This is a genomic window from Streptomyces sp. NPDC087845 (genome assembly GCF_044742755.1).
Taxonomy (GTDB): Bacteria; Actinomycetota; Actinomycetes; order Streptomycetales; family Streptomycetaceae; genus Streptomyces.
Genome location: NZ_JBIUVC010000002.1, coordinates 683999 through 740134 on the forward strand (window position 1 = coordinate 683999; position 56136 = coordinate 740134).

Consider the following 56136-nt stretch of genomic DNA (forward strand, 5'->3'; position numbering starts at 1 on the left):
TGGCTGCGTGCGGTGTCGGTGATGAGGTACGTCAGCGGCTGCGGCAGCGGCCCGGATGCGAGGGCGGCCAGTTCGGCCGTGATGTCCTCCGGGGTGCGTCCGGAGTCCAGCGCGCGCCGGACGGTGGCCGCGCTGAACCTCCAAACCGAGGCTGTGCCTCCGGTTTCCCGGTCGGCCACCGAGTCCAGCAGCGTGGTGAGCCCTGCGGACGGCGTACCGGTGACGACCGCTGTGAGGTCGCCGCCGATGCGGGCTGTGCCGACGGACTTGGGCAGCAGCTCGTGACAGACGGTGGTCAGATCGTTCGCAGCGTCGGAACCGGCCGTCAACAGAGCGGCGCCGAGTGGTGAAAGGGCGCCGCGGGCCAGCACGCCGAGCAGTTCGGACTCGCGGATCACGGTGGCGAACGGCTGTGTGTCCTGCGGGGTTTGGTCGGCGAACGGACGGCACCAGGCAACCAGAGGTCCCAGGTCCTGGGCTCTCACCACCCCCTGCCCGGCCGGAACGCTGGTGGCGGCGGCGAGCAGCCCGTGCCGAGCCTGTACGCAGCCGTCGCAGGGCAGTGCTCCGGTGAGCGTGGGTTGCGCTCTGCCGTCCTCGTCGCGGGCGCAGGAGGGCGTGAGCGCGAGCGTCCACCATGCCTGAAGCAGCAGGGGGAGCCGCTCCGCGGGTTCACGTCCCGCCCAGGTGTCGTATGCCTCGGTCGCCGAGAAGTGGTCTGCGTCATGTGCCAGCAGCCCGGCGGCATGCGCCGTCTCCAGGATGATGCGTACGACGGCCTCATCGCAGTGCGCCGCTTTGCAGATCCGGGCCAGCTCGCGCGCTCCGACCCCTCCGGATTTCAGCCGGGCCGGTGGGGAGGCTGCGCACGCGGACAGAACCGAGGCGGCGTGCGCGGCGAACGCCGTGGCGGCCGCCGCCGCTTCCCGATGTACTTCCTCCGAGGTGACGGTCACCAGCGGCGGGACGGGCGGGGCGGGGTCGAACGGGGCGTGCCAGCCGGGTCCGCGCAGCGCGACCGCCACCTCTGAAGGCATGCGGGCAGGCCCGTAGCGGTGGCGGTCCTGGATCAGTAGTCCCCGGTCCAGCGCCCATCGCGCGCCCGGTTCGGATTCTGTCCCCAGGGCCCCGAAGGAAGTGCCGCCCGGGTGACGTGACGGGGAGCCCGACCGTCGCTCCAGCAGCTTGCGGGTTGCCGGCGGTGCCTTCTGGGCCACTGCCACGATCCGTTCCGGATCGCTGTGATGGCCCACCAGGGCGGCCAGCCGCTGCTGCTTGGTACCGGGCGGTGTGATGCCCAAGGCCGCCAACATGCCGCGCAGCTCTTCGGAAGTCGCGCCGGCCAACAACGCCTCCAGCGGAACGTCCAGCCCCAGCGGCGCGTCCCACACCTGCCGCAACGGCGCCGCCATGCGGAGGAGGCCGTTGCCGTCCGGCCAGACCAGCGCATGATCGGCGAGCGTCTCCAGCACCGAGTCGAGCTCGCGAGCGCTCTCCTCGTCCGTCGCTCCCAGAAGATCGCCCAGGGCGGTGCGGCTGGCGGGTGGCTGCACCGCAGCCAATGCCTCGGCGACCTGAAAGCAGGGCAAAGGGAGGCGGTGCAGGGCCAGTGCTACGGAACCTGGGCGCTGAAGCCGGTCCGCCAGCTCCCCCACGGTTCGTGGCTCCGGGGCGGATGCGGCGTCCTCGCGTGCCGCGAGTACCCGTTCCAGGCTCGGGTTGTCGGGACCGCGCAGCCATGCTGCCAGTGCTGATCCGTCGGACATCTGCTGAGAACACCTCGCCAGCTGTGAACCGGGCCGCTTCGGGCCGGAACGACTCGTACCGGGGCACAGCATTGCGCGTCCGAGGCGCGGTGCGCAGCGCACGTGCGGGGGCGCATTCCACATAGGGGGCGATATGCACAACATGTGCGGTATGCCGAATATAAGCGCAACCAAAACTGCGGCCAGAGCATACGGAAACGGGCGCTCGGCGATCGACCTCATAACGCCCGAGGACAACATCCAGTGGCTCTTCGACTCCGACGTCGACAACACCGACGTGACCGTGCTCGCCGCGGTGCTGGCCGAGTCGATGAACATCCCGGACGACGAACGGGTTCAGCTCCAACAGCGGCGCCAAGCACCGCTGGAGGTGGGCACGAAGGGCGAGGGCGCCGGTACGAGGTCTGTGGAACCGTGTAAATCCCAGGCCCCGACCGGCGATGCCGAATAAAACCCGAGCCAAGAGAAGCAGGGCCGTAACCGATCGCACGCTCGGGGCCCCCGAGCACGGCGGTTTCGTAGTCGTACTCGGGAGCCGCCCCCCCGATGGTTAGAGAAGCGCCCGGGCAACCCGCCGCTTCAGCTGCTCGTCGGCGAGGCTATCCACCGTGCGCCACGCGGCTTCGGTGACCTCTTCGGTCTGCAGTTCGCCGATGTCGGCGGCGGTACGGAAGAGGAAGCGGAAGTCGAAGTGCTGGTGGGCGGGCTCGTCCTTGGCGGGGTTGGCGTCGATGGGGTGGACGTCGATGTGCAGCGGGATCTCGCTGTGCGGGGTGACGACGTAGGGCGGAATGCCGGTCTCTTCGGCGAGTTCACGGCCGGCGGCTTGCAGGAGCGTGTCGTCGGAGGGCTCGATGTGGCCGCCGGGCAGCAGCCATTTGCCGGTGGCGTTGTGGAGGATGTGCAGGACACGGCCGTCGCGGCCGACGAGGATCGCGCCCGCGGTGACGTGTCCCGGCAGGGACTTGCGGTTGGTGAGGTCGTCGCCGTCGTCGAGGAGGCCCCGGACGATGTCGGTCTCGCGCTTGTCCTCGGGGTGCTGGTCAAGGTACGCGGTGATGGTGGTGCGGATGTGGTGGGCCGTGATGGGCATGGTGATCACCTGTTGAAGTAGGAGAGCCAGGTCGCCGCGATGGCCTCGCGGTCAGGTGCGGGGACCTCGTGGATGCCAGGGGCGAGATCTCCGCGGGTAAGCATCCTGATCCCGGCGAGGATCTCGGCCTGGATCAGGAAGATGAACGGCCCAACGCTCGCGCCGTGGATGAAGTTGACGGCATTGCCGCCGTTCGCCAGATAGAAGTAATGGCCGGTGGTTTGGTAGCGGGTGATGTGGTCGCCGACGACCGTGCGGGTGTAGACGTCCGGCAGGCCGGCAAGGTCGAGCTCGTCCTCGCTGGAGGTGACGGTGGCGACGTAGGCGCCGTTGCGCAGGTGAGAGAAGTCCTCGCCGCGCAGGGAGACCGCGCCGGTCGCGCAGAGCACCAGGCCGGCGCCGGTGAGCGCGGTCTCGCGGTCGCGCGCGACGGTGAACCCCCGGGACAGGGCCTGGGTGCGGCGTACGGGGTCGATGTCGAAGACGGTGACCTGGACGCCCTTGGCGTGCAGGAGCCGGGCAATGGAGGAGCCGAGCTTGCCGAAGCCGATCACGAGGGCGGGCCGGCCGTGGAGGATGTCGCCGCGCCCGCGCATGACGGCCTCGGTGGAGAACACGACGGACTGGCCGACAAGGTAGTCCTCGGGGTCCTTGAGCGGGGAGCGGGCCACCGAGATGACGGGGCAGGGCAGTTTGTCGAGGGTTTCGTAGCGGCGGTGGCCGTTCTCGGTGTCCTCGACGACGCCGACCAGGCGGCCGGTGAAGCGGCTGTGGATGTCGGTGAGGCTGGGGGCGAAGTAGCCGCCGACGTCGAGGAGGGAGACGGGTTCCCCGGCGGCCCGGGATTCGAAGTAGTCCAGCGCGGTGTCCGGGTCGGTGAACAGTTCGCGGGTCAGGGTGTCGACGGCGACGGTCCGCTCGGTCTCGCGCTGTGCAGCCGGGTGGACGGACTTCGGCTTGGGCAGCACAGCCGTGAGCCGGGACATCGCGGCAACGGCGCGGACGAATGCGGGGCGCTCGGCCAGCAGGTGGGTGATCAGGAACGAGGAGGTCCGCTCGTCGGGGGCGAACTGGACGGCGATCCGGGAGAAGTAGGCGTCCAGCTTGGCGCGTTCGAAGGTTTCCATGGCAGTTCCCTCTCATCCGTACAACCAGGGCCGTGCAGGAAGTTCCAGGGGGGTCAGCGGGTGCGGGCAAGCCCGAACAGGAGCCGGTCGGCCCCGCGTGCGGTATCCAGGTAGGTGCCGAGCTGAGAGGCGTCGGCGGACTGCGACAGCGGGTCCAGACCGAGCAGGAGAACGGCTGTGCCGGTACGGGCGACTAGCGCCGTCCAGTCGGGTCGGCTCGGCAGCCGCAGCCTGCGGGAGGCGCCTGGGAAGTGCAGAAAGACGTGGGCGCCGATGATGTGCAGGCAGCGGCTGGCGTCCGGGATCACGTCCCCTGGCCGGCCCAGTCCGCCGAGGCTGTCGGCGAGACGCCGCATGCGGGCTTCGGGTGCGTCAGCAGTGCCGGGGAGAGCGGAGGCAGGACTGTGGGCGATCTCGCGGCCGTCCGGACCGGTCCCCGGCCGGCTCCAGGCAGCGAGCGAGACCAGTAGCCGAAGCTCGGGGCCGGTCGGAGTGAGGATGGTGCTCACGCGGTCGTCCCTCTTGCGGTCTTGAAGCAGGACCAAACGATCTTTCCGAGCGGTGTGCGGTCTTGCACTCCCCACCCGTCGGCGAGCGCGGCCACCAAGACCAGACCGCGTCCGGACAGGTCGGTGTCGGCGGCCTGGCGAGGCTCGGGGCGCCGACGGCGGCTGTCGTGCACCTCAAGGCGCACGACGTCGTCCTCGGTGTCAAGGCGGACCAGGAATCCATGGTCGGCGACAGTGCCGTGGACCAGCGCGTTCGTCGCCAGCTCGGAGACGCAGAGGCGGATGTCGTCGATCCGTTCCGCAAGGCCCCATCCGACCAGGGTCTCGGAGGCGAATTCCCTTGCCGCTCCCACGGATTCGGGGTGGGCCTTGAAGAAGCGCTGCACCGTTTCGATCATTGCTGCCCTCATGACTCGGTCTCCAGGAGGCGGGTGGTTCCCCGGCTGTGGCGGCGGGCTGCGGTGGTGGAGGCGGCTGGCGGGCATGCGCGGCGCGACCGGCGGACCAGAAGCAGCCGGGAGCCGACAGCCTCGATCCGCCGACCGCGTTCAGCGGCTATCGCCCTCGGTCCGAGGTGTGACGCGGCCGGGGCGAGCACGCCGTAGACATCCGGCAGGGCCAACACGTCCAGCAGGCCGGTGAAGGCCGCCGAGCCGGAGCCGGCGCCCGCCTCGCGTTCGGTGAAGATGCCAGACAGCTCCAGCTCGTGGTTGCGGCAGTACTCGGCGAGCGAGGCGACCAGCGCCTCCTGCCGGGCTTCGGAGACCCGCACCAGCCGCAGAAAGCCGTAGACGACAGGCCCGCTGACCAGGCGATGTTCCGTGAGGGGTTCCATGTGGGGGACCGTCCGCAGGGTCGACAAGTGGTGACGATCCTGAGCATGGAGGTCCCCGAACTCCTGGCCAATCGCCTGCCGTTCTACTTCCGTTCCACTTTCGTCCCGCCGCCCACACGCGTCTGCTTCGATGACGGTGGAAGGGAGCGAGCGTGGCAACCGTGCACCACTGGACCGGCTTGGAGGCCAAGGCACTGCGTCTCGCCCTGCGCTTGAGTGTGCGGGCCTTTGCCGAGCACCTCGGCGTGGCCGTTGCGACGGTCTCGAAGTGGGAGAGCAAGCGCGCCGAAACCGAGCCCAGACCCGACACCCAGGCCATCCTCGACACAGCCCTCGGACGCGCGGACGCCCCCGCCCACCTGCGCTTCGAGACGCTCCTGTCCGAGATGGCCAGCACCGTGCAAGATGCCGGACGGCGCGTCACCGCCGCCGGTCCCCGAGCCTGGGAGTACGAATCGTGGGCCGAGGACCTGGACCGCGTCGTGGTCGCGCTCTCCCGTCAGAACTTCGCCTTCACCGACAGCCTGCTCAGCCGCTGGTTGGTGCGGTTCAACGCCCGGGAACTGGACGAAAAGGGCCTTTACCTTTTTGCCCGCTCGGCTGCGCTGCTCGGTGACCTCAAACGCGACCAAGGTTCTGTGCTCGGCCCACTCTCCGCCCAGTACTCCTACGCCGGGGCTCGCGCGGTCTTCACCCAGCTCGACATCCCGCGTCGTGTCGCCCAGCTCGACCTCTCCCTCGCGGTGGTCACGGAAATGTCCGGCAAGCTAGAGGTTGCCGCCCGCCATTACGAAACCCTCGCCGTCGACGACCGGCTTTCCCGCCGGGACCGCGCCAGGGCCCGCCTGTGGGTGGGCACGGCGCTGAGCAAGAACGGTCGGCACGACTACGCGACCCGCGTCATGCAGGCCGCGACCCGCGACTTCGAGGACCTCACCGAACCCGACGACTGGTCGGTGGCCCACCAGAAACTCGCCCTCGCCCGCCGTGGCGCCGGCGACCTCACCCAGGCCCTGCACTTCATCGACATTGCCCGCAGCAGTGGGGCCACCGACTCCCCGATGCAACGCGTACGGCTGGACACCGCCCACGGCCACATCCTGCTCTCCGACGCGGCGACCCGGGATGATGGACTCCTCGTCATCGATCAGGCCACCCGCACGGCCGCGCAGTACGGACTCGTGCACCAACTGCGCAGTATCGAGGGCATCAAGGCCATGAACGAGGGGCCGGCCGGCCCCCGGCGGCGGTGACCAGGGAGAGACGCGTGAGCGACAACCAGCAGGCCATCACCGAGGACCAGTGGCGCCGGGCCGCGCTTATCTGGGACTACCACCAGATGCACCATCAGCTGCGGCCCGTCGACGTGGCGATCGGGCTGGGCAGTCACGACCTCGGCGTCGCCGCCCACTCTGCCGAGCTGTACCGCGCCGGGCTGTTTCCGACCCTGGTCTTCACCGGCGGCAACAGCCCCACCACTGCCAAAGTCTTCCCGCGCGGCGAGGCCGTCCACTTTCGCGAGCACGCCATCGGCCTCGGCGTCCCCGCCGAGGCGATCCTGCTGGAACCGGAGGCCGGTAACACCGGGCAGAACGTCACCCTCTCCCGAGAGGTCCTCGCCGCCGCCGGCATCACCCCGACGACGGTGATGTTGGTCTCCAAGCCCTACATGGAACGGCGGTCGTTCGCGACCGCCCGAAAGCTGTGGCCCGACGTCGAGATCCTCTGCGCGTCGGAACCGCTGGAGTTCGACGACTACGTGAAGTCCATCGGTGACGAGAAGCTCGTCCTGGACATGCTCGTCGGCGATCTCCAGCGGGTCATCGAGTATCCGAAGCTCGGATTCGCCATCGAGCAGGAGGTCCCGGAGGACGTGCATGGAGCCTACGAGTCCCTCATCCACGACGGCTTCACCAGCCGTCTCATCGCTTCCTGACCTGCCCGAGTCGGGCGGGCTGTGCACAATTCACCAACCCAATCTGTTCCCGAGACTGACCACACCGGCCAAGCGGTTCGTGGCGGACTACCGGATCGTCCTGCCCCTTTTTCGCCGTGAAGAGGGCGCGCCTCGGGCCGCAGGCGCTCTATGCGATCAGCTGTTTGAGCGTGGTGAGGGCTTGGAGTGCGGGGTCGGGCTGAGGCGCGGAAGCGGAACTGAGACCGCGCAACGACGAAGAGGTCAACGCGTAGCAGTGTGTGACGTCCTGCTGTCCTGGCTCGGACTGACGAGCGAAGAAGGCCCTGACCAGTCGAAACGGGTCAGGGCCTTCTTCGTATTGCCCGGTGAGCGCAATGGCGGAGGATACGAGATTCGAACTCGTGAGGGGTTGCCCCCAACACGCTTTCCAAATGTTCGTACGGGGGTCCGGCGGGGGTCGTGGGCGTCCTGACCTGCAACGGGAAGCGCGACCCAGCCCCTTTCGAACAGCCCCGGGCGGAGGTGAATGAGACCAGAACTGAGACCACCGCGCACGGAGCGGTGACACTGTTTGGGCCAGCAGACGGGTGAACGCTCGTGGGCCGACATGAGGCTCAAGAGGCCGTCTTACGAGAAGTAGCTGCGCGGCCGTCCTCCTGTTGCCATGGTGGTACCTGTGTCTCGTCGAAATGCAGCCCAAGATCACGCAGTCATCACCAACGCTATGACAATTGCGTTCGGCCATCAGTTGGCCGCTACCTGGTTGGAGCTCCACCCGGAGGCGAGTGCTTCCCAAGTGGTCGAGTTTCTGGAGGAGCAATCGCTCAGGTCTCGGGTGGCTGCTGCCGAGGTGTACGTGGCGACGGGGAAGACGAGCGAAAAGGAGGCGCTGGCCCTTCTTGAGTATGAGAGCCGGAGCTACCGGGACCTGATGCGGAACGAGCTGTCCACCGGCGCGCTCAACCTGCCCACCGCCGGTGCGCGGTGAACGGCGGCGGAGCGTGAACGGATCGATGGCGAAGTGGGCATGCTCGGTGGCCGAGGCGGAGCTGCGTGAACCACTTCTTCGTCGATGGGCGCACTCGCAAGGGGTCGCGCGGCGCGCGGGCGAACTGGCGGAGGTCGTCGGAGTCGAGGCGGACCTGTTGATTGCTGCTGCGGTGCTGCACGACGTGGGTTACGCGCCGCGCTTGGCCATTACTGGGTTTCATCCGCTGGACGGCGCTCGCTTCCTTCGTGACATCCACGCTGCGGACGAACGGCTGGTCCGTCTAGTCGCCAACCACTCATGTGCATTGCTGGAAGCGGAGGAGCGCGGATTACGGGACGTGCTGGAAGCCGAGTTTCCGCTCCTTGACGACCAGCGCCTTGTGGACGCCCTTGTGTACTGCGACATGACGACTACGCCCGATGGCAAGGTCACTTCGGCCGATGCTCGGCTGGCCGAGATCACCGGCCGGTACGGGTCGGACAGCCTGGTGGGGCGGTTCATTCGTCGAGCGTCGCCGGACATCCTTGCGGCCGTGGGGCGGGTGGAGGCGGCGTTGGCGGTTCAGCCCAAGTAGGGGTAGGTGCCGGCAAGGTAGTCGCCGATCTGTTGGCGCATGCTTGGGTGGATGTCGTACTCGTCCAGGTCGCTTGGCTGGACGTAGCGGACGCCATCGGCCTCGTCGTTGATGGTGGGCTCCCCGCCTACGGGGCGGCCGATGTAGGTGTTCTCGTACTGCTGGCGGATCTCGCCGTCCGTGTAGGCCACGATGTGGTTGGGATTCGTGTAAACACCCAGGAACCCCGTGATCTCAGCGACGATCCCGGTCTCTTCCAGGCATTCACGCACGGCGCACTGGGCCGCCGTCTCACCGATGTCCTGCGCGCCGCCCGGCAGCGCCCACTGGCCCGTGTCCCGGCGGCGCTGGAGCAGTATGGCGCCGTTGTCGTCGACGACGAGCAGGTTGTTGGCGGGAATGAGCGTGTTCGCCTTGGGGGCCTTGGGGTCGTTGTAGTACTCAGTCCTGCCCATGCGACGAGAGCCCCTCCTGGTCTGGTGTCCAGGGCCGTGCGGTGGCCCAGACAGCTTCGAAACTCTGAGCGTAGTTGTCGAACCAGCCTGTGGTGTCAGCTCTCCGTAGATGTAGGAGGGGGTTTGCACTGGCCGGCTGGCCCCAGACGTGCGGGTTGACCAGGAGGTTGTTGTCGTAGCGGAACATGGAGGTGTAGAGCGTCGTGTCGTGCAGTCTCACCTCACAGCCTGCCTCGGACAGTAAAGGCCGGTAGTAGGTGAGGGAGGCGCGGATCTTGGCGGCAAGGGTGTCGCCGATGCCCTCCTCGCGGCCTCGGATGGCCACTGCCTGGCCGTCCGAGTCACCGAAGCAGAGCCGCACTCGCACCCCGTCCAATGCGCGCTCGGCAAGCATCTTCGCGACGTGGGGGTTGGACTGGGCGAAGAAGGTACCGGAGAAGACGAGGACGCCGATCTGCTCGTGCGCGCCTTTGAGCAGCGACAGCCATGTGTCCCGTGGGACGCTCGCCCGGTTCTGGTATGTCGTGACCAGCTCTTGCTCTGACCCGGCGGCTTGCTGTTGGGCACTTCGCACCGGTGCCGGCCAAAGGAACAGCTCCTCCACCCGCAAGTGCCGGGCGACGCGGAAGCGGTGGCGAGCGTGAGGAACACGTCCGCCGAGCCATCGGCCAACGGTTTTGGGGTCCACCTCGCAGATTTCGGCGAGGGATTCGGGCGGGATGCCGCGCTGGGCGAGTACGGAGTGCAGTCGCTCGTTCACAGGCGCCATACAAGCTGAAGGGGCCGGGAGCGGCAAGGACGTTACGGGACGTTCTGCGGAAGGTCGACGCCATGACCACGGTGCTTACGCTGGGCGTATGGAGCTCATCGTCCTGTGGGACATCGACCACACGCTGATCGAAAATGCTGGGGTCAGCAAGGAGATCTACGCCGCTGCCTTCACGGCGCTCTCGGGGAGGGAGCCCATGGGGCCGGCGCGGACGGAAGGCCGCACGGACCGCCTGATCATGCGCGACATGTTCCACGGAAACGGTGTGGCCGAGCCGGACTGGACCGCTGTCGAGAAGGCTCTTACCGCCGCAGGGGAGGCACGTCTCTCCGACCTCAGCCGACGCGGCACAGCCTTGCCCGGCGTGCGTGAAATCTTGAAGGAAACCTCCGTACGCAATGCCTGGGTTTCCTCGGTACTCACCGGCAATATCGCGGCCAACGCCCGAGTGAAGGTATCGGCCTTCGGCCTTGACTCCCTGCTCGATCTGCGAGTTGGCGCCTATGGGGCTGACGCTCTCCAGCGGCCGGACCTGGTCGCTGTCGCCCGTGAGCGTGCCCAACGGCTCCGAGGCGCGCGGAACGACGTGCCCGTCGTGCTCGTAGGCGATACACCCAGGGACGTTGAGGCCGCGATCGCCACGCGCTCCGAGATCATCGCGGTCGCCTCAGGCGTCCACAGCGCCGAAGACCTGGCCGCTGCTGGTGCCCAGACGGTTCTGCCCGATCTGATGGACACCGCTCGTGTGCTCGGGATTCTGGAGACGCTCGCGTACTGAAAACGTCCCAGGACGTCCTCGGAGCGTCCCGATACGCGGTGACGGGGTCCGTACCTATCCCGCCAATATCAGGTCTCCCACCAGGCAAACGCCCGAAGGAGACCCTCGTGATCAGCGAAGTCACCGGGATCCGCAGGATCCGGATGCTGTACCTGCAGCTGCTCTACCGCTGCAACTTTGAATGCCTGCACTGCTTCCACGGCCAACGGCTCCAGCACGCCGACGCCTTCACCGCAGACGAGGCGATCAACCTCCTCACGCTGATGCGTGACCAGTACGGCACCGAGGCCGTCACCCTGCTGGGCGGCGAGCCGTTCGTCTACCGCGACCTCACCCAGGTCATCCGGTACGCCAAGCGGGACCTGGGTATGCAGGTCGAGATCTGCACCAACGGCTACCGGATCGAGCGCCGGCTGACTGAGATCGCCCCCGACCTGGACCTGCTCCGGGTATCGCTGGAGGGCATCGGTACGACCAACGACCAGATCCGCAAGTTCGGAAGCTACCGGAGTGCCCTGAGCGCCCTCGAAATCGCCCAGCAACTCGGTGTCCGCGCCGGCGCGACCATGACGGTGACCTCACGCAACATCGACGAGGTCCTGCCGCTCGCCCGCACGCTGCAGCACTACGGGGTAGAGCAGTTGAAACTCCACTGCCTCCGGCCGGTCGGCAACGCAGCCGATCACCCCGAGCTCCTGATCAACGACGCGACGGCATACACCCTTCTGCGTGACCGCCTGGCTGCGGCTGAGTTGGACATCGAGGTGATCCTCGACGAGGACCTGTCCGAGCTCGGTGCGCCAGCTGCCTGCCTTCCTGCCGAGGGCCCCGCTGAGATCGAGCGGATCGAGGCTGATCCGCGCGGCGCGCTCACCATGTCCTGCAAGGCTGTCGGCAAGGACTCGCACGCCTTTTGGTACGACAAACTCGCTGACCACATCGACCACCGGCCGTCCGCCACCGACGAACTCACCCTCGCGGTGCCGGACGTGGTGTACGGACGTGTCTGACCCGGCGTCGTTCGAGAGCGTTGAAGGGCTCCGCGGCACCGGCAAATCGACGCTCGCCCCCATGCTTGCGGCCGCCCGTGGCGCCGTGCTGATCCCGACCGTGCCGCCCACCTACCAAGCACTGCGGCAGGAGGTCGACCGGCTGGGGAATGTCGAAGCCCGCATGTGCTTCTACCTCTCGGCCCTGCTCACCGCGGCCGATCAGATCCAGCGGTACCTGTCCGCCGGAACCCCGGTCGTCGTCGAAAGCTACTTCGCGCGCTGCCTGGCCAATCACCGCGCTTTCGGAGCCAACCTCTCCGTATCCCTGCCGTCCGGCCTCCCGCGTCCCGTCACCTACTACCTCGTCTGCGCGGAGGACGAGCGTCAGCGCCGACTCGCCAGGCGCGAGAAGCCTGTCTCACGTTGGGACGCCCTCGCTGAGGTCACCGCAGGCAAGATCACCGACGCCTACGCCTCGTTCCCGATGCACCGGGTGAACACCACCGGTCTCAACCCTGACGAGGCACTCCGAGCCGTCTTGAGCACCGACCCGCAAGGAGAGCAAGCCAGTGCAGACAGCCAGCATGTGGCGGCACACCCTCACCTTCTTCCCTCAGTTCCTCGCCGCGCTGAAGGAGCGTACGGAGCCTGACTCCACCGTGACGGTCATCGGCGCGAGCGACGGCAGACTCGTCGTCCCACTGGCCGCCGCCGGCTACCGCGTCATCGCCATCGAACGCGACCCGCTCGCCCTTCATGGCGGCGAGGTCCAACTTCCGGGTGACAGAACCGGTCACGCGATGGGGATGATCGAGCGGCTGAAGCACGAAGGGCTACAAGACCGCGTCCAGGTCGTGGAGCAGGACTTCCTCGCACCTGAGCCCGTTCCCGCCCCCTGTGACGCTGTCTGGACGAGTTGCTCATGGCATTACAGTGCCAATCACCACCGGACGTTGGGCGAGTTCGTCGACCGCATGCAGCGTCTGGTTCGGCCTGGCGGTCTGTTCGGCGCGGAGTTCATGATGCCCATCACGCAACGCCACCACGTGCTTGAGCACTACACATCCCCCGAGAGGCTCCGGCGTTACTTCATCGGCGACTGGGACGTCCTGCTCACCCTGCGGACCAACGAGTTCACCGAGCAGGCGCACGTCGGACAGTTGCAGGATCACAACCACCGCATGGGCCTTCTCCTCGCAGCCCGTGCGTCCACACCCTCCTAGAGCTACGGGAAGAAGGACATATGAAGCACGAGTACGAAGCCAAATTCCTCGCCGTCGACGTCGCCGGTCTCCAGGCCAAACTGACGGCGCTCGGAGCCGTCCAGGCTTTTCCGCGCACCCTCCTCACCCGGAAGATCTTCGAGAACGATGCCCTCGAAGGCGGCGCCTGGATTCGCCTGAGGGACGAGGCCACCCGCTCCACTCTCACGCTGAAGCAGGTCACCGACTCCACGACGATCGACGGCACCACCGAGATCGAGACCGAGGTGTCCGACCTGCAGGCCATGGCCGAGATTCTCCGTAACATCGGTCTGCGCGAAGTCCGCTACCAGGAGAACTACCGCGAGGAGTGGCGCCTGGGCGAAGTCGCCTTCGACTTCGACACCTGGCCGGACCTCCCCACCTTCGTCGAGATCGAAGGACCCGACGAGGCATCGGTACGACAGGCGGCAGACCTGCTCGACCTCGACTACACGCAGGCCCGGTTCGGCAGCGTCGACGAGATCTACAAGAGCGAGTCCAGCCGGGACATCCTCGCCGAACCCACTCTCCTCTTCGCCGACGCCGACGAGCAGGAGCAGGCCAGGGCAGCTGCCCCGAGCGAGTGACCTTGAGGACCGAGCGTGTTTTTGGAACCGGCCGTGACGCCGCGGGTCATACCCGGCATCGCCGAGTTCGCCCGCGGCGGTCTGCCCGCAGCGGCGGACACCGACGACGGCAACACCTGGACTGATGGCTACTGCTGGCTCTACTGCGGTCAGCGCTGGACCCGCGTTCTGTGGATCGGCCCCGTCAGCGTGGCCGGCGCCCAGGCAGCCATGTACGCCTGCGGCCCGTGCATCCGCGCCCTGCAGGAAGCAGGTCTGGCAGTCCATACTCCTTCACGATGAACCAACTCGTCCGGCCCCTCTGAGCACGCCCGCGGCGGCCGAGCAGTCTGCCGGACGCCGCGTTGGGCGGCACCGAGCGCGGAGCGGCCTGTTGCGTCGTGGGTGAGGCCGGCGGGCGGAACCCCCATGAGCCTGTGACGGCTCTTCGCAGTGAAGCTCCGCCGTAAGAGTCCAACGGCTGCTGGGCCGGTCACCACCCGTGGTGACCGGCCCAGCAGAACGGTGACGACGGGTCAATTTGTCGGAGTCAACCCAGAAGTCCTGCATCGCAGCTGCCAACGCGTCTGCCATCTAAGCCCCCTTGTTGAGTACCCACTAGCTGGAGGAGCCTACCTAGGGCGGCATCGCGGGAGGGGAAGGTGATGGTTTGGCCGCGATCAGGATCACGGCCCGTCGGGAACACCGGCAAGTATGGGGTCAGGAGTCCGACCAGCCGCTCCAGTGCGGGCCTCTTGCGGTAGAAGAGCAAGGTGCGCTCACCGGCCCGGCATTCGGCGACGTAGTGCGGACCGGAGTATTTGCCACCGCTGATGTGCCGGCCGTCGGGCAGGGCGCGGCGGGTGACACGGCCGGTGAGGTCGGGGCTCATGGCCAGCAGACCCGGCTCGACGACGAGATGGTCCTTGCCGGAGCACTCGGCCTTGTGAGGCAGGAAGCCATCGACGATCTGCTCGGCAGGGCCGTGCTGCGGGATGATCGCGATGATGTCGCCCTGGTGGCGCTCCTTGCGTGCGAAGTCCTGCCAACAGCACAGAGCGGCCAGCGCGGCCGCGGCGTTGGAGATCCCGGCGATGAGCAGGTCTCCATCGACCGTGGTGGGACCCAGGCCGTCGTCCGAGACCCAGACGCCCACGAAGACAGCGGTGAGAAGTCCGTCGAGGATGATCACAATGGTCTGCCAGGGGTTGCTGAGTGGGTGGCGGGCACCGCGCGCCAGCCATCACAGCCGCCCAGCACAGCCGTGAGGCTGATGGGGAACAGTCCGGTCGCCCAACCCAGAAGTCCAGTGAGGCATCGATGACGAAGCCCCCTGGTAGCAGGGGGCTTCGCTGTGCCATCCGCCACGGGGCCATCCAGAATTCATCAACGGATTTCCGGCGTGGCTCACTAGCTAGAGCGTCAATTCGTCGAACACATCGTCAGGCAGCGTCTTGATGTACATGATGCGCGCACGGATCTCTGCCTCGAGGTTGGCCAACGACAAGCTCACCGACGGCTCGACGAAGTGTTCGCTGTCCGCCTCGGCGGTGAGCAGGGCGACAGCGTCGTAGTTGCCCTCCTTGACCATGCGTTCGAAGAAGATCTTGTATCGGCCTATGTACGACGCTCCCTCGAAGATCGGGTCCGCCGGGAACGGCATGTTCTTGGGCAGCGTGACCTTGCTCAACGATTTCGGCGCGCGTTCCACGAGCATGATGAAACCGAACCAGGGCTTCAAGCGGCCGAACAGGCCGCGCTCCGCGGCCATCTGGGTGTCGGCCGCGAGCCCCAGGGCTTCCTCCGTTCGGTTGTTGAAGTTGTTGCTGAACGAGGGGCCTCGCTGGGACTTGAACTCTATCGCCGCGATCAGGGAGCTGCGGTAGAGCACCAGGAGATCCCAGTTCTTCGCTGGTCGAAAGTACGCCGGGAGATTGTTGTGGCCGGTCGTGCGCACCTCAAGGGTGATCTCCGGATCGGCGCGCCATAGTTTCGCCACGACTTCCTGCATCGCGTCCATCTGCTTGCCACCCGTGACGGCTGCACGGTTGCCGGTGTCCTTGACCCCGGTCGCCTGCCCCTGCTTAGCAGCCTGCAGGTCCAGGCCCTTCCAGTAGCCGAGAACAGCGGCGCGCCAGGTTTCGACAGGTGTCAGGTCGCTCATGGCCCTCTTCTTCTATTCGGATATTCAGATGCTGCCGACAGGTAGCCCGTACGCTTCTTCGGCCGCACGCGTCGCAGCCGCCCTGTCGCTGGCGCGGAACGCGGCACGGAGCCTGGAGGCGATGTCGTCGAGGATCGTTTCGGGGCGCGGAACGGCGATCTTCCGCAGGTACTGCGCCTGGAATCGCAACGTGCCGCCACGCATCTTCACGCCGTAGGCGCTCACGAAGGCTTCTGCGACCCGAGACAGCAGCAGCCCGCCAAGCACTTCCATGTCCCAGGACGACGAGACGACGTAGTACAGGTTGTGGTGTGGGTAGTAGCCGCCCGGCTCCAGCACCGGCGTGATCTGGGCTTTCATGTCCTGAAGAAGCAGCTTCGGCCGTTCGGCGAGGCCCGGGTAGACCTTGTCGATCGTGCGGTGCCAAGTGCTCGGGTTCTTCCTCGCGACGAAGCGCTTCTTGACGTTCGGGTGCGACGCGAGCGCGGCCGCGAACTTCGGGTAGTCCGCGAGATCCACGAGCCTGCCTTCGTCGTCCCACGGGTTCAGCAGCATCTTCGAAGGCGTCGTGAGACTACCTGCACGGATGTCGTCAGCCATGACGATGGGCGTCAGCCGATCTTGCTCGACGTCGATGCCGGCGTCTGGGTTGATGATGTACGCCTTGTCGGCTCCGGTAGCGACCCCAATGCTGATCTTCGTCGTGCCGTCGGATTCCAGCGTCGGGAAATTCTCCTGCAGGTGCTCCAGCAGCTTGATGGTGTGAGGGGATCCCGCGGGCCAGAAGTCGTCGGTATCGAACCAGCTGGGCAGGCGCGCGCCCTCCCATCCCTGGCCTGAAGCCTCCTCCACTGTGCCCTGCGCGAACGTCAGGACCTCGCTCGCCGAGGCCGCTCCAAAGGCGGCAGTGGTGTCGATGAACGTGGCGCTGCCCTGCTCGGAGTGGGCCAGTACTGTGATCGCCGGGTAGGCCGAGACCTCTACTTCAAATGCGTCTACGTCGTGCATCTGCCACACGGACTCGACCGCGTAGCGCGAGGTCACGAGACCCCGCAGATGCTTCCCGTAGGCGTTCCGCATCCAACGGTCCGCGCAGATGAACCCGATCTTCCCGCCGCTTGCAAGCATGGACAGCGAACGCTCGTAGAAGCCGACGTAGATGTCCGCCCGTCCACGCATCGTCCGCCATGTCTTGCGGTAGGCGGCCTCGGTCTCATCGTCGAGATCCTCGGTGCGGATGTACGGCGGATTGCCGATCACAAAATCGACATCCGTCGGTACCTCGTCGAGAAGGAAGTCGCCGTGGCGCAGCCAGCCCTCCGAGAGTGCTCGGGCTTCTGCGGGACTTGCCCCAGCGGCTTGCAGCATGTCCTCCGACTTCTTCCGGCAGGTCGCAACATGCTCGTGCTGGAGATCGAGACCGTACAGGCAAGGAGCCAGTGTCGGCAGCTTGGTGCCATGGACCTTCGCAGACTCGAGCAGTCGCTCCAGTACGGGGACGAAGAACGCTCCGGACCCGATCGATGGCTCGACGAGCTTCATCCGGGTGAGGTCCCTATTTGCCGTATAGCCGACCAGGTCAAGAATCGTCTCGACGACCCAGCGGCGGGTGAAGACCTCGCCGTACTCGATCTCGCCGGGGGCAGCTGCAGCCATGGGTTCCTCTCGTCATGGCTCACTGCACGAGCCCTCACCTCAAGGCTATCGGTGGGTACGTCCGCCAGAGGGCTTCTCGAACTTCACTACTCGGATTCGTGGCTCCACAGCGGCTCGTCGACGTTCTCCTCCGTGATCAGCGGAGTCCAGCCCTCATGTGCCTCCGGTACAGGCACGTGATGCAGCAGGAAGCCCGAAGCCCACGCACTCCAGCCAGAGGTCCCGGTCGTGGCGGGCCGCCGCCCTTGACCTGCGCCGGCTGATCAACATCGGGCTCACCCGCACCACGGGCGCATGAACGATCCAGGCGCGGTCCTTCCTGACCCCTGACCGCAGGTTCATGACCGTCCGATCGCGCCAACTGAGACCAAAACTGAGACCACCAACGTCGAAGGGCCCCGCAGCAAGCTGCGGGGCCCTTCGACGTATTGCCCGGTGAGAGCAATGGCGGAGGATACGAGATTCGAACTCGTGAGGGGTTGCCCCCAACACGCTTTCCAAGCGTGCGCCCTAGGCCACTAGGCGAATCCTCCGCGGCAAACAATACAAGACGTTGAGGAGTGCTCGCGAACCCGTTCCCCTCGGGCGTCCGCTCGGGCTCGTCCGGGGTGGTTCGGGGGGTGGGGCTGTGGACCGGGAGGGGCGGGGATCGGCTAAGGTGGGGGCAAGCCCCTCACGTGGCGCTATCTGACTGAACTCCCCCAGGGCCGGAAGGCAGCAAGGGTAGGTCGGCTCTGACGGGTGCGTGGGGGGCCTTTGTGTTTCCGGGGCGCCGGGCGACGTCTCGTCCCGGTCCGGGGCCGGTTGTCGGTCCGCCCGGATAACCTCGTAGGTGTGTCGTCCCTTGCGCTGTACCGCCGCTATCGCCCCGAGTCGTTCGCCGAGGTCATTGGGCAGGAGCATGTCACTGACCCGCTGCAGCAGGCCCTGCGGAACAACCGGGTCAATCACGCGTACCTGTTCAGCGGTCCGCGCGGCTGCGGCAAGACGACCAGCGCGCGCATTCTTGCCCGCTGCCTGAACTGCGAGCAGGGGCCGACGCCCACACCGTGCGGGGAGTGCCAGTCCTGCCAGGACCTCGCGCGCAACGGGCCGGGATCGATCGACGTGATCGAGATCGACGCCGCATCGCACGGTGGCGTGGACGACGCCCGTGATCTGCGGGAGAAGGCGTTCTTCGGGCCCGCGTCGAGTCGTTACAAGATCTACATCATCGACGAGGCGCACATGGTCACATCGGCGGGGTTCAACGCCCTGCTGAAGGTGGTCGAGGAGCCGCCGGAGCACCTCAAGTTCATCTTCGCGACCACCGAGCCCGAGAAGGTCATCGGCACGATCCGGTCGCGTACGCACCACTACCCGTTCCGTCTGGTTCCGCCGGGCACGCTGCGCGACTACCTCGCCGAGGTCTGCGCCAAGGAGAACAGCCCCGTCGAGGACGGCGTGCTGCCGCTCGTCGTGCGGGCCGGGGCCGGATCCGTGCGTGACTCGATGTCGGTGATGGACCAGCTGCTGGCCAGTGCCGGTGATGCCGGTGTGACATACGCCATGGCGACCTCGCTGCTCGGTTATACGGACGGCTCGCTGCTCGACTCCGTCGTGGACGCCTTCGCGGCGGGTGACGGGGCCGCGGCGTTCGAGGTCGTGGACCGGGTGATCGAGGGCGGCAACGACCCGCGCCGCTTTGTCGCCGACCTCCTGGAGCGGCTGCGCGACCTGGTGATCCTCGCCGCCGTGCCGGACGCCGGGGAGAAGGGCCTGATCGACGCACCCGCCGATGTCGTCGAACGGATGCAGGCCCAGGCGTCCGTCTTCGGCGCCGCCGAGCTGAGCCGCGCCGCCGACCTGGTCAACGAGGGACTGACGGAGATGCGCGGGGCGACCTCGCCGCGCCTCCAGGTCGAGCTGATCTGTGCCCGGGTGCTGCTGCCCGCGGCCTTCGACGACGAGCGTTCACTGCAGGCCCGGCTCGACCGGCTGGAGCGCGGCGCGTCCTTCGCGACCGCCGGTACGGGGCCCGCCATGGGGTACGTACCCGGGCCGGAGGCCCTGGCCCATGCCCCCGCCCCTGTCGCACCGGCCGTGCAGCCCGCCCCCGTCGCACCGGCCGTGCAGCCCGGCGCCGGGCCCGCCGCCGCGCGCGCGGCGGTACGGGGGGAGGCACCCGTCCCCGCGGCGCCGCCCGCACCTGCCGCAGCGGTGCCTCCGGCGCCCGTGCAGCCCGCGGCGCCCGCCGCCCCGCAGTCGGCGGCCGAGGAGGCCCCGGCCGCGGCTTCCGCAGGCGGGCAGCGTCCTGGTGCCTGGCCCACCGCCGCCGCGCCGGAATCGGGCCGCCGCCCCGGTGGCTGGCCCACCGCTTCCGCCCCCGGCCAGTCGCCGGCCCCGCAGGCCGCGCAGGCCCCCGCTCCGGCGCAGGCCGCGCCCCCGGCAGCGGTGCCCGCCGCCGAGCCGGGCCCCGGAATGATGCAGGGCGCCGGCCAGGTGCGGAACATGTGGCCGGACATCCTGGAGGCCGTGAAGAACCGCCGCCGGTTCACCTGGATCCTGCTCAGCCAGAACGCCCAGGTCACCGGCTTCGACGGCACCACCCTCCAGATCGGCTTCCTGAACGCGGGCGCGCGCGACAATTTCGCGAGCAGTGGAAGCGAGGAAGTGCTGAGGCAGGCCCTCGCCGAGCGGTTCAACGCACAGTGGAAGATCGAGGCGATCGTCGACCCGTCGGGCGGCGCGGGCGCGCCCCCGCAGACCGGGGGCGGCCGCCCGTCCACCGCCCCTCCGCCGCCGCAGCGGCCGGCCCCCGCGCCCCAGCAGAGTTACGAACCCCGGCCCGCACCGGCCTCGCACCAGCAGCCGAACGCCGCACCCGCCGCAGAGCCCGCACCACAGTCGTACGCCGCGTCCGAGCCCCCGCGCCCGGTCGCTCCCGAGGACGACACCCCCGAGGCCGACGACCCGGACCTCGTCGACTCGGCGCTCTCCGGCCACGACCTGATCGTCCGCGAACTGGGCGCCACGGTCGTGGAGGAGTTCACCAACGAGTAGTAGTGCCCGACGAGTAAACGAGTAGTGGTTCCAGACGAGTAGTAGTTCCCAGCGAGTAGTGGTTCCCAGCGAGTAGTAGCGAGGAGCCCGGACAGCGTCGGCCGTGCACGGGCCCTTACCGGGCGGTCGGTGAGCTCGGAAGTGTCCACGGAGCGGCCGTCCGTCGGGGCCGCCGCGCCCCGGCGGCTAGGCTGCACCCCGTGAAGGTCCTCGTCATCGGCGGCGGCGCCCGCGAACACGCCCTGTGCCGCTCTCTCTCCCTCGACCCCGATGTCACCGCTCTGTACTGCGCTCCCGGCAACGCCGGAATCGCGGAGGTGGCCGAACTGCACCCGGTCGACGCTCTCGACGGCGACGCCGTCGCGCGCCTCGCCACCGGCCTGGGCGCCGAACTGGTGGTCGTCGGCCCGGAGGCGCCGCTCGTCGCCGGGGTCGCCGACGCCGTGCGCGCCGCGGGCATCCCCTGCTTCGGCCCCTCCGGTGAGGCGGCCCAGCTGGAGGGCTCCAAGGCGTTCGCCAAGGACGTGATGGCCGGGGCCGGCGTCCCGACCGCCCGCAGCTACGTCTGCACCACTCCCGCCGAGATCGACTCCGCCCTCGATGCCTTCGGCGCCCCGTACGTCGTCAAGGACGACGGCCTCGCCGCCGGAAAGGGCGTCGTCGTCACCGACGACGTCGAGGCGGCCCGTGCGCACGCGCTGGCCTGCGATCGCGTGGTCATCGAGGAGTTCCTCGACGGTCCCGAGGTCAGCCTCTTCGCGATCACGGACGGCACCACCGTGGTGCCGCTCCAGCCCGCGCAGGACTTCAAGCGCGCCCTGGACGGCGACCAGGGCCCGAACACCGGTGGCATGGGGGCGTACTCCCCGCTTCCGTGGGCCGACCCCAAGTTGGTCGACGAGGTCATGCAGTCGGTGCTCCAGCCGACCGTCGACGAGCTCCGCCGCCGCGGCACCCCGTTCTCCGGACTGCTGTACGCGGGCCTCGCGATCACCTCGCGCGGCGTCCGGGTGATCGAGTTCAACGCCCGGTTCGGCGACCCCGAGACCCAGGTGGTCCTGGCCCGTCTGAAAACCCCGCTGGCCGGTGTCCTGCTGGGCTCCGCCAACGGCACCCTCGACGAGCTGCCTCCGCTCACGTGGCGCGACGAGGCCGCCGTCACCGTGGTCATCGCCTCGCACAACTACCCGGGCACGCCGCGGACGGGCGACCCGATCGAAGGGCTCGACGACGTGGCGGCGCAGGATGCCCCGCATGCGTACGTCCTGCACGCCGGAACCGGACGGGACGGCGACGCGACCGTCAGCGCGGGCGGCCGGGTGCTGTCCGTGACCGCGACCGGCAAGGACCTCGCCGCCGCCCGCGAACGGGCCTACACAGCGGTGTCCCGGATCCGGCTCGACGGCTCGCAGTTCCGCACGGACATCGCCCGGAAGGCCGCAGAATCCTGAGCCCGGCCGCGCCGGGCCCGGACGCCGGCACCCGCTGACGCGCCACTGCCCCAAGGACGGCGGCGCGTCAGCACCTTTGCCCAAAGCCATTCCATCGAGTGACGACTGAGCCATCCGGATGACGCCCGCCGAGGCCCCAACTAGGGTGCGGCGCAAGCATTCCGGCACTTGGCCCACTGGCATTGCGATGTCAGTGACGGGTGCCACAGTGGGGGAGTGAGCAACACCGCCGCGGGGGCAGAGGGGGTGACGTCCGGCCGTGTCCGGTACCGGTGCAAGTGAGGAGCCGGGTGTGCAGAACGCGCGCGCCCGAGCTCTCGCTCTGCTGCGCATCCGCAGCAGAGCGGCGGCCGCAGCCATCCTGCCTGCGGCGGTCGCCGTCGTGCTGCTCGTCGCCGGCGCGGAGGGTCTCGCCGTCGGCAGGGGCTGGGACACGGCGCGCTGGGCCGTGACGGTCTGCGCGGTCGTCGTGCTCCTGCTCGCCGCGGTGGTCGCGCTGGCGATCGTGCGGGCGAGGCCGGCGATGAGCCCGACCGTTCCGCTCGCGGAGGAAGCCGCGCCCGATCTCTACCGCCTGGTCAGGGATCTCGCCGACCGGCTCGGGGTCCCCGCGCCCTCGGCGATAGCCCTCACCCCCGACTGCGACAGCTGGCTGGAGGACCGTACACACCCCTCCGCGCAGCCCGCGGCAGGACCAGGAGCGGGGCGCGTGGCGCGGTCGGCGGGCCGGTCCCGTCGCCGGGTCCAGGCGGCTCCCGTGCTGGTCATCGGTTCGCCGTTCCTGTGGTGGATGCGGGTTGCGGAGCTACGGGCGGTGCTCGCCCCGGTCGTCGCGGGCACGGGCCCCTCCGCACACCCCGACATAGCCGCGGCGCGCCGCTTCGTACGGGGGCTGGACGGAGCCGTCGCCGATGCGGCCGTGCCCGTTTCCGGTCCGCTGTCCGGGGTGCGCTCGGTGCCGCGCGTCTTCGTCGGCTGGATCGCCCGGCTGCTGCTGCGCAGCTGTCGCAGTCATGCCGCGGAGATGGAGCGGGGTGTCGCCGCCGCCGCGTCCGTTCGCGCACAGCGTGTGGATTACGGGCTGCGGATCGTCGCCCAGGAGCAGGTCGGCCTCGCCTACGCGGGCTGGGACCGGCTGCTCACCCGGGTCGCGCTGCCCGCCTGGCAGATGGGCCGCTGGCCGTCCCGGCTGGACGCGGGTGTCGTGTCCGCCCTCACCGAGCTCTCCCGCCGCGACCGGCTCGCCGACGGTTTTTCGTCGCGGCTCGGCGAACGCCCCGCCTGTGACCTTCTGGAGGAGCCGGGCGCAGCCGACGAGGCGGCGTCGCTGCTGGCGGCCCGGCTCTTCCACGGCGGCCCGGCGGAGTCCGGTCCCGACTGGTCGCCGGTCGACTGGCAGCAGTACCCGGAAGAAGTGGTCGACCGGAAGTGGCGCACCGAGGCCGCCCGACTGCACCGTGTCCTCGACGTCCTCGACTCGATGGGCACGGCGCCCGCACAGGCCACCAGCAGCCCCGATCCCGGTCACGGCCCCGGCTCCGCTCCCAGCTCCGGTTCCGGTTCCGGCAGTCCCGCACTCCCCACCGACATCGGCGGCACCGGCACCGAGGCTTTCGCCGGCGACGCCCTCGACGCCACCGACATCGACGCCACCGACATCGGCACCATTGACATCGGCCCCGTCGCCATCGACGCCGGAGTGCCCACGCTGGCGCGTGTCGTCGAGCACCTGGCGGGCCGGAGAGGCGGCGGCGAGGAGCTCGCGGCCGGGATCAGCGCGGCGGTGGCCCGCGAGGAGGCCGCGGCCCAACAGCCCCGGGCCGACGGCACGTCCGGCCCGGCGGGCGCCCCCGGTGCCGCTCGCGCGGGCGGGGACGGCCTGGACATCTGGGGCCCCGGCCCCCTCCCGCTCTTCCCGCTCCAGCCGCCCCGTACGGGGACCGAACTGCTCGCCGACCACGTCGCGGCGATGGTCTGCTGCGCCGCCGTCGACACGGCGGGCGCGGCACCCGGGCTCGACTGGCTCGACGGCCCCGCCCTGCTGGTCGACGGCGAGCGCCGGGCAGATCTGGGCGTCTCCGTCCTCAGCCTGGTCGAGGACGGCGACGCGGAACCGCTGCGTTCCTGGCTCGCGACGGTCGGTGTACGCACCGACAAACCCGTCCGTCTCGTCTGAACCACGGGCCCCGTTGGCAGACTCGACGACCGAGCCGAACCACAGCATCCCCAGCCCTCCCACCCCCTCACAGGCAACGCCGGAAGGGGCTTTCATGTCTCAATACCCGGAAGGATACGTTCCGTTCACGTCAATTCGCGACGAACGGTGACGGACTGCATGCGTTATGTGATGTGCTGGGGATCGACGCTGACAGTCGGCGCATCACTGTTGGCGCACCGATGACGCACGGCCGGAGACGGTCACTGGTGACATCGCCGTCGGCCGTCACCCGTGACGACCAGCCGTTGTCTCACCGTTGTTGTCCGGGGGGCCGAGGGAGGGAAGCGGTATGGGGGCGGAGCACATTCGTCGATGGGAGTCGGGTGCCCTCGCGCACGCCGTCTCCGATCCTTTCGGCCAGGGCCCCCTGCCCTGGCTGCGCGGCAGTGAGAACTACTTCGACGACACCGGACACGTCGTCCCCTGGTACGCCGACCCCACCCTGGCCCGCAGTTCCACCGACGGCGGCACACGTACGGCCGACGATGTGCACAACCAGATCAAGGGCTTCATCTCCACGGGAGCCGCGGCCCCCGGCGAGGCGATCGACTTCCACGTCACCGTGGACCCGCCCCAGCAGTTCTCCGTGGACATCTACCGCATCGGCCACTACGGGGGCGACGGCGCCGCCAAGATCACCACGAGCCCCCGGATCTCCGGCATCGTCCAGCCGGCCCCGCTCACCGCCGACCGTACGGTCTCCTGCCACCACTGGTGGCAGTCCTGGCGGCTGCAGATCCCCTCGTACTGGTCGATCGGCGCGTACGTCGCCGTGCTCACCACGGTCGACGGGTACCGCTCCCACATCCCGTTCACGGTCCGCGACGCGCATCCGGCCGATCTCCTGCTGGTTCTGCCGGACATCACCTGGCAGGCCTACAACCTCTACCCGGAGGACGGTCACACCGGCGCCAGCCTCTATCACGCCTGGGACGAGCAGGGCCGCCTCCTGGGCGAGGAGGACGCGGCGGTCACCGTCTCCTTCGACCGCCCGTACGCGGGCGCCGGTCTGCCGCTCCACGTCGGTCATGCCTACGACTTCATCCGCTGGGCCGAGCGCTACGGCTACGACATCGCGTACGCCGACACCCGAGATCTGCACGCGGGCCGGATCGACCCGAGCCGCTACCGGGGCCTGGTCTTCCCCGGGCACGACGAGTACTGGTCGGTGCCCATGCGCCACACCGTCGAACTCGCCCGCGACGGCGGCACGTCGCTCGTCTTCCTCTCCGCCAACACCATGTACTGGCAGGTGAGCCTCTCCCCGTCGCCGTCCGGCGTGCCGGACAGACTGCTCACCTGCCGCAAGCGCCACGGCCCGGGGAAGCCCGCCCTCTGGCGCGAGATCGACCGCCCCGAGCAACAACTCCTCGGCATCCAGTACGCGGGCCGGGTCCCCGATCCGCACCCACTGGTCGTACGGAACGCCGAGCACTGGCTGTGGGACGCGACGGGCGCCTGTGAGGGCGACGAGATCGACGGCCTGGTAGCGGGTGAGGCCGACCGGTACTTCCCACGCATCGCACTCCCCGAGCACGAGAGCCGCATCCTGCTCGCCCACTCCCCGTACCTGGACAGCGAAGGAGTCAAGCGCCACCAGGAGACGTCTCTGTACCGGGCCCCGTCCGGCGCACTCGTCTTCGCCTCCGGCACCTTCGCCTGGTCTCCGGCCCTGGACCGCCCCGGCCATGTGGACCCCCGCATCCAGCGCGCCACCGCCAATCTCCTCGACCGCATCTGCAAGCACGCCTGAAACGGCCTTGAGGCCCGCTCCCCGAAACGCCTCCGGACCTCACGCCTGAAACGGCCTTGAGACCCGCTCCCCGAAACGCCTCCGGACCTCACGCCTGAAACGGCCTTGAGACCCGCTCCCCGAAACGCCTCCGAAGCGCCCTTGAGGCCCGCTCCCCGAGATGCCTCCGGGGCTCACGCCCGAAGCGCCTTTACGGCCACGGCACTCGGCGCCGCGGACGCCCGCGCTCCACTCCGCCGCACCCCGATACGGGAGAACGCACCCCGATACGGGAGAATCGGAACGACTCCTGGATCAACCTACGCGGAGGCAGCGTGTCCGGATTTGTAGAAAAGCCCGAGCCAGTGCAGGTCCCGGGGCTCACCCACCTCCACACCGGCAAGGTGCGCGACCTGTACCGGAACGAGGCGGGCGACCTCGTCATGGTCGCCAGCGACCGCATGTCCGCGTACGACTGGGTCCTGCCGACCGAGATCCCGGACAAGGGCCGGGTGCTCACCCGGCTCTCGCTGTGGTGGTTCGACCGGCTCAGCGATCTCGTACCGAACCACGTCCTGTCCACGGAGCTCCCCGCCGGAGCCCCCGCGGACTGGGCCGGCCGCACGCTGATCTGCCGGTCCCTGCGGATGGTCCCGGTCGAGTGCGTAGCCCGCGGCTATCTCACCGGTTCCGGCCTCGTCGAGTACAACGAGTCCCGCACGGTCTGCGGCCTCGCACTGCCCGAGGGTCTCGTCGACGGCTCCGAACTCCCGGCGCCGATCTTCACCCCTGCCACCAAGGCGGCAGTCGGAGACCACGACGAGAACGTGAGCTACGAGGAGGTGGCCCGCCAGGTCGGCGCGGAGACCGCCGCCCAGCTGCGCCGCACCACGCTGGACGTGTACAGCAGGGCCCGTGACATCGCGCGCGAGCGCGGGATCATCCTCGCCGACACGAAGTTCGAGTTCGGTTTCGCTCCCACGGCCGACGGCGGCGAGGAGCTGATCATCGCGGACGAGGTGCTGACTCCGGACTCCTCGCGCTTCTGGCCCGCCGCCACCTGGGAGCCGGGCAGGGCCCAGCCCAGTTACGACAAGCAGTTCGTGCGCGACTGGCTGACCTCACCGGCCTCCGGCTGGGACCGCAGGAGCGAGCAGCCGCCCCCGGCACTGCCTCAGGAGATCGTGGACGCCACCCGGGCGAAGTACCTGGAGGCGTACGAACTCCTCACCGGCACGCCCTGGCAGTAGGGCCGGTCCACCGGGGCCGGACGGCCCCTCCCGGAACACGAAGAAGCCCCCGGCCGAAAGGCCGGGGGCTTCTTGCTGAACCGAGCGGACGACCAGGTTCGAACTGGCGACCTCAACCTTGGCAAGGTTGCGCTCTACCAACTGAGCTACGTCCGCAAGCGCCGAAGCGCGAGAACCACTATACCCATCCGCGCTCGCGTGCGAGACGCACTGCCGCATGCCGGTTCTCCGCACCGAGCTTCGAGACGGCCGCCGAGAGGTAGTTCCGTACGGTTCCCTGCGACAGCGACGCCCGCTCCGCGATCTCCGCGACCGGCGCCCCGTCGGCCGCCAACTCCAGCACCTCGGTCTCGCGCGCGGTCAGCGGCGAGTCCCCGGCGGAGATCGCGTCGGCCGCCAACTCCGGGTCCACGTAACGGTTTCCGGCGTGCACGGTGCGGATGATCCCGGCCAGCTGCCGGGCGCTGACGGTTTTCGGTACGAAGGCCCGCACACCCGCCGCGAGTGCTCGTTTCAGATGTCCCGGCCGACCGTGACTCGTCACGATCATGGTCCGGCAGCCGGGCAGTTCAGCACGCAGGGATGTGGCGACACTCACACCATCGGCGCCCGGCATCTCCAGATCGAGGACCGCCACATCGGGGCGGTGGGCCCGCGCCATGGCCAGCGCCTCCGGACCGGTCGCCGCCTCCGCGACCACCACGAGGTCGTCCTCCAGAGCGAGCAGCGCGGCCAGAGCGCCCCGGATCAGATGCTCGTCGTCGGCGAGCAGCACCCGTACCACCGTCATCGTCGTTCCTCCTGAAGCGCCGGGGGATCCTGGGGCGGCGGAGCCACCGGAAAGACAGAGCCAGAGGCGGAGGCAGAGGCGGAGACAGGGCCAGAGGCAAGGTCAGAGCCAGGGCCAGAGCCAGAGGCGGAGACAGGGGCAGAGCCAGAGGCCGGAGCCGTGGCGGGGTGCGACAGCGGGATCGTGGCTGTCAGCCGGAACAGACCGTTCCCCGCCGGACCCGCGTCCAGCGAACCGTCGAGTGTCCGAAGCCGCTCCCGCAGCCCGGCCAGCCCGGAGCCGCCCAGCCCGGATTCGCGCGGTCCGGCGACGGCCGGCGGCGCCCCGTCGTTCTCCACGTCCAGCACCACCGCGTCCGCCGAAGTGCGGAGCCGGATCGTGCAGTGCCGCGGATCGCCGTGCCGCAGCACGTTGGTCGCCGCCTCCCGCACCACCCAGCCGAGCGCCGCCTGCACGGGCGCGGGCAGCTTGCCGCCGCCGTCCGCCGCCACTTCGCAGCCGATGCCGGCCGCCCGCAACACGCTCCGCGCGCCCACGAGTTCGGTGCTCAGATCTGCCTCCCGGTAGCCCCGTACGACATCGCGCACCTCCTGCTGGGAGGCGCGGGCGATGCGCATGACCTCGACCATCTGATCCGCGGCCGCCGGTTTGCCGCGCTGGGCCAGCTCCACCGCCAGCTCGCTCTTCAGCGCGATCACGGCCAGGTTCCGGCCCAGGACATCGTGCATGTCCCGCCCGAACCGCAGCCGCTCCTCGGCGACCGCCAGCCGCGCCTCCACGTCCCGCGCCTCGCGGAGCTTCCACATCACCCCCAGCGTCCAGGCGGACATCCGCGTGGTGACGGACATCAGTCCGGTGCCGATCACCGTCGAGATGACCGCGGCGCTCATCAGCGCACTGCCGCCACCGAGCAGCCCCACCGCGACGCACACACCGGTCGAGAGGGCGGCCTGCTGCAGCGCCGACACCCAGCCCGGCACGATGAGCACGAACGCGCAGGAGAACGGCACGACACAGGTGCCGAGCACAGATCCCAGCTCGGGGAATTCGCGCATGCCCGTGTACCGGGCGAGGGCCAGCATCGCCGCCACGTTCGCGACCAGCGAGACGGCCCCGACGGCAACCAGTCGCCGCTCCACGGCCCCTCGGCCCAGATACTCGTCGAGCCCCCCGGCGATCAGCCGGGTCCCGCCGACCCCCTGGACGAGCGCGAGCAGGACCGCCAGGACGATCAGCGCGGCGGGGGCCGCTCCGCGCACGGGCCGGGTCAAGGACAGCAGGACCTGGATCAGCACCGCGATCCAGACCAGCCCGTACAGCGTGCCGCGCGTGTACAGGTCGACCTTGTCGAACCCGCTGTGGCCGTGCCAGCCCCGCATCCGCCACCACCACCGCAACCGCACCGCGCACCCCTCCTCAGCGTCGAGGTTCCCAGCGGAACCACCACTGGACAGCAAACACGGCGAGCACCGTCCAGGCCAGCGCGCCCAGCCCGGCCACGAGCAGGTCGTGCCCGTCGGCCCCGCCGAGCCAGCCCGCCCGTACGAGCGTCATCACCCCGGTCACCGGCAGCAGCTCGCACACGGACGCCACCCGGTCCGGCAGGACCTCCAGCGGTACGAAGAGCCCGGAGCCCACCATCGAGACGAGGAACAGCGGCAGCGTGGTGATCTGCGCCGTCTGCACGGTCCGGGTCACCACGGAGGTGGCCGCGGCCAGCGCCGCCAGCAGCACCATGCCCGCCAGCAGCCCCGCGACGAGGAGTTCGGGCCGCTTCGGTGCACCGAGGCCGAACAGGACCGCACCGGCCAGTACCACCAGCACCGCTTGCGCCAGCGCCAGTGCGACCGACGGCAGCGCGGTCCCGGCGAGGATCTCCCGGTCGGTGATCTCTCCGGTACGCAGCCGCTTCAGGACCAGGTCCTCGCGTCGCGCCACGTACGTCGCGACCAGATTCATGTACACGACCTGCATCAGGACCATGCCGATGCCGCCGCTGAGCGCCGCCCCGGCGACGGTCAGCCCGGTCCCGCCCAGATCGACCTGTTCCAGCGTCGATTTCATCGCCACGACCATCGCCAGGGGCACCAGCAGTGCGATGAAGACCGCCGTTCTGTTTCGGGCGAGCAGGGTCAGCTCGGCCCGCCCGAGGGCGTTCAGCCGCCCGGACATCGTCGTGCCGGTCATGCGGCAGCCGCCTTCCGGGTCCGCGGCTCTGATGCCGGTTCCGATTCCGACACGCTCTGCGCGATGTCGAGAAATGCCTCTTCGAGCGAGGCGGACCGGGCATCGAGCCCGAGCAGCTGTACGCGTGACTCCCGCGCCCAGAGCAGCAGTTCGGTCAGTGAGTCCTGCAGCCGCCGGGTACGGACCTCGATCCGGCGGCCGTCGGCCGCGGCGCGCAGCGACAGCGGAAGCCGCGCCGCCGGCACTTCCTCGGGCAGCTCGAACCGGATGCGGGCGGGGCGGGCCGCCGTCACCTCGGCGGTGGTGCCCGCCGTCACGATCCGCCCCCGGTGCATGATCGCCAGCCGGTCGGCGAGCGTCTCGGCCTCCTCCAGGTAGTGCGTGGTGAGCAGGACGGTGAGGCCGTCGTCGCGCAGCTGCCGTACCAACTCCCAGGTGTCGCGCCGTCCTTCGGCGTCGAGCCCGGTGGTCGGCTCGTCCAGGAACAGCACCTCGGGCCGGCCGAGCAGGGCCAGCGCGAGGTCGAGGCGGCGCCGTTCACCGCCGGAGAGCTGTTTGACCCGTACGTGCGCCCGGTGGGAGAGCCCGACCAGGTCCAGCACCTCGCCGGTCGGCCGGGCGCCACTGGTGCAGCCCGCCCACATCCGTACGGTCTCGGTGACCGTCAGCTCGGACGGAAAGCCGCCCTCCTGGAGCATCACTCCGATCCGGGGCCGGACGGCGGTGCGTTCGCGGTACGGGTCGTGGCCGAGTACCCGCACCGTGCCGCCGTCGGGCCGGGCCAGGCCCTCCAGCAGTTCGACGGTGGAGGTCTTTCCGGCGCCGTTCGTACCGAGCAGCGCGAAGAGTTCACCGCGCGCCACCGAGAAGGAGACCCCGCTCACGGCGGTGAAGCCGCCGGTATAGCACCGCCGAACATCGCTCGCCTCGATCACGGAGTCGGTGCGGGAATCGGTCACGGAACCGGCTGTGATGTCTGCCACGGCGCCGCCCGCACGGTTGCTGGGAATGTCGTCGCTGGTCATACCTACAGGTTTCCGCCGGGGCGTCGCCGTGAGCAGTGCGAGCTGTCACCACTGCTCATGACAAACGTCATGCGCACGGGGCAAGGGATCACCGGGCAAGGACCACCGGGCAAGAGACCGCGGGGCAAGGAGCCACGAGGCAGAGAACAGGGTCGGGTCGGGAATACGGCGAAGGCCCCGGTCGATATCGACCAGGGCCTTCTGAAAATCCGATCAAGAGCGGACGACGAGATTCGAACTCGCGACCCTCACCTTGGCAAGGTGATGCTCTACCAACTGAGCCACGTCCGCATTGCTGCCGCCTATTGTACCCCTTGTTAAGGGATCCATTGAGCGGTGCGAGCACTACTCTACCCGATTCACCGAAGTGGTCGTCGAGAGCGATGCAGAGCGGGTGACAGGAATTGCACACTGCGCCTTCCCCCTGGAAGGGGGATGTTCTGCTACTGAACTACACCCGCACGCTGCGTGAGGTTCGGCTTTGCGGCCTTGCCCCTCGGCGTGCTCCAGACTTTAGCCGACCTGCGGGGGTGTAGCGCAAGTCGGTGGCCGCGGGGTGTCGTCGAGGCGTGCGCCGGAGCGTTCGCAGCGCACGGCCGCGAATGCTCCGGCGGCCTGTCGGCACCCCCTCGGAGGGGTCCGTCGGCACCCCTCTCGGCGGGCCGGGGTCTCAACTGGCTTCGCGGAACGCCTCGTAGACCTTCTTGGGGATCCGGCCGCGAGCCGGCACCTCCATCCCGTGGGACTGGGCCCAGGCGCGCACGGCCGCCGGGGCGGGTGCGAGTGCGGTGTGCCGGTACGAGGCGGGGGTCCTGCCGTGCTTGCTGGCATTTGTCTGCTTTCGGCCCGCCGCCACGTACGGCGCCAGAGCCTTGCGCAGTTTCTTTGCATTGGACTGGTTGAGGTCGATCTCGTACGACTTCCCGTCCAGGGCGAAGGTGACCGTTTCCGCCGCTGCTCCCCCGTCGATGTCGTCGAAGAGGGTGACCACTACGCGCTGAGCCACGGATATCGGTCCTTTCCTACGGCATCGGCGCGTCTGACATGCGCTGATGCCGGCCTTCCGGCTGTCAGGCGGATGTGGGCGGATGTGAGTCGACCGGTGTCGACTGTTTAGGGGCAATTCTGCATTCCCCGGTAATCATTTGTACAGCGGTGGGTGCCGCATTGTGAAGCCCATCCAATTAACTCCGCGTGTCAGCCTTCTATGTGTGGTCCCGGTGGGGATTTTTTTTGCAGGACTTTTCTCATGTGTTGTCGCGGTCGATATCTGGGCGTGATCCACGGTTCTCCGTATCTACTCGCGTAGAATTTCTGGCCAGGTAGGCTGAGGGGACCTGCGGGGGTCTGGGGAACCCCCCGGAGAAACAGCCGCACCACACCACCACCGGGAGTGCCAGTGGCACGCGTCGTAGTCGACGTCATGCTCAAGCCCGAGATCCTCGACCCGCAGGGACAGGCGGTGCAGCGTGCACTGCCCCGTCTCGGCTTCGAGGGAATCGCGGACGTACGTCAGGGAAAGCGTTTCGAGCTGGAGGTCGAGGGGCCGGTCGACGACGCCGCCCTCGGTCGCATTCACGAGATGGCCGAGACTTTCCTCGCCAACACCGTCATCGAGGACTTCACCGTGAAGGTGGAGAAGGCCGAGGAGTCGAAGTGACTGCTCGTATCGGAGTCGTCACCTTTCCCGGCACGCTCGACGACAAGGACAGCCTGAGGGCCGTACGGGTCGCGGGCGCCGAGCCCGTGTCGCTGTGGCACCGCGACAAGGACCTGCACCAGGTCGACGCGGTCATCCTGGCGGGTGGCTTCTCCTACGGCGACTACCTGCGGGCCGGAGCCATCTCCCGCTTCTCGCCGGTCATGGAGACCGTCATCGAGCAGGCGAAGGCGGGGATGCCGGTCCTCGGTATCTGCAACGGCTTCCAGGTCCTGACCGAGGCGCATCTGCTGCCCGGCGCGATGCTGCGGAACAACCACCTCCACTTCATCTGCCGCGACCAGAAGCTGCGCGTCGAGAACGCGGAGACCGCCTGGACCTCGGACTACTCCGCGGGCCAGGAGATCTCCGTACCGCTCAAGAACATGGACGGGCGCTACGTCGCCGACGAGCGCGTGCTCGACGAGCTGGAGGCGGAGGGCCGGGTCGCCTTCCGCTACCTGGACGTGAACCCCAACGGCTCGCTGCGCGACATCGCCGGCATCACCAATGCCGCGGGCAATGTCGTCGGTCTGATGCCGCACCCGGAGCACGCCGTGGAGCCGCTGATCGGCACCGGTCGTACCGACGGTCTCGGTTTCTTCACCTCGATCATCAAGAAGCTGGTCAACGCATGAGCCTGGACACGGTCAAGCACGCGGCCGAAACCCCGGACACCGCGCAGCCCTGGAAGGAGCTCGGCCTCAAGGAGGACGAGTACGCCCGGATCCGCGAGATCCTGGGCCGCCGTCCCACCGGCGCCGAGCTCGCCATGTACTCCGTGATGTGGTCCGAGCACTGCTCGTACAAGAGCAGCAAGGTCCACCTCAAGCAGTTCGGCGAGAAGGTTCCCGCCAACGACGCGATGCTCGTCGGCATCGGCGAGAACGCCGGTGTGGTCGACGTCGGTCAGGGTTACGCGGTCACCTTCAAGGTCGAGTCGCACAACCATCCCTCGTACATCGAGCCCTACCAGGGCGCGGCGACCGGCGTCGGCGGCATCGTCCGCGACATCCTCGCCATGGGGGCACGCCCGGTCGCGGTCGTGGACCCGCTGCGCTTCGGTGCGGCCGACCACCCCGACACCAAGCGCGTCCTGCCCGGCGTCGTCGCGGGCATCGGCGGTTACGGCAACTGCCTGGGCCTGCCGAACATCGGCGGCGAGGTCGTCTTCGACGCCTGCTATCAGGGCAACCCGCTGGTCAACGCCGGCTGCATCGGCGTGATGAAGCACGAGGACATCCACCTGGCCAAGGCCTCGGGCCCCGGCAACAAGGTGATCCTGTACGGCGCCCGCACCGGCGGCGACGGCATCGGCGGCGTCTCGGTGCTGGCCTCGGAGACCTTCGAGTCGACCGGTCCGGCCAAGCGCCCCGCCGTCCAGGTCGGCGACCCGTTCCAGGAGAAGCTCCTCATCGAGTGCACCCTGGAGATCTTCAAGGCGAAGCTCGTCGCGGGCATCCAGGACCTCGGCGGCGCCGGGCTCTCCTGCGCCACGTCCGAGCTGGCCTCCGCGGGTTCCGGCGGCATGCGCGTCGAGCTGGACACCGTGCCGCTGCGCGACTCCTCCCTCTCGCCCGAGGAAATCCTCATGAGCGAGTCGCAGGAGCGCATGTGCGCGATCGTCGAGCCGCAGCACGTCGAGCGCTTCCTGGAGATCTGCGAGAAGTGGGACATCATCGCCACCGTCATCGGTGAGGTGACCGAGGGCTCCCAGCTGGAGATCTTCTGGCACGGCGAGCAGATCGTGGATGTACCGCCGCGGTCGGTCGCCCACGAGGGGCCGACGTACCACCGTCCGTTCGCCCGCCCGTCCTGGCAGGACGCGCTGCAGGCCGACGACGCGGGCAAGCTGGCCCGCCCGGCGAACGGCGCCGAGCTGCGCGAGCAGGTCCTCAAGCTGGTCGCCTCGCCGAACCAGGCGTCGAAGTCCTGGATCACGGACCAGTACGACCGGTTCGTGCAGGGCAACACCGTGCTCGCGATGCCCGAGGACGCCGGCATGGTCCGGATCGACGAGAAGTCGAACCTGGGCGTGGCCATGGCGACCGACGGCAACGGCCGGTACGCCAAGCTCGACCCGTACACCGGTGCGCAGCTCGCGCTGGCGGAGTCGTACCGCAATGTCGCCGCCTCCGGCGCCAAGCCGCTCGCGATCTCGGACTGCCTGAACTTCGGTTCGCCCGAGGACCCGGACGTCATGTGGCAGTTCGCCGAGGCCACCCGTGGTCTCGCGGACGGCTGCCTGGAGCTGGGCACCCCGGTCACCGGCGGCAATGTGTCGCTGTACAACCAGACCGGTGAGACGGCGATCCACCCGACGCCGGTCGTGGCCGTGCTCGGTGTGATCGACGACGTCACCCGGCGTACGCCGGTCGCCTTCGCGGAAGAGGGCCAGCTCCTCTACCTGCTGGGCGACACGCGCGAGGAGTTCGGCGGCTCGGCCTGGTCCGAGGTCGTCCACGGCCACCTGGGCGGCATGCCGCCCACGGTCGACCTGGGCCGCGAGAAGCTGCTCGGCGAGATCCTGATCTCGGCCTCCCGCGACGGCATGATCGACGCGGCGCACGACCTCTCCGACGGCGGTCTGATCCAGGCGGTCACCGAGTCCTGCCTGCGCGGCGGGAAGGGCGCCCGGCTGGTCGTGCCGGACGGTCTGGACGCGTTCACCTTCCTCTTCTCCGAGTCGGCGGGGCGCGCGGTCGTCTCCGTTCCGCGCAGCGAGGAGCTCCGCTTCAACGACATGTGCGGGGCGCGGGGTCTGCCCGTCGCCCGCATCGGTGTCGTGGACGGCGAGGAGATCGAGATCCAGGGCGAGTTCAGCATTCCGCTGAGCGAGCTGCGCACGGCGCACGAGGAGACCGTTCCGGGTCTGTTCGCCTGACGCACTGCCGCTGTGGAGGACGGCCCCGCCCGGTTCATGGGCGGGGCCGTCCTCTTTCTGTCCGGTCCGGCGTATCCGGTGCCCGGGGGATTCCGCCGTGCCACCCGCGTATTTCGGGGCGAAGGGTGAACGGCGATGTATTCCGGGGCGAAGAGGCGAGGGACGATCGTGGTGCGGAGGCGGGCAGCCCGTCGAATTCCTTCCCGTCGCGGCGTTCCGCCGAAAGGGCGGGGATTCCCGGCCGACGGCGTTCAGGACATCTGCTCGTGCCCCGTCAGGGCTCGGGCCGGGGCCGCCGCCGGCGCGGGCGGCCGCTCACGGTCCGCCCGGCCCGGCTCTCGGCTCGTGCCGATGCGGAGCGCGAAGCCGATGGCGCGCTGACGGTGGGTCATCGCTGTGGTCATGGCGGAACTCCCCCTCCGGAGCGGCCTGGTGCCGCTGGGGAGCCACCACCATGGACCAGGAAAATGTGTTGGGTCAAAATTTGATCCAAGCGCAATGTTCATCCTGGTACAGTGAAGCCATGATCGAGGGGATGAGCCTGCGCGAGCGCAAGAAGCTCCAGACGCGACACCGTCTGCTGGCCGCGGCCACCGAACTCTTCGCCGAGCGCGGCTTCGACAAGGTCTCGGTCGCCGAGATCGCCGAGGCGGCCGAGGTGTCGAAGATGACGGTCTTCAACTACTTCGCCGGCAAGGAGGACCTGGTCCTCGCTCCCATGGAGGAGCACATCGGCGATGTCGCGCGGGTGGTACGGGACAGGGCCCCCGGAGAGTCCGCGACGGACGCCGTGCGGCGCCAGTTCCTGGCAGCCATCGAGGCCCGTGACCCCTCTGTCGGGATGAGCGACGCACCGGTGGCACTGGGGCTGCGCCGGCTGATCCAGGAGACCCCGTCGCTGCTCATCCGGGCCCACGCGTTCTCCATGCGCTCCTTCGACCTGCTCGCCGAAGTCCTGGTCGAGGAGGGGGAGGAGCCGTTCATCGTCCGGGTCGCGGCCGCCCAGCTGATCGCCACCCGTAACTCCCTCATCTGCGCGAACCAGTTGCGGCTGCTCGCGGGGGAACCGGCGGACGCGGTCGCGCCGGAGGCCGCCGCACTCGCCGGGCGCGGCTTCGACCTGCTCGACAAGGGGCTGGGCGACTTCGCCACCCGGCGCTGATCCCCGGGCTGGTTACTGGCACCGATCCTCGGGCTGGTCCTTGAGGCCGATGCCCGAGCTGGTCCTCTGCGGGGGCTGCCGGGCGCCGGGGCCGGGCGCCGGCTCCGGACCCGGACCTCGGCCACGTCCGTCCGGCCGAGGTCCGCCGGACGCTCCGGGCCCCTGGAACCTGCCACCGCCCCACTAGGCTCCTGGACCATGCCGCCGTCCCAGAAACGAGCCCGACGCTACGACCCGGTCAGGATCCGCGCTGCGGTCCTGGCGCAGTTCGCCCATGTCCGGGAAGCCGTCCGTGTACTGACACCCGAACAGCTCGCGCTGCCGACCCGGCTCGGGGAGTGGACCGTGCGCGAACTGGCCGTCCATCTGGCGATGGCGCTCTCGCACGTCACCCGGAACCTGGAGCTGCCCGAACCCGTCGCGCCGAAGCCGGAGCTGACGCTCCTCCAATGGCCCTTCGTGACCGCGGGCCGGGCCGGGCGCATCGCCGAGGACACCAGCGCGCAGGCCGCGGACCGGCCGGATCTGGACGCGCTGTACGCGGAGGTCGCCGGGCGTTTCGCGGAACTGGTGCCCGAAGACCCCGGGAACCGGCTGCTGCCGACCCGGGTCGGCACGATGCGGCTGGCCGACTTCCTGGTCACCCGTACCGTCGAACTCGTCGTGCACACCGACGATCTGAACCAGGCGGCCGGCCTCGACATCCCGTACGACCGGCAGGCCCTCGCCGCCTGCACCCGGCTGCTTGCCGACGCCCTCGCGGAGAAGGCGCCGGGCGGCTCGGTCGAGGTGCGCGTCCCGCCGTTCGCCGTCGTCCAGTGCGTCCAGGGCCCCAAACACACGCGTGGTACGCCACCCAACGTCGTCGAGACCGATCCGCTCACCTGGATCCGGCTCGCGACCGGGCGTACGGAGTGGGCGTCGGCCCTCGACGCGGCGAAGGTCGGCGCCAGCGGCGAGCGGGCCGATCTTGCCGCGCTGCTGCCCCTGATGGGCTGAGCCGGCCGGACGAATGGATGGATGGCCGGGCGGACGGGCTCGGGGAACCGGACGCCCGCCCGGTCCGTCCGGGGGCCATGCGGAGACAACGTACGGTCCTCGGAGTCCTGGCTTCCCTCCTCGCCCTCGCCGCCTGCGGTACGGAGACGGGAAGGGGAACGGGGTCCGGTCCGGGGCCGGGGCGCGGTTCCGGCGGCGCCGTCCGCACCGATCTGCCCGTCACCGGCGTCCGCTGGGGCGTCGACTCGCTGACGGTCGACGGGAAGCGGACCGCCGCACCGGCCGGTGCCCACGTCGAGATCGACGCCCGGGGCCGGTTCTCAGCCCCCGGTCGGCCTGCTCCCGCTGGTCGTGGGCAAGCAGGAAGAGCTGGTACCGCCCGTCGCGGCCCCGGTAGCGCGTCCAGTCACGCGGCCCCAGCCGGAGAAACCGGACAGCCGGGGACGCTGTGGGGCGAAGCCCCGCGGCCCGTCGGCTCTCCCCGCTCCGCGGACCCCGCGGCCCATCGCCTTTCCCTGCCCCGCGCACCCCGCCGCACCGCTCCGCCGCACCCCCTGAGAGGCCGCATACCGGGCTCTCCGGTGTGAGGCTCACCACGAAACGGGCGTTCGGCCGGACATCGCACCGGAGCGCCGATCGCTTCACCGAGCGCCACGGTCCGCCCCGGCCGCCGCTGCCCACCGAGTGGCCGGAACTAGCCGGTAACCGGCCGCTGGTCCGGGCGTCCGCCGCCCTGCGGCCGTTCCGTCCCGCATCCCGCACCCCGCAGGCATCCCGGCCTTGATCACTCCCAGTGATCAACCGAGAGGGTCTCCGAACCACCCCTGGGAGCGCTTCCCCGGTGCTCGGGCCGAGTATCCCGAATTCGGACCAGTGGTCGATCTCGCCTACACTCGGTGGCGTGCCCCGTGGTGATGGACGACTCAACCACGACCTGCTCCCCGGAGAGAAAGGCCCCCAGGACGCTTGCGGCGTCTTCGGTGTCTGGGCTCCGGGTGAAGAGGTCGCCAAGCTCACCTATTTCGGACTGTATGCCCTGCAGCACCGTGGACAGGAGTCCGCGGGCATCGCTGTGAGCAACGGGTCCCAGATCCTGGTCTTCAAGGACATGGGACTGGTCTCGCAGGTCTTCGACGAAACGTCTCTGGGATCTCTCCAGGGCCATATCGCGGTCGGTCATGCCCGCTACTCCACCACCGGTGCCTCGGTGTGGGAGAACGCGCAGCCGACGTTCCGTGCGACCGCGCACGGCTCGATCGCCCTGGGACACAACGGCAACCTGGTCAATACGGCCCAGCTCGCCGAGATGGTCGCCGACCTTCCCCGCAAGGACGGCCGCGCCACCCAGGTCGCCGCGACGAACGACACCGATCTGGTGACCGCGCTGCTCGCCGGCCAGACCGACGACGACGGCAAGCCGCTCACCATCGAGGAGGCCGCGTCGAAGGTGCTCCCCGAGGTGAGGGGCGCCTTCTCCCTCGTCTTCATGGACGAGCACACCCTGTACGCCGCCCGTGACCCGCAGGGCATCCGCCCGCTGGTTCTCGGCCGTCTGGAGCGCGGCTGGGTGGTGGCCTCCGAGTCCGCCGCCCTCGACATCTGCGGTGCCAGCTTCGTCCGCGAGATCGAGCCGGGCGAGCTCGTCGCCATCGACGAGAACGGCCTGCGCACCTCGCGCTTCGCGGAAGCGAAGCCCAAGGGCTGTGTCTTCGAGTACGTCTATCTGGCCCGCCCCGACACCGACATCGCCGGGCGCAACGTCTACCTCTCGCGGGTGGAGATGGGCCGCAAGCTGGCCGCCGAGGCCCCCGCCGAGGCCGACCTCGTCATAGCGACACCGGAGTCCGGCACCCCCGCCGCCATCGGCTACGCGGAAGCCAGCGGTATTCCGTTCGGTGCCGGTCTGGTCAAGAACGCCTACGTCGGCCGGACCTTCATCCAGCCCTCCCAGACCATTCGCCAGCTGGGCATCCGCCTCAAGCTGAACCCGCTCAAGGAAGTCATCAAGGGCAAGCGCCTGGTGGTCGTCGACGACTCGATCGTCCGCGGCAACACTCAGCGGGCACTGGTCCGGATGCTCCGCGAGGCCGGGGCCGCCGAGATCCACATCCGGATCTCGTCGCCGCCGGTGAAGTGGCCCTGCTTCTTCGGCATCGACTTCGCGACCCGCGCCGAGCTGATCGCCAACGGCATGTCGGTCGACGAGATCGCCACGTCGATGGGCGCCGACTCGCTCGCGTACATCTCCCTCGACGCGATGGTCGAGGCGACGACGATCGCCAAGCCGAACCTGTGCCGCGCCTGCTTCGACGGTGAGTACCCGATGGAGCTGCCGGACCCGGAGCTGCTCGGCAAGCAGCTGCTGGAGACCGAGCTGGCGGCAGGCCCCGCGGCGACCGCCGCGTCCGACGCACTGCGTCGGCCGTGACGGTCCAGCCGTACACCTCTGGCCACCAGCCCCGTATTTCCACACGAAAGATCCCAGGCAATGTCTGAGACAACAGGTGCTTCCTACGCGGCAGCGGGCGTCGACATCGAGGCCGGCGACCGTGCCGTCGAGCTGATGAAGGAGTGGGTGAAGAAGACGCAGCGCCCCGAGGTCGCGGGCCTCGGCGGCCTGGGCGGTTTCGCCGGACTCTTCGACGCCTCGGCCCTCAAGCGCTACGAGCGTCCGCTGCTCGCCTCCGCCACCGACGGCGTCGGCACGAAGGTCGACCTCGCCCGGAAGATGGGCGTGTACGACACCATCGGCCACGACCTCGTCGGCATGGTCGTCGACGACCTGGTCGTCTGCGGCGCCGAGCCGCTCTTCATGACCGACTACATCTGCGTCGGCAAGGTGCATCCCGAGCGTGTCGCGGCCATCGTGAAGGGCATCGCCGAAGGCTGTGTCCTCGCGGGCTGCGCCCTGGTCGGCGGCGAGACCGCCGAGCACCCGGGCCTCCTCGGCCCGGACGACTTCGATGTCGCGGGCGCCGGTACGGGCGTGGTCGAGGCCGACCGCCTGCTCGGCCCGGAACGTATCCGCAAGGGTGACGCGGTGATCGCCATGGCGTCGTCCGGTCTTCACTCCAACGGGTACTCGCTCGTCCGGCACGTGGTCTTCGACCGGGCCGGCTGGGCGCTGGACCGCGAGGTCGAGGAGTTCGGCCGGACGCTCGGCGAAGAGCTCCTGGAACCCACCCGGATCTACTCGCTGGACTGCCTGGCCCTCACCCGTACGACCGAGGTGCACGGCTTCAGCCACGTCACCGGCGGCGGCCTGGCCAACAACCTGGCCCGGGTCATCCCGGACGGGCTGCACGCCCGGGTCGACCGTTCCACCTGGACGCCCGGCGCGGTCTTCGACCTGGTCGGCAAGGCCGGCCAGGTCGAGCAGCTGGAGCTGGAGAAGACGCTGAACATGGGCGTCGGCATGATCGCGATCGTCCCGGCCGAGTCCGTGGACGCGGCCCTGACGACGCTGGCCGACCGCGGGGTCGACTCCTGGGTCGCGGGCGAGATCACGGAGCGCGGGTCGCACACCTCGGGCGCTGAACTGGTGGGCGGGTACGCGCGATAGACGCGAGGGCCACCGGGGCGCCCGGTGGCCGCTCGTCCGCGATGTTCCCGATGCCTTCGATCGCTGTCCTCGAACGCCGCACAGGCAGGGGTTTCGTCGCCCGGCGTGCGACGGACGCCGCCTTCGGCCGGCGGTTCAGGACAGCCGGGTCCGAGGCAGCCGGGTCCGGGACAGGACAGCGACGTCCGCCCGCCTGGCGGAGATCCGGATCGGGGTAGCACAGAACCCGGTCCGGGACAGGCCCGGACCGGGTTGATGTGTCAGCGCGAGGTCAAGCGCCGCGGCGCTTGGACGACGGACCGGACTTGTCGTCCTCGTCCTCGTCCTCGTCGTCGTTGTACAGATCCGCGTACTGTGCGTACGGGTCATCTTCCTCGTCGTCGTCCTCGAACGGCTCTGCGTTCGGTGGCTGACTCGAAGGCGATGCGCCCAGCTCATTGGCCAGACGCGACAGGTCAGTCCCGCCGCTGCTGTACTTCAGCTGGCGGGCGACCTTGGTCTGCTTGGCCTTTGCCCGGCCGCGCCCCATGGCTCGACCCCCTCGGTGACGGGGCTCGACGGCCCCAGAGTCTTGACACGCGTTCATGTTTCAGGACGGACTCTCGGCAGAGAGACCGTGCCCGTAGGGCTTTAACGGTACCTGCTTCCGCGGCCATACGGTACGCCGCCCGCATCACGCACCCCGGAAGAGGACCGGCGAGAAGCCCCGTCCTCGCTGGTCAACTGCGATTTTAACCTCTTCTTGGCATGCGACCCGCCGACCGGCGTGAGTCTTGTCTCGCCGGCCGACGGGTCGGAGGGCCGCGCACGGGCGGGGATGCCGCGTGACATCCCCGTAACCCTCGGCTACAAAGCGGGACGGCGCGCTTCGGCCATGCGCTGCTCGGCGATCCGGTCGGCCGCGGCGGCCGGCGGGACGCCGTCTTCCTTCGCACGTGCGAATATGGCCAGCGTGGTGTCGAAGATCTTCGACGCCTTGGCCTTGCACCGGTCGAAGTCGAAGCCGTGCAGCTCGTCGGCGACCTGGATGACACCGCCCGCGTTCACCACGTAGTCGGGTGCGTACAGGATCGACCGGTCGGCGAGGTTCTTCTCGACCCCGGGGTGCGCGAGCTGGTTGTTGGCCGCGCCGCACACCACCTTGGCGGTGAGCGCCGCAACGGAGTCGTCGTTCAGCGCGCCGCCGAGCGCGCACGGGGCGTAGATGTCGAGACCCTCGGTACGGATCAGCGCGTCGGTGTCCGCGGCGACGGCGACCTCGGCGTGCTTCCCGGTGACCCGGCGGACGGACTCGTCCCGCACGTCGGTGATCACGACCTGCGCACCGTCCGAGAGCAGATGCTCGACCAGGTGGTGGCCGACCTTGCCGACTCCGGCGACCCCCACTTTTCGGCCACGCAGCGTCGGGTCGCCCCAGAGGTGCTGGGCGGAGGCCCGCATGCCCTGGAAGACACCGAACGCGGTGAGGACCGAGGAGTCGCCGGCGCCGCCGTTCTCGGGGGAGCGGCCGGTGGTCCAGCGGCACTCGCGGGCGACGACGTCCATGTCGGCGACATAGGTGCCGACGTCGCAGGCCGTCACGTACCGGCCGCCGAGCGAGGCCACGAACCGGCCGTAGGCCAGCAGCAGTTCCGTCCTTCGAGCGCCCTCGAACTGCGCGGAGTCGCCGATGATGACGGCCTTGCCGCCGCCGTGGTCGAGACCGGCCATGGCGTTCTTGTAGGACATACCGCGCGACAGGTTCAGCGCGTCCGCGACGGCCTCCTCCTCGGAGGCGTACGGATAGAAGCGGGTGCCGCCGAGGGCCGGGCCCAGAGCGGTGGAGTGGATGGCGATGACGGCCTTGAGGCCGCTGGCACGGTCCTGGCAGAGCACGACTTGCTCGTGGCCCCCCTGATCCGAGTGGAACAGGGTGTGCAGGACGCCGTCGGTCACATCGGTCACTGTGGTGACTCCCAAGTACGAAGCGGCGGAAGACCCTCCTGAAGGTGGGGAGGGCCGTGGACCGGCCGGCACGGCCGGTCCGACTGGGCAAGAGCGTAAGTCCTACGCGGACGTAGATCTGTTCCAGTGCCGAGGATCACCCCCCGGCGGAGTACGGGCATGACACGATTTGCTGCATGTCGGTGGTGTCTTCGGTGCTCGTCCCCTACGCGTCCTACCTCCGGGTGTACGAGCCGCTGGCCGCCTTCCCGGAGCCGGAGCGCGCCCACTGGGCCGGCTACGCCGGGCGTTCGCACATCCCCACGGCCCAGGACGAACTGCGCCGCTCGCTGGCCGACTTGGTGGCCACACCGCCGCTCGGCGTGCCGGTGCACGAGAGCGGGGACGCGTTCGTCGCCGAGGTGGACGGCGTGGTGTGCGTCTGCCCGTGGCGGACCAGGCTGCGCGGCTGGCTGGCGCTGGACGAGCTGATGGAGATGTTCCCGGGGCCGGTGCTCGACGCGGTGCTGCCGCCGGTGGTGCGCGGGCAGGCGGTCGCGGACCACGAGCGGTGGGCGGAGCGCAATCCGGACGCCAGGCCCTGGATCCTGACCTCCGTCTGGCAGGTTCCGGTGCGCTGGTTCGTGCTCTTCTGCGACGAGGAGCGGGAGTACGCGGAGGCGGGCGAGGACGGTGAGCCGCCCGTGCTGCGCTACCGGACGCCGATGGTCCAGGCCCGGCGCCGGCTGGCCCGGACGCTGAGGACGCTGCGCGAGACCGTGGACGATGGCCCGCTGACCGAGGGCCTCGTGGAGGTGGGGCGCTGGCTGGAGGAGTTCCACCCGCGCGCACTGGTCGAACTGGACTACGGCGGTCTGGTGCACGCGCTCCCGGCGAAGCAGCTCGCCGGGGACCGGTCGGCCGCCGATGTGGCCGAGGGCGTCGCGGCGCTGCGGGCCGGTGACACCGAAGGGGCGAGCGAGGCGTACGGGCGGCTGGCGGAGCGCTGGCGGGCGGTAAGAGATCGCCAATTCGCGAACTGACGGGGTCTCATCCGCGTCTGAACCTTTGTCCGGTGGGGCGCGTGAGGATGAAGAGGCGGAAGCGTACCGCAAGGGGCGTGGGACCTACGTCCCGAACCGGGCCTTTGCCTCAAGCGTGACGGATAGCACTAACTGGGCCCTTGCGCCCTTCCCTACCCCTCGTGCCAAAATAGGACAAGGAGTCCGGGGAGGGCTCCATCCGTCCAACTGAGGGCGGATCGCTCAGCATTGCACGCTATGGGGGGTCTGGTGACTCCTGATCGCTCTGTGACTGATCGTCACAGTGGTGTGACTGTCCGCTATGGCATGGTCCATCGGCTTCCGTCGCTGATGAACACCTGGGAGGGCAATTCCATCGGTTTGGCCGACGTGGCTGGACGGATGGTGTAGTTGTAGTGCCGAGGACAAGCCGTTCGTCCTATAACCGACTCGGCCCGCGTCCGCCATTTCGGGCAACGCGGGTCAAGGTGCAGAATTTAGAGGAAAGAACCGAGATGGTTCGGTTCTCCCGAGGAGGCCGCTCATGACCGCTCGCACCCCTGATGCCGAGCCGCTGCTGACCCCGGCTGAGGTTGCCACGATGTTCCGTGTGGACCCGAAGACGGTGACCCGCTGGGCCAAGGCAGGCAAGCTCACGTCCATCCGCACGCTCGGTGGACATCGCCGATACCGCGAGGCAGAGGTCCGCGCACTGCTTGCGGGTATTCCGCAGCAGCGCAGCGAGGCCTGACACACCCCTGTCGCCGCGCCACAACCGGGCGTTCGGGTCCCCCAACCCGTACAGGCCCACCCATAGCTCCACATGACGGGCGCCCGCCCCAACGGGCGCCATACCTGTGCCACGGGTACGTCATTCGATCGCGCTGGACTCCGCCGGGTCCAGCGCGATCTTTTTTGTGCTCTCACGGTCCCGGGACCTCGCTGCCGCAGCAGCGTCTTCGTGGCCGTTCCGGGACCTTCGCCGTCGTCCTGCGGCCTCGGCCGCCGCGCCTGAGCGGGCGGTTCCGATGCCGTTGGAAACCGGGCGTCCGGTTGGGTCCGGGCGGGGTGCCGTGCGGGCTTGCGCGGGTCTGTTCGGGACTGTTCCCAACCGCCCCGGGGAGGCCGGGCCGTGACGGTTCGGAAGGTTCCGCGGTGACCCCGTCCGAGTGGTGCAATTGCACATATTAAATTCATCGGTTGTAGGAAGGGCGTAAGGTCACCCCTGCGCAAAACTCGTAGGGTGACTCCCGTCACACCGCGCGAGCCTTGCCAAGAACGAGCCTGCCACCTTCGGGAAGTGGGCCGCCCCGCCATTGGTCACCCGGTCGAGGGACTTTCGTCCCGGGCCTCCGAGGCGCCGTCCCTGCGCCGCACGTACGGCCCCGGCGGGCCGGGCGGCGGATCGGGTGGGGAAGGAGCTCGGGAGGCCGTCAGGGGCTCCATGGCGAGCCGCAGGAGCCGATGGCAGACCGCGCAGTGGCGAGTGAGGTGGCGGAAGCCGGAAGCGGCCGCCAAATGGGCGCGCAGGAGCGCGCGGGTCTCGTGTCCGGCCGACGCCGTCATACGCGCCACCTCCCGGTGGACCGCCGCCCCGAGCAGAGGAACAGGGGCAGCCCTGCTGTTTGAGTACTCGTCGGCACTTGCCGGAGTCAAGACGCGCGAAAGCCCGGATCCAGAAGGATCCGGGCTTTCGTTACTGCGGTCCTGACGGGATTTGAACCCGCGGCCTCCACCTTGACAGGGTGGCGAGCACTCCAAACTGCTCCACAGGACCAGGTTTTCGCTGCTTGCCTTGCGGCTGGCTGCGAAGACAGACTGTACAGCAGGTCAGAGGGTCCGGTCGAACTCACCCAAGGTGGTGACTCCGTTACGGTCCGGGCCTCCGGGTCGTGCCCCTCCGGCACGGCCCGTACAGCCACGGCCCGTGGCGTCTCACGGGGCCGCCGCGTCGATCGCCTTCACGATCCGCTTGTCCGAGACGGGGTAGGCCGTCCCCAGGGCGTGGGCGAAGTAGCTGACCCGGAGCTCCTCGATCATCCAGCGGATGTCCAGGACCTCCTGCGGCACGGGCCTGCCCTGCGGCATCTGTTCGAGCAGCCAGGCGTACTCGTCCCGCATCTCGTGGACCTTCTCCATCCGCGTGGTGTCGCGCTGGACGGCCGTGGGCATCTGCTGGAGCCGGCGGTCCACGGCGACCAGGTAGCGCATCAGGTCGGGCAGCCTGCGCAGCCCGGTCGCGGTGATGAAGCCCGGCGGCACGAGGGCCGCGAGCTGGTCCCGTACATCGGTGACGTTGTTGACCAGGACCAGGCTGCTGGTGGCCTTGAGGCGCCGCTCGCAGGCCTGCCAGGCGGCCAGCACCTGCTGGACCTGCTTGACCGTGTGCTCGGTCAGGGCGACGAGGTCGGCACGCACCTTGTCGTACAGCTTCCGGAACGACTCCTCGTCCCAGGCCGGGCCGCCGTGCGCGCCGATCAGCCGGTCGGCGGCCGCCGTCGCGCAGTCCTCGAAGAGCGCCTGGATGGAGCCGTGCGGATTGCCGGACAGGGCCAGCTTCTGCTGGTTCGTCAGCTTGTCCGAGGCGAACTTCGCCGGGTTCACCGGCACGTTCAGCATGATCAGCTTCCGGGTGCCGAGCCACATCGCCTGCTGCTGCTCGGCCTCGGTGTCGAAGAGCCGTACGGCCACGGTCCCGCCCTGGTCGACCAGCGCCGGGTACGCCTTGACCGGCTGGCCGGCCCGCCGGGTCTCGAAGACGCGGTTCAGCGTGCCGATGGTCCAGTCCGTGAGGCCCGAACGCTCGATGGACTCGCCCGAGGGCCCGGCGGTGGCCGCGGCGGCCTGGGAGAGGGCCTGACGGGCCTTGGGGCGCAGCTGGAGCTTCAGCGCCTCCAGGTCCTTGTCCTCGGCCACCTTGCGGCGCCGCTCGTCGACGATCCGGAAAGTGATCTTCAGGTGGTCCGGGACGCGGGTCAGGTCGAAGTCGTCGGCCGTGACCGGGACGCCGACCATGAGCTGGAGCTCACGGGCGAGAGTGACCGGCAGCGGCTCCTGCAGCGGAACGGCTCGGTCCAGGAACTTGTCCGCGTAGTTCGGCGCGGGGACGTAGTGCCGGCGGACCGGCTTGGGCAGCGAGCGGATCAGCTCGGTGACCACTTCCTCGCGCAGGCCCGGGATCTGCCAGTCGAAGCCCTCGGCGGTCACCTGATTGAGCACCTGGAGCGGGATGTGGACGGTCACACCGTCGGCGTCCGCGCCGGGCTCGAACTGGTACGTGACACGGAACTTGAGCTTCCCCTGCCGCCAGGAGTCCGGGTAGTCGTCCTTGGTGACGGCCCCGGCCTTCTCGTTGATGAGCATCGAGCGCTCGAAGTCGAGCGCGTCCGGCTCGTCGCGGCGCTTGTGCTTCCACCAGGAGTCGAAGTGCGCCCCGGAGACCACGTGCTCGGGGATGCGCCGGTCGTAGAAGTCGAAGAGCGTCTCGTCGTCCACGAGGATGTCGCGGCGCCGGGCGCGGTGCTCCAGTTCCTCGACCTCGCCGAGGAGCTTGCGGTTGTCGTGGAAGAACTGGTGGTGCGTCCGCCAGTCGCCCTCGACGAGGGCGTTGCGGATGAACAGATCCCGGGAGGTCTCGGCGTCGATACGGCCGAAATTGATCTTGCGCTGGGCGACGATCGGTACCCCGTACAGCGTGACCCGCTCGTACGCCATCACCGCCGCCTGGTCCTTCTCCCAGTGCGGCTCGCTGTAGGTGCGCTTCAGCAGATGCTGGGCCAGCGGTTCGATCCACTCCGGCTCGACCTTGGCGTTGACCCGCGCCCACAGCCGGGAGGTCTCGACCAGCTCGGCCGACATCACGAACCGCGGCTGCTTCTTGAAGAGCGCCGATCCGGGGAAGATCGCGAACTTGGCGCTGCGGGCACCCAGGTACTCGTTCTTCTCGGTGTCCTTCAGGCCGATGTGCGACAGCAGCCCCGCCAGCAGCGAGGTGTGCACCGACTGCTCCGGCGCGGCCAGGTCCGCCGAGGTCTCGTCCAGCTGCATGCCCATCTGCTTGGCGACGGTGCGCAGCTGCGCGTAGATGTCCTGCCATTCGCGGATGCGCAGGAAGTTCAGGTACTCCTGCTTGCACATCCGGCGGAAGCTGGACGAGCCGCGCTCCTTCTGCTGCTCACGGATGTACCGCCACAGATTCAGGAACGCCAGGAAGTCGGACGTCTCGTCCTTGAAGCGGGCGTGGTGCTGATCGGCCTGCGTCTGCTTCTCGGAGGGCCGCTCGCGCGGGTCCTGGATGGAGAGCGCGGCCGCGATGACCATGACCTCGCGGACGCAGCCGTTGCGCTCGGCCTCGATGACCATGCGGGCCAGGCGCGGGTCGACGGGCAACTGCGAGAGCTTCCGGCCGAGCTGGGTGAGCCGCTTCTTCGGATCCTTCTCCTCCGGATCCAGCGCGCCGAGCTCCTGGAGGAGCTGGATGCCGTCGCGGATGTTGCGGTGGTCCGGCGGGTCGATGAACGGGAACTTCTCGATGTCGCCGAGGCCGGCCGCGGTCATCTGGAGGATGACGGAGGCGAGGTTCGTGCGCAGGATCTCGGGGTCGGTGAACTCCGGACGGGTCAGGAAGTCGTCCTCGGAGTACAGCCGGATGCAGATGCCGTCCGACGTACGGCCGCAGCGGCCCTTGCGCTGGTTGGCGCTGGCCTGTGAGATCCGCTCGATCGGCAGCCGCTGGACCTTGGTGCGGTGGCTGTAACGGGAGATCCGGGCGTTGCCCGGGTCGATCACGTACTTGATGCCGGGAACGGTCAGCGAGGTTTCGGCGACGTTGGTCGCCAGCACGATCCTGCGTCCCGTGTGGCGCTGGAAGACGCGGTGCTGTTCGGCGTGCGAGAGGCGGGCGTAGAGGGGGAGGACCTCGGTGTGGCGGAGGTTCTTCTTGTTCAGCGCGTCCGCGGTGTCGCGGATCTCGCGCTCGCCGGAGAGGAAGACCAGGACATCGCCCGGCCCCTCCGACTGGAGCTCGTCGACGGCGTCGCAGATCGCGGTGATCTGGTCGCGGTCGGAGTCGTCGCCCTCCTCTTCGAGGAGCGGGCGGTAGCGCACCTCGACCGGGTACGTACGTCCGCTGACCTCGACGATCGGCGCCTTGCCGAAGTGGCGGGCGAACCGCTCGGGGTCGATGGTCGCCGATGTGATGACGACCTTCAGGTCCGGCCGCTTGGGCAGCAGCCTGGCCAGATAGCCGAGCAGGAAGTCGATGTTCAGCGACCGCTCGTGGGCCTCGTCGATGATGATCGTGTCGTACGCGTGCAGCTCGCGGTCCGTCTGGATCTCGGCGAGCAGGATGCCGTCCGTCATCAGCTTGACGAACGTCGCGTCGGGGTTCACCTGGTCGGTGAAGCGGACCTTCCAGCCGACCGCCTCGCCCAGCGGGGTCTTCAGCTCGTCGGCGACGCGCTCGGCGACCGTACGGGCCGCGATCCGGCGCGGCTGGGTGTGCCCGATCATGCCCCGGACACCGCGTCCCAGCTCCATGCAGATCTTCGGGATCTGCGTGGTCTTGCCCGAGCCGGTCTCCCCGGCGACGATCACGACCTGGTGGTCGCGTATCGCCTCCAGGATCTCGTCCTTCTTCTGGCTGACCGGGAGCTGTTCCGGGTACGACACGGCGGGCATCCGCCCGGCGCGCAGCGCGAGCCGCTCGGCTGCCTTTGCGGCCTCGGTGGCGATCTCGTCCAGCACGGACTGGCGGGCCTCGGGCTTGCGGATCCGGCGCGCCCCTTCGAGACGGCGGCCGAGCCGGTGCGCATCGCGGAGCGAGAGCTGTCCGAGCCGGTACTGGAGATCAGCGAAGGAAGTAGACATACGGGTCCCAGGATCGCACCCGGGCCCGACGAACGGCGAACGCATTTAGTGCGGTCCTGGTCACCGGACCGGTACTGCGCGGAGGCGCGGGATCACAGCACGTACCATTTCGGGCAGCTGACCAACCGTTGCCCCTGTCCGGAAAGGCCGGTCGCCGTGTCCGTGTCCCGTACGCAGTGGTGCTGCCTGATGGCGGTGCTCGCGGTCGTACTGGGGCTGTTCTGCGGGCCGGCGACGGCGGTCGCGGGCGCGGGTGCGCCGGCCGGGACCGGTGACGGCGGGCGCGTGGCCGCCGCGGCTGCCGGGGCCGGCCCCGCACGGGCGGCCCTTCCGGACGGCCCCGCCCCGGCCGTCGCGTCGGCCGTGGACCGGCACGGGGTTCCGGGGTGCGGCAAGGGCAGGAAGCAGGGGCGCGGCGAGCCCGCCCTGCCGGGCCGGGCCCGTGCGGCGCACGACCAGGCGCCCGGCCTCGCCGAGTGGGGCCTGCCCGCCGCCACCGGACAGGGACCGGTCCACCCGCCCGTGCGGATAAGGCTGCGCGGCCCCGCGTCCGCCGCGCCCACTCCGGTCGAGCTCTCCGTACTGAGGGTGTAGACGGCCGCTCCTCTCCTCCGGCCGTTCCTCTTCCCTCCCTCTCGCATCGCCAGCACGGAGTCCCGCATGCCCACGTCCCAGCCCACGTCCAAGGCGTCACGTAAGGCGTCGTCCAAGAAGCCGCTGATCTACGGCGCCGGAGTCGTCCTCGCCGCGGCCCTGCTCGGCTTCGTCTCCTACCGGGCCACCGCCCCCGACCACTCCGGCTCGTCCCCTTCGTCTTCGTCCTCCTCGGTCGCCGACGCCACCACCGATCCGGACGCCGGCGTCTACCCGGAGCTGGCGAAGCTCGCGCGCCGCGACGCCGGTGACAAGCTCGCGCAGGGCCGGGTGGACGCGCCCGTCGTCCTCATCGAGTACGCCGACTTCAAGTGCGGCTACTGCGGAAAGTTCGCCCGCGACACCGAACCCGCCCTGGTGAAGAAGTACGTCGACGACGGGACCCTGCGCATCGAATGGCGCAACTTCCCGATCTTCGGCGCCGAGTCCGAGGCCGCCGCCCGCGCCGCCTGGGCCGCCGGACAGCAGGGCCGCTTCTGGCAGTTCCACCGTGCCGCCTACGCCGAGGGGGCCAAGGAGAAGGGGTTCGGCAAGGACCGGCTGAAGGCGCTCGCCCAGCAGGCGGGCGTCGCGGACCTCGACCGGTTCGCACGCGACACGGACAGCTCCGCCGCCTCCGCCGCGGTGGGCAAGGACCAGGAGCAGGGGTACGGGATCGGGGCGACCTCCACCCCGTCGTTCCTGATCAACGGCCGTCCGATCGCCGGAGCCCAGCCGACGGAGACCTTCACCCGGGTTATCGAGGAGGCGGCCGAGAAGGCCCGCTCCACCGAGGACGCCAAGGGCGGCAGCCGTGCCCGGGGCACCGGGGACGGCGCGAAATGACGCCTGACATCGGCTACTTCGCGGCCTTCCTCGGCGGACTGCTCGCCCTGGTCAGCCCATGCAGCGCACTGCTGCTGCCCGCCTTCTTCGCGTACTCCATCGACTCCGCCTCACGGCTCCTGGCCCGTACCGGCATCTTCTACGCCGGCCTGGCCACCACCCTGGTCCCGCTCGGCGCCGCGGGCTCGTACGCCGGACGGCTCTTCTACAGCCACCGCGACGCGCTCGTCCTCGGCGCCGGGTGGCTGATCATCGTGCTCGGTGTCGCGCAGATCGTCGGCCTGGGCTTCGCCTCGCGCCGGATCGCCGCCCTCAGCGGCCGGATCCGCCCGACCACCGCCGTGTCCGTCTACGCGCTGGGCGCTGTATACGGACTGGCCGGTTTCTGCGCGGGACCGATCCTCGGCAGCGTCCTCACCGTGGCGGCGGTCAGCGGCAGCCCGGTCTACGGCGGGCTGCTGCTCGCCGTCTACGCCCTGGGCATGGCCGTCCCGCTCTTTCTGCTCGCCCTGCTCTGGGAGCGCTTCGACCTGGGCCGCCGGGCGTGGCTGCGCGGGCGCACCTTCCGGCTCGGCCGCTTCGAGCTGCACACCACGACGCTGCTGTCGGGACTCTTCTTCATCGGACTCGGCGCGCTGTTTCTCGCGTACGACGGGACGACCGCGCTGCCCGGGCTGCTGAACGTGGACGACTCGTTCGCCGTCGAGCGGTGGGCCCAGCGCATCGGCGAGCATGTGCCGGACGCCATGGCACTGGTGGCCGTGGTCACGGTGGTGCTGCTGGTGCTGGCGGTGCGGGCGTGGCGCGGCCGGGTGGCGAACTCGGCGGACCGGGAAGAAGCCTGACACGACGAAGGCCCCGTCCGGTGGACGGGGCCTTCGGGTGGTGGCTGGGGCCGGGATCGAACCGGCGACCTATCGCTTTTCAGGCGATCGCTCGTACCAACTGAGCTACCCAGCCACGCAGCTCACAAGGGCTGCAGCGGTCCTGACGGGATTTGAACCCGCGGCCTCCACCTTGACAGGGTGGCGAGCACTCCAAACTGCTCCACAGGACCAAGCAATGTGCGAGACAAGTCTCGCACACGTTAAAGCGTGCCCCCAACGGGATTCGAACCCGTGCTACCGCCTTGAAAGGGCGGCGTCCTGGGCCACTAGACGATGAGGGCTAAGGGCCCACCTGCGCGCTTTCCAGCGCGTCGGGGACGTGAGAAGCATATGGGATGGCGGCAGGTATCGCCAAAACGGTTTACGGCGAGGCCGCGGGAGGGGCGTGAGGGGGTGCGGGGGAGGGGCGGGGGAGGGGTGTGGAGAGGGCGCGGGGCGGCCGTTCGCGCGGTGCGGCCCGGGGCGCACCGCGCGGGCGTACGGGACAATGGCCGGGTGCTGGAGATGACGCGCGAAGAGTTCGAAGAACTGGTCGCCGAGGCGCTGGACCGGATCCCGCCGGAACTGACGCGGCTGATGGACAACGTCGCGGTATTCGTCGAGGACGAACCGGACCCGGGCGATCCGGAGCTGCTCGGGCTGTACGAGGGCACGCCGCTGACCGATCGCGGCGAGTGGTACGCGGGGGTGCTGCCGGACCGGATCACCATCTACCGCGGGCCGACGCTCCGGATGTGCGCGTCGCGCGAGGCCGTCGTGGCGGAGACCGAGATCACGGTCGTCCATGAGATCGCCCATCACTTCGGCATCGACGACGAGAGGCTTCACGCGCTCGGCTACGGATGACGGGTGACGGATGGCCGTGCGGGTGCCGTACGGGTGCGTCGCGGGCGCGGTGCGGGCGGTGCGCGGGGACGGGCGGGCGCGGTGCGGGCGGTGCGCAGGAGGTGTGCGGGAGGCGTGCGGGCCGGGGGCGGGGCGTGTCCCCGGCGGGGCGATGGGAGTTGGGCACGGTGCCCCCGTCTCCGTCTGCCTGCTCCCGCATCCCGTACCGCCCCGCCCCTTCCTCGTTCCCCGGAGGTGCCTCCCGTGCGCCAGTTCTCCGCCCCCGTCCGATGGGCGGCCGTCGTCGCAGTGACGGTCGCCACGTCCACAGGCTGTATGAGCGTCGGCGACGAGGGAGGGAAACCGGCGCCGTCGCCGTCGTCCGAGCCGAAGGGAAACGGGGCCGGACCGGACGGCGGCACCGTGTCGGGGACGGGCAGCGCCCGCACCGGTGGTGTCCGTGCCGAGGCGCACTCCGAGCGGGAGGCCGCCGAATCCCCGGAGCCGAGCGGCTCCCGGAACCCCTCCGGCGTCCCCGGTGGCGCACATGCCGACGCGAAGCCGGGTGATCGGGGCGATTCGGGTGAGCCGGGTGGTTCGGGGCCGCGGGGTGGCGGGCCGCCTGCGCCCCCGGTCCCGCAGCCGGATCCCGGGGGGCCGCGGCAGCCCGAGTCCCCGGCGCCGTCCGAACCGGCCACCCCCGAGCCGCCTGCCTCCCCGGAGCCGGCCCCGGAGCCTTCGGCGCCGTCGCCGCAGCCGTCCGCGTCGTCGGCGGCTCAGCTCCGCCACGACGCGATGAGCGCGCCGATGGGGCCGTCGCTGCTGCGGACGCCGGACGTATCGCCGCAGGTGGGACCGGTGTAGCAGGGGGTCGCGGGGGAGCGGTTTGCGCAATGTGGGGGGGAGTGCGTATGGTAGTAGATCGTTTGATCCCATTGCCCGGCGCCGAAACAGAAGCGCGCCGTGTGGCGCGTACTCTCCCTTGCCGTGGCTGGACCGCATTGAGGCGGTCGAAATTGCGAATCACGGAGTTACGGGCGCGTGCCGAGACTCCGGAAGGTTTCGCATTTCGCATGTCAATTTCCAGTTCTGACCACACCGTCATGCCCGAGAACGTCGAGAACGACGAGCTCATCGAGGCCGCAGAGGCCGTCGTCGCCGAGTCCGCCGCCTCCGCCGAGGCCGACGCGCCCCGGACCGAGCAGGCCGGTACCGACTCCGACGCCCGCACCGACTCCGCCGTCGTCGACGCGGATGACGACGCGGACGCCGAGCCGTCCGTCACCTTCGCCGACCTGGGCCTGCCCGAGGGCATCGTCCGCAAGCTCGCGCAGAACGGTGTGACCGCACCCTTCCCGATCCAGGCCGCGACCATCCCGGACGCCCTGGCCGGCAAGGACATCCTGGGCCGCGGCCGTACCGGCTCCGGCAAGACCCTCTCCTTCGGTCTGCCGACCCTGGCCACGCTGGCCGGCGGCCACACCGAGAAGAAGAAGCCCCGCGCGGTCATCCTCACCCCGACCCGTGAGCTCGCGATGCAGGTCGCGGACGCGCTGCAGCCGTACGGCGACGTGCTCGGCCTGAAGATGAAGGTCGTCTGCGGCGGTACGTCGATGGGCAACCAGATCTACGCGCTGGAGCGCGGTGTCGACATCCTCGTCGCCACCCCGGGCCGGCTGCGCGACATCATCAACCGGGGCGCCTGCTCCCTGGAGAACGTCCAGGTCGCCGTCCTCGACGAGGCCGACCAGATGTCCGACCTGGGCTTCCTGCCCGAGGTCACCGAGCTGCTCGACCAGGTTCCGGTCGGCGGTCAGCGCATGCTCTTCTCCGCCACGATGGAGAACGAGATCGGCACGCTGGTCAAGCGCTACCTGAACAACCCGGTGAGCCACGAGGTCGACAGCGCCCAGGGCAACGTCACGACCATGACGCACCACGTCCTCGTCGTGAAGCCGAAGGACAAGGCGCCGGTCACCTCCGCCATCGCCGCCCGCAAGGGCCGCACCATCATCTTCGTCCGCACCCAGCTGGGCGCCGACCGCATCGCCGAGCAGCTCGTCGAGGCGGGCGTCAAGGCGGACGCACTCCACGGCGGTATGACGCAGGGCGCCCGTACCCGGGTGCTCGCCGACTTCAAGGACGGTTACGTCAACGCGCTCGTCGCGACCGACGTCGCCGCCCGAGGCATCCACGTCGACGGCATCGACCTGGTGCTGAACGTGGACCCGGCCGGTGACCACAAGGACTACCTGCACCGCTCGGGCCGTACCGCCCGTGCCGGCAAGTCCGGTGTCGTCGTCTCGCTGGCGCTGCCGCACCAGCGCCGTCAGATCTTCCGCCTCATGGAGGACGCGGGCGTCGACGCGTCGCGTCACATCGTGGGTGGCGCGGGCGCCTTCGACCCGGAGGTCGCCGAGATCACCGGCGCCCGTTCGCTGACCGAGGTCCAGGCCGACTCCGCGAACAACGCCGCCAAGCAGGCCGAGCGCGAGGTCGCCGACCTGACCAAGCAGCTGGAGCGCGTCCAGCGCCGTGCCGGTGAGCTGCGCGAGGAGGCCGACCGCCTCGTCGCCCGCGCCGCGCGCGAGCGGGGCGACGACCCCGAGGCAGCGGTGGCCGAGGCCGCCGCCGAGGCGGAGGCCGCCATCGAGGCCGCCGTCTCCGTACCGGAGCAGCCCGCCGCCCGTGACG

Annotated in this window: 51 protein-coding genes, 8 tRNA genes and 1 other RNA gene (2 of these 60 only partly in view); 31 read left to right on the forward strand and 29 right to left on the reverse strand. The window is 69.5% G+C overall.

Annotated elements, in window-relative coordinates:
• On the reverse strand, nucleotides 1–1766 hold the 5' portion of the coding sequence (locus tag ACIOMQ_RS08675; RefSeq protein ID WP_401988608.1) for a helicase C-terminal domain-containing protein. 670 nt of this gene lie to the left of the window's left edge; the window shows 1766 of its 2436 coding nt (coding positions 1–1766); it begins with the start codon at nucleotides 1764–1766; its stop codon lies off the left edge, out of view.
• Between the two features lie 151 nt (nucleotides 1767–1917).
• On the opposite strand from ACIOMQ_RS08675, the gene ACIOMQ_RS08680 reads away from it, so the two are divergent.
• On the forward strand, nucleotides 1918–2217 hold the full coding sequence (locus ACIOMQ_RS08680) for a hypothetical protein (RefSeq protein ID WP_401755171.1): 300 nt from the start codon (nucleotides 1918–1920) through the stop codon (nucleotides 2215–2217).
• A 99-nt stretch (nucleotides 2218–2316) separates the two neighbouring features.
• Here ACIOMQ_RS08680 and ACIOMQ_RS08685 read toward each other — a convergent pair whose 3' ends face one another.
• Genes ACIOMQ_RS08685 through ACIOMQ_RS08705 form a run of 5 tightly spaced genes read right to left on the reverse strand, consistent with a single transcriptional unit; the run spans nucleotide 2317 to nucleotide 5330 of the window.
• Nucleotides 2317–2859, reverse strand: a complete 543-nt coding sequence (locus ACIOMQ_RS08685; RefSeq protein ID WP_362201261.1) for an NUDIX domain-containing protein — start codon at nucleotides 2857–2859, stop codon at nucleotides 2317–2319.
• 5 nt (nucleotides 2860–2864) lie between these two features.
• Entirely contained in the window at nucleotides 2865–3986 is a 1122-nt protein-coding gene (locus ACIOMQ_RS08690) for an adenosylhomocysteinase (RefSeq protein ID WP_401758711.1), read from the reverse strand.
• Between the two features lie 53 nt (nucleotides 3987–4039).
• Nucleotides 4040–4495, reverse strand: a complete 456-nt coding sequence (locus tag ACIOMQ_RS08695) for a hypothetical protein (protein WP_401758708.1) — start codon at nucleotides 4493–4495, stop codon at nucleotides 4040–4042.
• On the reverse strand, nucleotides 4492–4893 hold the full coding sequence (locus ACIOMQ_RS08700) for an ATP-binding protein (protein WP_362201716.1): 402 nt from the start codon (nucleotides 4891–4893) through the stop codon (nucleotides 4492–4494). Before ACIOMQ_RS08700 ends, ACIOMQ_RS08695 begins: the two co-directional genes overlap by 4 nt.
• A gap of 8 nt (nucleotides 4894–4901) precedes the next feature.
• Nucleotides 4902–5330, reverse strand: a complete 429-nt coding sequence (locus ACIOMQ_RS08705; RefSeq protein ID WP_362201251.1) for a hypothetical protein — start codon at nucleotides 5328–5330, stop codon at nucleotides 4902–4904.
• A 152-nt stretch (nucleotides 5331–5482) separates the two neighbouring features.
• Between ACIOMQ_RS08705 and ACIOMQ_RS08710 the strand changes: the two genes are divergently transcribed.
• The 4 genes from ACIOMQ_RS08710 to ACIOMQ_RS08725 all read left to right on the forward strand — a co-directional run bounded on the left by ACIOMQ_RS08710 (nucleotide 5483) and on the right by ACIOMQ_RS08725 (nucleotide 8813).
• Nucleotides 5483–6583 (forward strand): helix-turn-helix domain-containing protein, encoded by a 1101-nt coding sequence (locus ACIOMQ_RS08710; RefSeq protein ID WP_402188303.1) that lies wholly within the window; start codon nucleotides 5483–5485, stop codon nucleotides 6581–6583.
• A 14-nt stretch (nucleotides 6584–6597) separates the two neighbouring features.
• Nucleotides 6598–7266 (forward strand): YdcF family protein, encoded by a 669-nt coding sequence (locus ACIOMQ_RS08715; protein ID WP_362201245.1) that lies wholly within the window; start codon nucleotides 6598–6600, stop codon nucleotides 7264–7266.
• Nucleotides 7267–7972: 706 nt separating this feature from the next.
• On the forward strand, nucleotides 7973–8236 hold the full coding sequence (locus tag ACIOMQ_RS08720; RefSeq protein WP_402188305.1) for a hypothetical protein: 264 nt from the start codon (nucleotides 7973–7975) through the stop codon (nucleotides 8234–8236).
• Between the two features lie 25 nt (nucleotides 8237–8261).
• Nucleotides 8262–8813, forward strand: a complete 552-nt coding sequence (locus tag ACIOMQ_RS08725; protein ID WP_402188414.1) for an HD domain-containing protein — start codon at nucleotides 8262–8264, stop codon at nucleotides 8811–8813.
• Here ACIOMQ_RS08725 and ACIOMQ_RS08730 read toward each other — a convergent pair.
• Both ACIOMQ_RS08730 and ACIOMQ_RS08735 read right to left on the reverse strand, forming a co-directional pair.
• The gene (locus ACIOMQ_RS08730) at nucleotides 8801–9268 is read right to left on the reverse strand and encodes an NUDIX hydrolase (RefSeq protein ID WP_402188307.1); all 468 of its coding nucleotides are present in this window, start codon (nucleotides 9266–9268) and stop codon (nucleotides 8801–8803) included. The two genes, ACIOMQ_RS08725 and ACIOMQ_RS08730, sit on opposite strands and share 13 nt — an antisense overlap.
• Nucleotides 9255–10028 carry an XRE family transcriptional regulator gene (locus ACIOMQ_RS08735; RefSeq protein ID WP_402188309.1) on the reverse strand — a complete coding sequence of 258 codons (774 nt, stop codon included), beginning with the start codon at nucleotides 10026–10028 and terminating at the stop codon, nucleotides 9255–9257. Before ACIOMQ_RS08735 ends, ACIOMQ_RS08730 begins: the two co-directional genes overlap by 14 nt.
• Before the next feature lie 97 nt (nucleotides 10029–10125).
• On the opposite strand from ACIOMQ_RS08735, the gene ACIOMQ_RS08740 reads away from it, so the two are divergent.
• From ACIOMQ_RS08740 to ACIOMQ_RS08765, 6 genes are all read left to right on the forward strand, one after another.
• Nucleotides 10126–10815, forward strand: a complete 690-nt coding sequence (locus tag ACIOMQ_RS08740) for an HAD family hydrolase (RefSeq protein ID WP_402188311.1) — start codon at nucleotides 10126–10128, stop codon at nucleotides 10813–10815.
• A 107-nt stretch (nucleotides 10816–10922) separates the two neighbouring features.
• A complete protein-coding gene (locus tag ACIOMQ_RS08745; RefSeq protein WP_402188313.1) occupies nucleotides 10923–11825 on the forward strand; it encodes a radical SAM protein in 903 nt (300 codons plus the stop codon).
• Nucleotides 11818–12459 (forward strand): hypothetical protein, encoded by a 642-nt coding sequence (locus ACIOMQ_RS08750; RefSeq protein WP_402188316.1) that lies wholly within the window; start codon nucleotides 11818–11820, stop codon nucleotides 12457–12459. Before ACIOMQ_RS08745 ends, ACIOMQ_RS08750 begins: the two co-directional genes overlap by 8 nt.
• A complete protein-coding gene (locus tag ACIOMQ_RS08755) occupies nucleotides 12377–13030 on the forward strand; it encodes a class I SAM-dependent methyltransferase (protein WP_402188318.1) in 654 nt (217 codons plus the stop codon). The genes ACIOMQ_RS08750 and ACIOMQ_RS08755 overlap by 83 nt, the downstream gene beginning before the upstream one ends.
• Before the next feature lie 20 nt (nucleotides 13031–13050).
• Entirely contained in the window at nucleotides 13051–13638 is a 588-nt protein-coding gene (locus tag ACIOMQ_RS08760; RefSeq protein ID WP_402188320.1) for a class IV adenylate cyclase, read from the forward strand.
• 15 nt (nucleotides 13639–13653) lie between these two features.
• The gene (locus tag ACIOMQ_RS08765) at nucleotides 13654–13920 is read left to right on the forward strand and encodes a hypothetical protein (RefSeq protein ID WP_402188322.1); all 267 of its coding nucleotides are present in this window, start codon (nucleotides 13654–13656) and stop codon (nucleotides 13918–13920) included.
• Nucleotides 13921–14167: 247 nt separating this feature from the next.
• Here ACIOMQ_RS08765 and ACIOMQ_RS08770 read toward each other — a convergent pair whose 3' ends face one another.
• The 4 genes from ACIOMQ_RS08770 to ACIOMQ_RS08785 form a co-directional block, all read right to left on the reverse strand.
• On the reverse strand, nucleotides 14168–14809 hold the full coding sequence (locus tag ACIOMQ_RS08770) for a hypothetical protein (protein WP_402188324.1): 642 nt from the start codon (nucleotides 14807–14809) through the stop codon (nucleotides 14168–14170).
• Between the two features lie 222 nt (nucleotides 14810–15031).
• Nucleotides 15032–15781, reverse strand: coding sequence for a PaeR7I family type II restriction endonuclease (locus ACIOMQ_RS08775; protein WP_402188326.1), 750 nt, complete (start codon nucleotides 15779–15781; stop codon nucleotides 15032–15034).
• A gap of 24 nt (nucleotides 15782–15805) precedes the next feature.
• Entirely contained in the window at nucleotides 15806–17437 is a 1632-nt protein-coding gene (locus tag ACIOMQ_RS08780) for an Eco57I restriction-modification methylase domain-containing protein (protein ID WP_402188328.1), read from the reverse strand.
• Between the two features lie 445 nt (nucleotides 17438–17882).
• Nucleotides 17883–17970 (reverse strand) — tRNA-Ser (locus tag ACIOMQ_RS08785).
• A 132-nt stretch (nucleotides 17971–18102) separates the two neighbouring features.
• Between ACIOMQ_RS08785 and ffs the strand changes: the two genes are divergently transcribed.
• The 6 genes from ffs to ACIOMQ_RS08815 all read left to right on the forward strand — a co-directional run bounded on the left by ffs (nucleotide 18103) and on the right by ACIOMQ_RS08815 (nucleotide 27130).
• An RNA gene (ffs, locus tag ACIOMQ_RS08790) (signal recognition particle sRNA small type) lies at nucleotides 18103–18197 on the forward strand.
• A gap of 74 nt (nucleotides 18198–18271) precedes the next feature.
• Nucleotides 18272–20479: a DNA polymerase III subunit gamma and tau gene (locus ACIOMQ_RS08795; protein ID WP_402188330.1), complete on the forward strand. Its 2208-nt coding sequence runs from the start codon at nucleotides 18272–18274 to the stop codon at nucleotides 20477–20479.
• Nucleotides 20480–20679: 200 nt separating this feature from the next.
• Entirely contained in the window at nucleotides 20680–21930 is a 1251-nt protein-coding gene (gene purD / locus ACIOMQ_RS08800) for a phosphoribosylamine--glycine ligase (RefSeq protein ID WP_362201218.1), read from the forward strand.
• A gap of 259 nt (nucleotides 21931–22189) precedes the next feature.
• On the forward strand, nucleotides 22190–24106 hold the full coding sequence (locus ACIOMQ_RS08805; protein WP_401939596.1) for a hypothetical protein: 1917 nt from the start codon (nucleotides 22190–22192) through the stop codon (nucleotides 24104–24106).
• A 331-nt stretch (nucleotides 24107–24437) separates the two neighbouring features.
• Nucleotides 24438–25901, forward strand: coding sequence for a N,N-dimethylformamidase beta subunit family domain-containing protein (locus tag ACIOMQ_RS08810; RefSeq protein WP_362201211.1), 1464 nt, complete (start codon nucleotides 24438–24440; stop codon nucleotides 25899–25901).
• 314 nt (nucleotides 25902–26215) lie between these two features.
• The gene (locus ACIOMQ_RS08815) at nucleotides 26216–27130 is read left to right on the forward strand and encodes a phosphoribosylaminoimidazolesuccinocarboxamide synthase (RefSeq protein ID WP_362201207.1); all 915 of its coding nucleotides are present in this window, start codon (nucleotides 26216–26218) and stop codon (nucleotides 27128–27130) included.
• Nucleotides 27131–27213: 83 nt separating this feature from the next.
• Here ACIOMQ_RS08815 and ACIOMQ_RS08820 read toward each other — a convergent pair.
• From ACIOMQ_RS08820 to ACIOMQ_RS08855, 8 genes are all read right to left on the reverse strand, one after another.
• A tRNA-Gly gene (locus ACIOMQ_RS08820) sits at nucleotides 27214–27286 on the reverse strand.
• 22 nt (nucleotides 27287–27308) lie between these two features.
• Complete coding sequence (locus ACIOMQ_RS08825) at nucleotides 27309–27920, reverse strand: response regulator transcription factor (RefSeq protein WP_362201204.1); 612 nt, start codon at nucleotides 27918–27920, stop codon at nucleotides 27309–27311.
• Nucleotides 27917–29323, reverse strand: coding sequence for a sensor histidine kinase (locus ACIOMQ_RS08830; protein WP_402188332.1), 1407 nt, complete (start codon nucleotides 29321–29323; stop codon nucleotides 27917–27919). Before ACIOMQ_RS08830 ends, ACIOMQ_RS08825 begins: the two co-directional genes overlap by 4 nt.
• 13 nt (nucleotides 29324–29336) lie before the next feature.
• Nucleotides 29337–30107: an ABC transporter permease gene (locus ACIOMQ_RS08835; protein ID WP_362201198.1), complete on the reverse strand. Its 771-nt coding sequence runs from the start codon at nucleotides 30105–30107 to the stop codon at nucleotides 29337–29339.
• Entirely contained in the window at nucleotides 30104–31132 is a 1029-nt protein-coding gene (locus ACIOMQ_RS08840; RefSeq protein WP_402188334.1) for an ABC transporter ATP-binding protein, read from the reverse strand. The genes ACIOMQ_RS08835 and ACIOMQ_RS08840 overlap by 4 nt, the downstream gene beginning before the upstream one ends.
• A 218-nt stretch (nucleotides 31133–31350) precedes the next feature.
• A tRNA-Gly gene (locus ACIOMQ_RS08845) sits at nucleotides 31351–31423 on the reverse strand.
• Between the two features lie 98 nt (nucleotides 31424–31521).
• Nucleotides 31522–31593 (reverse strand) — tRNA-Gly (locus ACIOMQ_RS08850).
• A gap of 209 nt (nucleotides 31594–31802) precedes the next feature.
• Nucleotides 31803–32138, reverse strand: a complete 336-nt coding sequence (locus ACIOMQ_RS08855) for an Lsr2 family protein (RefSeq protein WP_401939602.1) — start codon at nucleotides 32136–32138, stop codon at nucleotides 31803–31805.
• Between the two features lie 393 nt (nucleotides 32139–32531).
• Here ACIOMQ_RS08855 and purS point away from each other — a divergent pair, with 393 nt between their 5' ends.
• Genes purS through purL form a run of 3 tightly spaced genes read left to right on the forward strand, consistent with a single transcriptional unit; the run spans nucleotide 32532 to nucleotide 35715 of the window.
• Complete coding sequence (purS, locus tag ACIOMQ_RS08860) at nucleotides 32532–32792, forward strand: phosphoribosylformylglycinamidine synthase subunit PurS (protein WP_037695153.1); 261 nt, start codon at nucleotides 32532–32534, stop codon at nucleotides 32790–32792.
• Nucleotides 32789–33469, forward strand: coding sequence for a phosphoribosylformylglycinamidine synthase subunit PurQ (gene purQ, locus ACIOMQ_RS08865; protein WP_362201188.1), 681 nt, complete (start codon nucleotides 32789–32791; stop codon nucleotides 33467–33469). The genes purS and purQ overlap by 4 nt, the downstream gene beginning before the upstream one ends.
• The gene (gene purL / locus ACIOMQ_RS08870; RefSeq protein WP_402188336.1) at nucleotides 33466–35715 is read left to right on the forward strand and encodes a phosphoribosylformylglycinamidine synthase subunit PurL; all 2250 of its coding nucleotides are present in this window, start codon (nucleotides 33466–33468) and stop codon (nucleotides 35713–35715) included. The genes purQ and purL overlap by 4 nt, the downstream gene beginning before the upstream one ends.
• A gap of 251 nt (nucleotides 35716–35966) precedes the next feature.
• Here the strand turns inward: purL and ACIOMQ_RS08875 are convergent, their stop codons facing one another.
• Nucleotides 35967–36119: a hypothetical protein gene (locus ACIOMQ_RS08875; protein WP_362201182.1), complete on the reverse strand. Its 153-nt coding sequence runs from the start codon at nucleotides 36117–36119 to the stop codon at nucleotides 35967–35969.
• 119 nt (nucleotides 36120–36238) lie between these two features.
• Here ACIOMQ_RS08875 and ACIOMQ_RS08880 point away from each other — a divergent pair, with 119 nt between their 5' ends.
• From ACIOMQ_RS08880 to purM, 4 genes are all read left to right on the forward strand, one after another.
• Nucleotides 36239–36877, forward strand: a complete 639-nt coding sequence (locus tag ACIOMQ_RS08880) for a helix-turn-helix domain-containing protein (protein WP_362201178.1) — start codon at nucleotides 36239–36241, stop codon at nucleotides 36875–36877.
• Nucleotides 36878–37075: 198 nt separating this feature from the next.
• Nucleotides 37076–37876 carry a sterol carrier family protein gene (locus ACIOMQ_RS08885; protein ID WP_362201175.1) on the forward strand — a complete coding sequence of 267 codons (801 nt, stop codon included), beginning with the start codon at nucleotides 37076–37078 and terminating at the stop codon, nucleotides 37874–37876.
• Nucleotides 37877–38777: 901 nt separating this feature from the next.
• Nucleotides 38778–40304 (forward strand): amidophosphoribosyltransferase, encoded by a 1527-nt coding sequence (gene purF / locus ACIOMQ_RS08890; RefSeq protein WP_362201172.1) that lies wholly within the window; start codon nucleotides 38778–38780, stop codon nucleotides 40302–40304.
• A 60-nt stretch (nucleotides 40305–40364) separates the two neighbouring features.
• Complete coding sequence (gene purM / locus ACIOMQ_RS08895) at nucleotides 40365–41438, forward strand: phosphoribosylformylglycinamidine cyclo-ligase (protein WP_362201169.1); 1074 nt, start codon at nucleotides 40365–40367, stop codon at nucleotides 41436–41438.
• A 271-nt stretch (nucleotides 41439–41709) separates the two neighbouring features.
• Here the strand turns inward: purM and ACIOMQ_RS08900 are convergent, their stop codons facing one another.
• Together ACIOMQ_RS08900 and ACIOMQ_RS08905 are read right to left on the reverse strand one after the other, a co-directional pair.
• On the reverse strand, nucleotides 41710–41967 hold the full coding sequence (locus tag ACIOMQ_RS08900) for a DUF3073 domain-containing protein (RefSeq protein ID WP_266747478.1): 258 nt from the start codon (nucleotides 41965–41967) through the stop codon (nucleotides 41710–41712).
• Between the two features lie 317 nt (nucleotides 41968–42284).
• Complete coding sequence (locus ACIOMQ_RS08905; RefSeq protein ID WP_402188339.1) at nucleotides 42285–43382, reverse strand: Leu/Phe/Val dehydrogenase; 1098 nt, start codon at nucleotides 43380–43382, stop codon at nucleotides 42285–42287.
• A gap of 176 nt (nucleotides 43383–43558) precedes the next feature.
• On the opposite strand from ACIOMQ_RS08905, the gene ACIOMQ_RS08910 reads away from it, so the two are divergent.
• Nucleotides 43559–44404 (forward strand): hypothetical protein, encoded by an 846-nt coding sequence (locus ACIOMQ_RS08910; protein WP_401261746.1) that lies wholly within the window; start codon nucleotides 43559–43561, stop codon nucleotides 44402–44404.
• Between the two features lie 523 nt (nucleotides 44405–44927).
• Nucleotides 44928–45134 (forward strand): developmental transcriptional regulator BldC, encoded by a 207-nt coding sequence (gene bldC, locus ACIOMQ_RS08915; protein ID WP_003949541.1) that lies wholly within the window; start codon nucleotides 44928–44930, stop codon nucleotides 45132–45134.
• Between the two features lie 569 nt (nucleotides 45135–45703).
• Here bldC and ACIOMQ_RS08920 read toward each other — a convergent pair.
• The 3 genes from ACIOMQ_RS08920 to hrpA all read right to left on the reverse strand — a co-directional run bounded on the left by ACIOMQ_RS08920 (nucleotide 45704) and on the right by hrpA (nucleotide 50251).
• Nucleotides 45704–45949 (reverse strand): DUF6274 family protein, encoded by a 246-nt coding sequence (locus tag ACIOMQ_RS08920; protein ID WP_362201160.1) that lies wholly within the window; start codon nucleotides 45947–45949, stop codon nucleotides 45704–45706.
• 136 nt (nucleotides 45950–46085) lie between these two features.
• A tRNA-Asp gene (locus tag ACIOMQ_RS08925) sits at nucleotides 46086–46160 on the reverse strand.
• 158 nt (nucleotides 46161–46318) lie between these two features.
• Entirely contained in the window at nucleotides 46319–50251 is a 3933-nt protein-coding gene (gene hrpA / locus ACIOMQ_RS08930; RefSeq protein WP_401939612.1) for an ATP-dependent RNA helicase HrpA, read from the reverse strand.
• A gap of 156 nt (nucleotides 50252–50407) precedes the next feature.
• Between hrpA and ACIOMQ_RS08935 the strand changes: the two genes are divergently transcribed.
• The 3 genes from ACIOMQ_RS08935 to ACIOMQ_RS08945 all read left to right on the forward strand — a co-directional run bounded on the left by ACIOMQ_RS08935 (nucleotide 50408) and on the right by ACIOMQ_RS08945 (nucleotide 52575).
• Entirely contained in the window at nucleotides 50408–50845 is a 438-nt protein-coding gene (locus tag ACIOMQ_RS08935; RefSeq protein WP_401758618.1) for a hypothetical protein, read from the forward strand.
• Nucleotides 50846–50911: 66 nt separating this feature from the next.
• Nucleotides 50912–51730, forward strand: coding sequence for a DsbA family protein (locus ACIOMQ_RS08940; RefSeq protein ID WP_401261740.1), 819 nt, complete (start codon nucleotides 50912–50914; stop codon nucleotides 51728–51730).
• Nucleotides 51727–52575: a cytochrome c biogenesis CcdA family protein gene (locus tag ACIOMQ_RS08945; RefSeq protein ID WP_362201148.1), complete on the forward strand. Its 849-nt coding sequence runs from the start codon at nucleotides 51727–51729 to the stop codon at nucleotides 52573–52575. The genes ACIOMQ_RS08940 and ACIOMQ_RS08945 overlap by 4 nt, the downstream gene beginning before the upstream one ends.
• Nucleotides 52576–52613: 38 nt before the next feature.
• On the opposite strand, the gene ACIOMQ_RS08950 is transcribed toward ACIOMQ_RS08945, so the two are convergent.
• From ACIOMQ_RS08950 to ACIOMQ_RS08960, 3 genes are all read right to left on the reverse strand, one after another.
• Nucleotides 52614–52690 (reverse strand) — tRNA-Phe (locus ACIOMQ_RS08950).
• A gap of 22 nt (nucleotides 52691–52712) precedes the next feature.
• Nucleotides 52713–52787: transfer RNA gene (locus ACIOMQ_RS08955), tRNA-Asp, on the reverse strand.
• 38 nt (nucleotides 52788–52825) lie between these two features.
• A tRNA-Glu gene (locus ACIOMQ_RS08960) sits at nucleotides 52826–52898 on the reverse strand.
• A gap of 214 nt (nucleotides 52899–53112) precedes the next feature.
• On the opposite strand from ACIOMQ_RS08960, the gene ACIOMQ_RS08965 reads away from it, so the two are divergent.
• Both ACIOMQ_RS08965 and ACIOMQ_RS08970 read left to right on the forward strand, forming a co-directional pair.
• Complete coding sequence (locus ACIOMQ_RS08965) at nucleotides 53113–53463, forward strand: metallopeptidase family protein (protein ID WP_362201145.1); 351 nt, start codon at nucleotides 53113–53115, stop codon at nucleotides 53461–53463.
• Between the two features lie 1052 nt (nucleotides 53464–54515).
• Nucleotides 54516–56136, forward strand: partial view of a DEAD/DEAH box helicase gene (locus ACIOMQ_RS08970; RefSeq protein ID WP_402188341.1) — the 5' portion only. 632 nt of this gene lie beyond the right edge of the window; only the first 1621 of its 2253 coding nucleotides appear in the window; the start codon lies at nucleotides 54516–54518; its stop codon lies off the right edge, out of view.

Bases quoted from the DNA above. Each gene is read 5' to 3' on its own strand.
- ACIOMQ_RS08680 (WP_401755171.1), top strand. From the start codon at position 1,918: ATGCCGAATATAAGCGCAACCAAAACTGCGGCCAGAGCATACGGAAAC.
- ACIOMQ_RS08685 (WP_362201261.1), bottom strand. From the start codon at position 2,859: ATGCCCATCACGGCCCACCACATCCGCACCACCATCACCGCGTACCTT.
- ACIOMQ_RS08690 (WP_401758711.1), bottom strand. From the start codon at position 3,986: ATGGAAACCTTCGAACGCGCCAAGCTGGACGCCTACTTCTCCCGGATC.
- ACIOMQ_RS08700 (WP_362201716.1), bottom strand. From the start codon at position 4,893: ATGATCGAAACGGTGCAGCGCTTCTTCAAGGCCCACCCCGAATCCGTG.
- ACIOMQ_RS08705 (WP_362201251.1), bottom strand. From the start codon at position 5,330: ATGGAACCCCTCACGGAACATCGCCTGGTCAGCGGGCCTGTCGTCTAC.
- ACIOMQ_RS08720 (WP_402188305.1), top strand. From the start codon at position 7,973: ATGACAATTGCGTTCGGCCATCAGTTGGCCGCTACCTGGTTGGAGCTC.
- ACIOMQ_RS08725 (WP_402188414.1), top strand. From the start codon at position 8,262: ATGGCGAAGTGGGCATGCTCGGTGGCCGAGGCGGAGCTGCGTGAACCA.
- ACIOMQ_RS08730 (WP_402188307.1), bottom strand. From the start codon at position 9,268: ATGGGCAGGACTGAGTACTACAACGACCCCAAGGCCCCCAAGGCGAAC.
- ACIOMQ_RS08740 (WP_402188311.1), top strand. From the start codon at position 10,126: ATGGAGCTCATCGTCCTGTGGGACATCGACCACACGCTGATCGAAAAT.
- ACIOMQ_RS08760 (WP_402188320.1), top strand. From the start codon at position 13,051: ATGAAGCACGAGTACGAAGCCAAATTCCTCGCCGTCGACGTCGCCGGT.
- ACIOMQ_RS08775 (WP_402188326.1), bottom strand. From the start codon at position 15,781: ATGAGCGACCTGACACCTGTCGAAACCTGGCGCGCCGCTGTTCTCGGC.
- ACIOMQ_RS08780 (WP_402188328.1), bottom strand. From the start codon at position 17,437: ATGGCTGCAGCTGCCCCCGGCGAGATCGAGTACGGCGAGGTCTTCACC.
- ACIOMQ_RS08810 (WP_362201211.1), top strand. From the start codon at position 24,438: ATGGGGGCGGAGCACATTCGTCGATGGGAGTCGGGTGCCCTCGCGCAC.
- ACIOMQ_RS08825 (WP_362201204.1), bottom strand. From the start codon at position 27,920: ATGACGGTGGTACGGGTGCTGCTCGCCGACGACGAGCATCTGATCCGG.
- ACIOMQ_RS08835 (WP_362201198.1), bottom strand. From the start codon at position 30,107: ATGACCGGCACGACGATGTCCGGGCGGCTGAACGCCCTCGGGCGGGCC.
- ACIOMQ_RS08840 (WP_402188334.1), bottom strand. From the start codon at position 31,132: ATGACCAGCGACGACATTCCCAGCAACCGTGCGGGCGGCGCCGTGGCA.
- purL (WP_402188336.1), top strand. From the start codon at position 33,466: ATGAGCCTGGACACGGTCAAGCACGCGGCCGAAACCCCGGACACCGCG.
- ACIOMQ_RS08875 (WP_362201182.1), bottom strand. From the start codon at position 36,119: ATGACCACAGCGATGACCCACCGTCAGCGCGCCATCGGCTTCGCGCTC.
- ACIOMQ_RS08880 (WP_362201178.1), top strand. From the start codon at position 36,239: ATGATCGAGGGGATGAGCCTGCGCGAGCGCAAGAAGCTCCAGACGCGA.
- ACIOMQ_RS08885 (WP_362201175.1), top strand. From the start codon at position 37,076: ATGCCGCCGTCCCAGAAACGAGCCCGACGCTACGACCCGGTCAGGATC.
- purM (WP_362201169.1), top strand. From the start codon at position 40,365: ATGTCTGAGACAACAGGTGCTTCCTACGCGGCAGCGGGCGTCGACATC.
- ACIOMQ_RS08900 (WP_266747478.1), bottom strand. From the start codon at position 41,967: ATGGGGCGCGGCCGGGCAAAGGCCAAGCAGACCAAGGTCGCCCGCCAG.
- ACIOMQ_RS08910 (WP_401261746.1), top strand. From the start codon at position 43,559: ATGTCGGTGGTGTCTTCGGTGCTCGTCCCCTACGCGTCCTACCTCCGG.
- bldC (WP_003949541.1), top strand. From the start codon at position 44,928: ATGACCGCTCGCACCCCTGATGCCGAGCCGCTGCTGACCCCGGCTGAG.
- ACIOMQ_RS08920 (WP_362201160.1), bottom strand. From the start codon at position 45,949: ATGACGGCGTCGGCCGGACACGAGACCCGCGCGCTCCTGCGCGCCCAT.
- hrpA (WP_401939612.1), bottom strand. From the start codon at position 50,251: ATGTCTACTTCCTTCGCTGATCTCCAGTACCGGCTCGGACAGCTCTCG.
- ACIOMQ_RS08940 (WP_401261740.1), top strand. From the start codon at position 50,912: ATGCCCACGTCCCAGCCCACGTCCAAGGCGTCACGTAAGGCGTCGTCC.
- ACIOMQ_RS08945 (WP_362201148.1), top strand. From the start codon at position 51,727: ATGACGCCTGACATCGGCTACTTCGCGGCCTTCCTCGGCGGACTGCTC.